At 72.6% G+C, this 54,672-nt stretch carries 55 protein-coding genes and 1 pseudogene (2 of these 56 running past the window's edge); 30 read left to right on the top strand and 26 right to left on the bottom strand.

The features are described from left to right. Positions 1-469, top strand: partial view of an LLM class flavin-dependent oxidoreductase gene (locus HQQ79_RS13060; RefSeq protein ID WP_367948098.1) — the 3' portion only. The gene continues 935 nt to the left of window position 1, outside the view; 469 of the gene's 1,404 nt are visible here — the last part of the coding sequence; its start codon lies off the left edge, out of view; the stop codon is at positions 467-469. A 4-nt stretch (positions 470-473) separates the two neighbouring features. Then, complete coding sequence (locus tag HQQ79_RS13055; RefSeq protein WP_173034795.1) at positions 474-965, top strand: GNAT family N-acetyltransferase; 492 nt, start codon at positions 474-476, stop codon at positions 963-965. Positions 966-1,010: 45 nt separating this feature from the next. On the opposite strand, the gene HQQ79_RS13050 is transcribed toward HQQ79_RS13055, so the two are convergent. The 4 genes from HQQ79_RS13050 to HQQ79_RS13035 form a co-directional block, all read right to left on the bottom strand. Next, positions 1,011-1,778 (bottom strand): SGNH/GDSL hydrolase family protein, encoded by a 768-nt coding sequence (locus HQQ79_RS13050; protein WP_216852506.1) that lies wholly within the window; start codon positions 1,776-1,778, stop codon positions 1,011-1,013. A 75-nt stretch (positions 1,779-1,853) separates the two neighbouring features. Continuing rightward, positions 1,854-2,783 carry an acetamidase/formamidase family protein gene (locus tag HQQ79_RS13045; protein ID WP_173034793.1) on the bottom strand — a complete coding sequence of 310 codons (930 nt, stop codon included), beginning with the start codon at positions 2,781-2,783 and terminating at the stop codon, positions 1,854-1,856. Then, positions 2,780-4,186 carry an APC family permease gene (locus HQQ79_RS13040; protein WP_027466251.1) on the bottom strand — a complete coding sequence of 469 codons (1,407 nt, stop codon included), beginning with the start codon at positions 4,184-4,186 and terminating at the stop codon, positions 2,780-2,782. The genes HQQ79_RS13045 and HQQ79_RS13040 overlap by 4 nt, the downstream gene beginning before the upstream one ends. A 163-nt stretch (positions 4,187-4,349) precedes the next feature. Beyond that, a complete protein-coding gene (locus HQQ79_RS13035) occupies positions 4,350-5,255 on the bottom strand; it encodes a proline iminopeptidase-family hydrolase (RefSeq protein ID WP_254066259.1) in 906 nt (301 codons plus the stop codon). Positions 5,256-5,341: 86 nt separating this feature from the next. Between HQQ79_RS13035 and HQQ79_RS19205 the strand changes: the two genes are divergently transcribed. Next, the gene (locus tag HQQ79_RS19205) at positions 5,342-6,073 is read left to right on the top strand and encodes a GntR family transcriptional regulator (RefSeq protein ID WP_173034789.1); all 732 of its coding nucleotides are present in this window, start codon (positions 5,342-5,344) and stop codon (positions 6,071-6,073) included. Positions 6,074-6,139: 66 nt separating this feature from the next. Here HQQ79_RS19205 and HQQ79_RS13025 read toward each other — a convergent pair whose 3' ends face one another. Continuing rightward, a complete protein-coding gene (locus tag HQQ79_RS13025; protein WP_173034787.1) occupies positions 6,140-6,703 on the bottom strand; it encodes a VOC family protein in 564 nt (187 codons plus the stop codon). Between the two features lie 240 nt (positions 6,704-6,943). On the opposite strand from HQQ79_RS13025, the gene HQQ79_RS13020 reads away from it, so the two are divergent. From HQQ79_RS13020 to HQQ79_RS12995, 6 genes are all read left to right on the top strand, one after another. Further along, positions 6,944-8,509: an NCS1 family nucleobase:cation symporter-1 gene (locus tag HQQ79_RS13020; RefSeq protein WP_035808813.1), complete on the top strand. Its 1,566-nt coding sequence runs from the start codon at positions 6,944-6,946 to the stop codon at positions 8,507-8,509. Positions 8,510-8,667: 158 nt separating this feature from the next. Next, entirely contained in the window at positions 8,668-9,432 is a 765-nt protein-coding gene (locus tag HQQ79_RS13015) for an aspartate/glutamate racemase family protein (RefSeq protein WP_027466254.1), read from the top strand. Continuing rightward, a complete protein-coding gene (gene allB / locus HQQ79_RS13010) occupies positions 9,429-10,805 on the top strand; it encodes an allantoinase AllB (RefSeq protein ID WP_173034785.1) in 1,377 nt (458 codons plus the stop codon). Before HQQ79_RS13015 ends, allB begins: the two co-directional genes overlap by 4 nt. A gap of 43 nt (positions 10,806-10,848) precedes the next feature. Beyond that, a complete protein-coding gene (locus HQQ79_RS13005; RefSeq protein ID WP_173034782.1) occupies positions 10,849-12,102 on the top strand; it encodes an alanine--glyoxylate aminotransferase family protein in 1,254 nt (417 codons plus the stop codon). Beyond that, the gene (locus HQQ79_RS13000) at positions 12,099-13,358 is read left to right on the top strand and encodes an allantoate amidohydrolase (protein ID WP_173034780.1); all 1,260 of its coding nucleotides are present in this window, start codon (positions 12,099-12,101) and stop codon (positions 13,356-13,358) included. The genes HQQ79_RS13005 and HQQ79_RS13000 overlap by 4 nt, the downstream gene beginning before the upstream one ends. Continuing rightward, entirely contained in the window at positions 13,355-14,188 is an 834-nt protein-coding gene (locus tag HQQ79_RS12995) for a MurR/RpiR family transcriptional regulator (RefSeq protein ID WP_173034778.1), read from the top strand. Before HQQ79_RS13000 ends, HQQ79_RS12995 begins: the two co-directional genes overlap by 4 nt. Here HQQ79_RS12995 and HQQ79_RS12990 read toward each other — a convergent pair. Next, on the bottom strand, positions 14,155-14,664 hold the full coding sequence (locus HQQ79_RS12990) for an SRPBCC family protein (RefSeq protein ID WP_173034776.1): 510 nt from the start codon (positions 14,662-14,664) through the stop codon (positions 14,155-14,157). The two genes, HQQ79_RS12995 and HQQ79_RS12990, sit on opposite strands and share 34 nt — an antisense overlap. A 144-nt stretch (positions 14,665-14,808) precedes the next feature. Between HQQ79_RS12990 and HQQ79_RS12985 the strand changes: the two genes are divergently transcribed. Both HQQ79_RS12985 and HQQ79_RS19200 read left to right on the top strand, forming a co-directional pair. Beyond that, on the top strand, positions 14,809-15,846 hold the full coding sequence (locus HQQ79_RS12985) for a dipeptidase (protein WP_173034774.1): 1,038 nt from the start codon (positions 14,809-14,811) through the stop codon (positions 15,844-15,846). A gap of 80 nt (positions 15,847-15,926) precedes the next feature. Beyond that, positions 15,927-16,322: pseudogene (locus HQQ79_RS19200) on the top strand (DUF1016 N-terminal domain-containing protein); the annotation flags it as partial. On the opposite strand, the gene HQQ79_RS12975 reads toward HQQ79_RS19200, so the two are convergent. After that, positions 16,218-16,781 (bottom strand): DUF899 family protein, encoded by a 564-nt coding sequence (locus HQQ79_RS12975; RefSeq protein WP_254066258.1) that lies wholly within the window; start codon positions 16,779-16,781, stop codon positions 16,218-16,220. The pseudogene HQQ79_RS19200 and the gene HQQ79_RS12975 sit on opposite strands and share 105 nt — an antisense overlap. A gap of 204 nt (positions 16,782-16,985) precedes the next feature. Here HQQ79_RS12975 and cysK point away from each other — a divergent pair, with 204 nt between their 5' ends. Both cysK and epsC read left to right on the top strand, forming a co-directional pair. Beyond that, positions 16,986-17,924 carry a cysteine synthase A gene (gene cysK / locus HQQ79_RS12970; protein WP_173035310.1) on the top strand — a complete coding sequence of 313 codons (939 nt, stop codon included), beginning with the start codon at positions 16,986-16,988 and terminating at the stop codon, positions 17,922-17,924. 20 nt (positions 17,925-17,944) lie between these two features. Then, on the top strand, positions 17,945-18,505 hold the full coding sequence (epsC, locus tag HQQ79_RS12965; RefSeq protein ID WP_027466263.1) for a serine O-acetyltransferase EpsC: 561 nt from the start codon (positions 17,945-17,947) through the stop codon (positions 18,503-18,505). Between the two features lie 136 nt (positions 18,506-18,641). Here the strand turns inward: epsC and HQQ79_RS19195 are convergent, their stop codons facing one another. Then, positions 18,642-18,941 (bottom strand): excalibur calcium-binding domain-containing protein, encoded by a 300-nt coding sequence (locus tag HQQ79_RS19195; protein WP_216852505.1) that lies wholly within the window; start codon positions 18,939-18,941, stop codon positions 18,642-18,644. 143 nt (positions 18,942-19,084) lie between these two features. Between HQQ79_RS19195 and HQQ79_RS12955 the strand changes: the two genes are divergently transcribed. After that, complete coding sequence (locus tag HQQ79_RS12955) at positions 19,085-19,468, top strand: MmcQ/YjbR family DNA-binding protein (RefSeq protein WP_138803915.1); 384 nt, start codon at positions 19,085-19,087, stop codon at positions 19,466-19,468. Positions 19,469-19,510: 42 nt separating this feature from the next. Here the strand turns inward: HQQ79_RS12955 and HQQ79_RS12950 are convergent, their stop codons facing one another. Then, positions 19,511-20,140: an MOSC domain-containing protein gene (locus HQQ79_RS12950; RefSeq protein ID WP_173034772.1), complete on the bottom strand. Its 630-nt coding sequence runs from the start codon at positions 20,138-20,140 to the stop codon at positions 19,511-19,513. Between the two features lie 190 nt (positions 20,141-20,330). Between HQQ79_RS12950 and HQQ79_RS12945 the strand changes: the two genes are divergently transcribed. The 6 genes from HQQ79_RS12945 (at position 20,331) to HQQ79_RS12920 (ending at position 25,141) form a co-directional block, all read left to right on the top strand. Continuing rightward, a complete protein-coding gene (locus tag HQQ79_RS12945) occupies positions 20,331-21,167 on the top strand; it encodes an alpha/beta fold hydrolase (protein WP_111046741.1) in 837 nt (278 codons plus the stop codon). A gap of 283 nt (positions 21,168-21,450) precedes the next feature. Beyond that, positions 21,451-22,005, top strand: a complete 555-nt coding sequence (locus tag HQQ79_RS12940) for an RNA polymerase sigma factor (RefSeq protein WP_027466268.1) — start codon at positions 21,451-21,453, stop codon at positions 22,003-22,005. Then, positions 22,002-22,652 (top strand): hypothetical protein, encoded by a 651-nt coding sequence (locus HQQ79_RS12935; protein ID WP_138803912.1) that lies wholly within the window; start codon positions 22,002-22,004, stop codon positions 22,650-22,652. The genes HQQ79_RS12940 and HQQ79_RS12935 overlap by 4 nt, the downstream gene beginning before the upstream one ends. Then, positions 22,649-22,957, top strand: a complete 309-nt coding sequence (locus HQQ79_RS12930; RefSeq protein WP_173034770.1) for a hypothetical protein — start codon at positions 22,649-22,651, stop codon at positions 22,955-22,957. Before HQQ79_RS12935 ends, HQQ79_RS12930 begins: the two co-directional genes overlap by 4 nt. A gap of 219 nt (positions 22,958-23,176) precedes the next feature. Then, positions 23,177-24,436 carry an NAD(P)/FAD-dependent oxidoreductase gene (locus tag HQQ79_RS12925; RefSeq protein WP_173034768.1) on the top strand — a complete coding sequence of 420 codons (1,260 nt, stop codon included), beginning with the start codon at positions 23,177-23,179 and terminating at the stop codon, positions 24,434-24,436. Positions 24,437-24,451: 15 nt separating this feature from the next. Then, positions 24,452-25,141, top strand: coding sequence for a hypothetical protein (locus tag HQQ79_RS12920; protein ID WP_173034766.1), 690 nt, complete (start codon positions 24,452-24,454; stop codon positions 25,139-25,141). Between the two features lie 36 nt (positions 25,142-25,177). On the opposite strand, the gene HQQ79_RS12915 is transcribed toward HQQ79_RS12920, so the two are convergent. Continuing rightward, entirely contained in the window at positions 25,178-25,537 is a 360-nt protein-coding gene (locus tag HQQ79_RS12915) for a UBP-type zinc finger domain-containing protein (RefSeq protein WP_173034764.1), read from the bottom strand. Positions 25,538-25,642: 105 nt separating this feature from the next. On the opposite strand from HQQ79_RS12915, the gene HQQ79_RS12910 reads away from it, so the two are divergent. Then, positions 25,643-26,311: an acetolactate decarboxylase gene (locus HQQ79_RS12910; protein WP_173034762.1), complete on the top strand. Its 669-nt coding sequence runs from the start codon at positions 25,643-25,645 to the stop codon at positions 26,309-26,311. A gap of 12 nt (positions 26,312-26,323) precedes the next feature. On the opposite strand, the gene HQQ79_RS12905 is transcribed toward HQQ79_RS12910, so the two are convergent. Both HQQ79_RS12905 and HQQ79_RS12900 read right to left on the bottom strand, forming a co-directional pair. Next, positions 26,324-29,182, bottom strand: a complete 2,859-nt coding sequence (locus tag HQQ79_RS12905) for an AAA family ATPase (RefSeq protein WP_173034760.1) — start codon at positions 29,180-29,182, stop codon at positions 26,324-26,326. Between the two features lie 179 nt (positions 29,183-29,361). Then, positions 29,362-31,317 (bottom strand): LuxR family transcriptional regulator, encoded by a 1,956-nt coding sequence (locus HQQ79_RS12900; RefSeq protein WP_173034758.1) that lies wholly within the window; start codon positions 31,315-31,317, stop codon positions 29,362-29,364. Between the two features lie 261 nt (positions 31,318-31,578). Between HQQ79_RS12900 and HQQ79_RS12895 the strand changes: the two genes are divergently transcribed. Together HQQ79_RS12895 and HQQ79_RS12890 are read left to right on the top strand one after the other, a co-directional pair. Beyond that, positions 31,579-32,634, top strand: coding sequence for a Dyp-type peroxidase (locus HQQ79_RS12895; protein WP_173034756.1), 1,056 nt, complete (start codon positions 31,579-31,581; stop codon positions 32,632-32,634). After that, positions 32,631-33,437, top strand: coding sequence for a family 1 encapsulin nanocompartment shell protein (locus HQQ79_RS12890; protein WP_111056246.1), 807 nt, complete (start codon positions 32,631-32,633; stop codon positions 33,435-33,437). Before HQQ79_RS12895 ends, HQQ79_RS12890 begins: the two co-directional genes overlap by 4 nt. Before the next feature lie 143 nt (positions 33,438-33,580). On the opposite strand, the gene HQQ79_RS12885 is transcribed toward HQQ79_RS12890, so the two are convergent. The 7 genes from HQQ79_RS12885 to HQQ79_RS12855 all read right to left on the bottom strand — a co-directional run bounded on the left by HQQ79_RS12885 (position 33,581) and on the right by HQQ79_RS12855 (position 39,189). Beyond that, entirely contained in the window at positions 33,581-34,453 is an 873-nt protein-coding gene (locus HQQ79_RS12885) for a hypothetical protein (protein WP_173034754.1), read from the bottom strand. Positions 34,454-34,751: 298 nt separating this feature from the next. After that, on the bottom strand, positions 34,752-35,207 hold the full coding sequence (locus HQQ79_RS12880; RefSeq protein ID WP_027466277.1) for a MarR family winged helix-turn-helix transcriptional regulator: 456 nt from the start codon (positions 35,205-35,207) through the stop codon (positions 34,752-34,754). A gap of 176 nt (positions 35,208-35,383) precedes the next feature. Beyond that, a complete protein-coding gene (locus HQQ79_RS12875) occupies positions 35,384-36,034 on the bottom strand; it encodes a GntR family transcriptional regulator (protein ID WP_173034752.1) in 651 nt (216 codons plus the stop codon). Positions 36,035-36,210: 176 nt separating this feature from the next. Further along, complete coding sequence (locus HQQ79_RS12870) at positions 36,211-36,678, bottom strand: DUF1810 domain-containing protein (RefSeq protein ID WP_173034750.1); 468 nt, start codon at positions 36,676-36,678, stop codon at positions 36,211-36,213. Further along, complete coding sequence (locus tag HQQ79_RS12865; protein ID WP_051596878.1) at positions 36,675-37,466, bottom strand: YqjF family protein; 792 nt, start codon at positions 37,464-37,466, stop codon at positions 36,675-36,677. The genes HQQ79_RS12870 and HQQ79_RS12865 overlap by 4 nt, the downstream gene beginning before the upstream one ends. Beyond that, positions 37,463-37,861 carry a hypothetical protein gene (locus tag HQQ79_RS12860; RefSeq protein ID WP_173034748.1) on the bottom strand — a complete coding sequence of 133 codons (399 nt, stop codon included), beginning with the start codon at positions 37,859-37,861 and terminating at the stop codon, positions 37,463-37,465. The genes HQQ79_RS12865 and HQQ79_RS12860 overlap by 4 nt, the downstream gene beginning before the upstream one ends. Before the next feature lie 62 nt (positions 37,862-37,923). Beyond that, on the bottom strand, positions 37,924-39,189 hold the full coding sequence (locus HQQ79_RS12855; RefSeq protein WP_173035306.1) for a phosphopantothenate--cysteine ligase family flavoprotein: 1,266 nt from the start codon (positions 39,187-39,189) through the stop codon (positions 37,924-37,926). Positions 39,190-39,253: 64 nt separating this feature from the next. On the opposite strand from HQQ79_RS12855, the gene HQQ79_RS12850 reads away from it, so the two are divergent. Next, positions 39,254-40,045 carry an NRDE family protein gene (locus HQQ79_RS12850; RefSeq protein WP_173034746.1) on the top strand — a complete coding sequence of 264 codons (792 nt, stop codon included), beginning with the start codon at positions 39,254-39,256 and terminating at the stop codon, positions 40,043-40,045. Between the two features lie 187 nt (positions 40,046-40,232). Here the strand turns inward: HQQ79_RS12850 and HQQ79_RS12845 are convergent, their stop codons facing one another. Continuing rightward, positions 40,233-41,171: an SDR family oxidoreductase gene (locus tag HQQ79_RS12845; protein ID WP_173034743.1), complete on the bottom strand. Its 939-nt coding sequence runs from the start codon at positions 41,169-41,171 to the stop codon at positions 40,233-40,235. A 145-nt stretch (positions 41,172-41,316) separates the two neighbouring features. Here HQQ79_RS12845 and HQQ79_RS12840 point away from each other — a divergent pair, with 145 nt between their 5' ends. The 3 genes from HQQ79_RS12840 (at position 41,317) to HQQ79_RS12830 (ending at position 44,068) form a co-directional block, all read left to right on the top strand. Further along, entirely contained in the window at positions 41,317-42,426 is a 1,110-nt protein-coding gene (locus tag HQQ79_RS12840; RefSeq protein WP_111233255.1) for an LLM class flavin-dependent oxidoreductase, read from the top strand. A gap of 187 nt (positions 42,427-42,613) precedes the next feature. Continuing rightward, a complete protein-coding gene (locus tag HQQ79_RS12835; RefSeq protein WP_071405092.1) occupies positions 42,614-43,276 on the top strand; it encodes a hypothetical protein in 663 nt (220 codons plus the stop codon). Positions 43,277-43,576: 300 nt separating this feature from the next. Then, positions 43,577-44,068 (top strand): pyridoxamine 5'-phosphate oxidase family protein, encoded by a 492-nt coding sequence (locus tag HQQ79_RS12830; RefSeq protein WP_027466283.1) that lies wholly within the window; start codon positions 43,577-43,579, stop codon positions 44,066-44,068. A 93-nt stretch (positions 44,069-44,161) separates the two neighbouring features. Here the strand turns inward: HQQ79_RS12830 and HQQ79_RS12825 are convergent, their stop codons facing one another. Continuing rightward, complete coding sequence (locus tag HQQ79_RS12825) at positions 44,162-45,409, bottom strand: hypothetical protein (RefSeq protein WP_173034741.1); 1,248 nt, start codon at positions 45,407-45,409, stop codon at positions 44,162-44,164. A 204-nt stretch (positions 45,410-45,613) separates the two neighbouring features. Between HQQ79_RS12825 and HQQ79_RS12820 the strand changes: the two genes are divergently transcribed. Both HQQ79_RS12820 and HQQ79_RS12815 read left to right on the top strand, forming a co-directional pair. Beyond that, positions 45,614-47,023 carry an MFS transporter gene (locus HQQ79_RS12820; protein ID WP_173034739.1) on the top strand — a complete coding sequence of 470 codons (1,410 nt, stop codon included), beginning with the start codon at positions 45,614-45,616 and terminating at the stop codon, positions 47,021-47,023. Positions 47,024-47,156: 133 nt separating this feature from the next. Next, positions 47,157-47,933: an endonuclease/exonuclease/phosphatase family protein gene (locus tag HQQ79_RS12815; protein ID WP_051596881.1), complete on the top strand. Its 777-nt coding sequence runs from the start codon at positions 47,157-47,159 to the stop codon at positions 47,931-47,933. 923 nt (positions 47,934-48,856) lie between these two features. Here the strand turns inward: HQQ79_RS12815 and HQQ79_RS12810 are convergent. The 3 genes from HQQ79_RS12810 to HQQ79_RS12800 are packed head-to-tail and all read right to left on the bottom strand — an operon-like array spanning position 48,857 to position 51,533. Further along, positions 48,857-49,531 carry a methionine ABC transporter permease gene (locus tag HQQ79_RS12810; protein ID WP_017888525.1) on the bottom strand — a complete coding sequence of 225 codons (675 nt, stop codon included), beginning with the start codon at positions 49,529-49,531 and terminating at the stop codon, positions 48,857-48,859. Continuing rightward, positions 49,528-50,583: a methionine ABC transporter ATP-binding protein gene (locus HQQ79_RS12805; RefSeq protein ID WP_173034737.1), complete on the bottom strand. Its 1,056-nt coding sequence runs from the start codon at positions 50,581-50,583 to the stop codon at positions 49,528-49,530. The genes HQQ79_RS12810 and HQQ79_RS12805 overlap by 4 nt, the downstream gene beginning before the upstream one ends. Next, a complete protein-coding gene (locus HQQ79_RS12800; RefSeq protein ID WP_173034735.1) occupies positions 50,583-51,533 on the bottom strand; it encodes a MetQ/NlpA family ABC transporter substrate-binding protein in 951 nt (316 codons plus the stop codon). Before HQQ79_RS12800 ends, HQQ79_RS12805 begins: the two co-directional genes overlap by 1 nt. A gap of 177 nt (positions 51,534-51,710) precedes the next feature. On the opposite strand from HQQ79_RS12800, the gene HQQ79_RS12795 reads away from it, so the two are divergent. Continuing rightward, the gene (locus HQQ79_RS12795) at positions 51,711-52,220 is read left to right on the top strand and encodes a 2'-5' RNA ligase family protein (RefSeq protein WP_173034733.1); all 510 of its coding nucleotides are present in this window, start codon (positions 51,711-51,713) and stop codon (positions 52,218-52,220) included. A gap of 116 nt (positions 52,221-52,336) precedes the next feature. Here the strand turns inward: HQQ79_RS12795 and HQQ79_RS12790 are convergent, their stop codons facing one another. Both HQQ79_RS12790 and HQQ79_RS12785 read right to left on the bottom strand, forming a co-directional pair. Then, positions 52,337-53,584, bottom strand: a complete 1,248-nt coding sequence (locus HQQ79_RS12790; RefSeq protein WP_173034731.1) for a D-arabinono-1,4-lactone oxidase — start codon at positions 53,582-53,584, stop codon at positions 52,337-52,339. Positions 53,585-53,713: 129 nt separating this feature from the next. Next, positions 53,714-54,672: the 3' portion of an MDR family MFS transporter gene (locus HQQ79_RS12785; protein ID WP_173034729.1), read on the bottom strand. Its footprint extends 523 nt past the window's final position; the window shows 959 of its 1,482 coding nt (coding positions 524-1,482); the start codon falls outside the window, past its right edge — the gene reads right to left on this strand; it ends in the stop codon at positions 53,714-53,716.

Raw genomic sequence — 54,672 nt, 5'->3', positions numbered from 1 at the left:
TGCGCTGGTGCTCAACTCCGGCTGGATGGGCGTCGACCTGTCGCAGTGGGACCCGGACCAGCCCCTGGGTGACGTCGAGTCGAACGCGATCCAGTCGGCGGCGGCGAACATCGCGGCGGCGACGGGGGAGGACGGGTCGAAGTGGACGATCCGCGACCTGGCGCGGCAGACGGCGATCGGTGGACTCGGCCCGGTGGCGGTCGGCGGGGGAGCGACCATCGCCGACCGGCTGCAGGAGATCCAGGAGCTCACCGACGTCGACGGCTTCAACCTGGCGTACGCGGTGACGCCGGGCACGTGGGAGGACGTCATCGAGTTCGTGATCCCGGAGCTCCGTTCCCGCGGGGCCTACCCGGAGGAGTACGGGTCGGGGTCGCTCCGCCAGAAGCTGCACGGCCGCGGGGACCGGCTGCCCGACGAGCACCGTGGAGCGTCGTTCAGGATCGGGAGCCGGGCGGTCGTAGGCTGATCGGGTGATCGAGTCGTCCGTGGTCGTGCGTCCTGCGACCCCGGACGAGACCGACACCTGCATCGACCTGTGGGCCGCGGCCGTGGCTGCCCGTGACGGTGCCGCCGAGGACCCGGCGGTGCGGGAGCGCGCGCGGCAGAAGTTCGCGGCGCAGCACGTCGCCTGGCTGGTGGCCCCCGGCCCGGACGGTGCGGTCGACGGCTTCGTGCTCGTGACGGCACCCGGGACCGGGCGGTCGACGGACCCGGCGGACGCCGCCTACCTGTCGTTGCTCGCGGTGCGCCCCGGGGTGCAGGCCCGCGGGGTCGGACGGTCGCTGCTGTCCGAGGCGGTGCACGACGCCCGGGCTGCCGGACACCCCCGCGTGGTGCTGCACGTGCTCGGCGACAACGACCGGGCGGTGCGGCTGTACGAGGCGGGCGGCTTCGTGGCGACGGGCGACGAGTTCGCGCACGCGCTGAGCGGGGTCACCACCCGCGTGTACGTCGCGGGCTGAGCGGGCCGAGGCAGGCCGACGCTCGCAGACGCGGGTTGACGCTGGCTACGCGTCCCGACCGCGCACCGGCGTCCACGTCGGGTAGGTCGCCGAGCGCCCGTCGCCCGACGACGTGCGGGTGATCCGGCGCTGTACCCACGGCAGGACGTACTCGCGGTAGTAGCGGAGTTCCTCGCCCAGGCGGGCCCGGGCGGCACCGGCGTCCGCGGGCTCGACCGGCGCTGGGCCGTCGAGGACCGCGTGCAGCGCCAGGTCCGCGACGCGCTGGTGCCCGGTGGCGTTCATGTGGAGCCGGTCGTCCGACCAGAACTCCGCGCGGCCGAGGTGCGGGTCGCGCGAGACGTCGACGAACGGCAGACCACGGCGTCGGGCGAGCGTGCCGAGTGCTTCGGCCCAGGCATCACCGCGGCGGTTGATGAGGGAGCCGAGGGGCAGGCGGGCGCTCGGGTCGGCCGGGCTGAGGAGCGCCAGGCGGGCTCCGGTGGCCTCGACGCGGTCGGCGGCGGCCTCGACGAGCCCGATCAGTGCGTCCACGTCGAAGCGCGGGCGCAGCAGGTCGTTCCCGCCGGCGCAGAAGGTGATCAGGGTCGGCGCCGGGTCGAGCGCGAGTGCGGCCCCGAGCTGGCCGTCGAGGACCCCGGCGAGCAGTCGGCCGCGGACGGCGAGGTTCGCGTACGAGACGTGGGCGTCCGAGGCTCCCGCCATCGCGCTCGCGAGTCGTCCGGTCCAACCGGGGAACGGAGCGGGTCCGGCGTCGCCGATGCCCTCCGAGAAGCTGTCGCCGATCGCGACGTAGCAGATGGTGTCGTGCATGCGCCCATCATCGTGCACATGCCTGTGCAGGTTCCCGGCACGCCTGCCGGACCGGGAACCCGCGTCAGCGAACCCTCACAGCACCGACTTCGGCACCCGGTGCAGGGTGACCGCGCCGACGGCGGCGAAGGGGTGCAACGGGTCCGGGGCGGTGGAGCCGGTCGGCCCACCGAGCTTCGAGTCGCCGACCGCGCTGAGCACCGCGTAGGCGTCCTCGGCGGTCCAGCCGTGCTCGTCGACCAGGAACGCGAAGGCGTCCTCGTACCCGCGCCGGACGCTCTCCTGCACGGGGTCGCCGAGGCCGACGAACAGCCAGTCGTCGTCGGTCTCGATGCGCGGTGCGCGGAGCACCGGACCGCCCTTGACCAGGTCGACGGAGACGATCGCGGTGCCCTGGGCCTCGATGGCGACGAACGACGACTCGCCCTCGGCCATGAGCGCGTGGATGTCGCCGATCGACAGCAGTGCACCGGGGACCCGGACGGGCAGGGACACGGTCGAGCCGGGGCGGGCTTCGGTGACGTCCATGTTGCCGCCCTCCGGGTGGGCCGGCATGATCGTCGAGTTCTCGCCCTCGGCCGGGGCCGTCCCGATGCACCCGATCATCGGCCGGACGGGGAACCGGTGTCGGTCGGACACCTGCACCGAGCCGTCCGAGATCGGGCAGCGGCGGGCGAAGACCCGGTCGCCCATCACGTGCTGCAGGGCCCCGGAGCCGGGCAGGGACACCGACCAGCCGTGCGTGGTCAGCTCGATGGCGTGGATGGTCACCACGAGGGTGTCGCCGGGTTCCGCCCCCTCGACGAACACCGGGCCGGTCACCGGGTTGATCGGTGCCTGCAACTGCGCCATGTCGTGGTGCTGGTCGAGTTCGGCGTAGACGGCGTCGGTGGTCTCGAAGCCGATGGTCTCGCCGGTGCCGGGGCGGACCCGCAGCACGGGCTCCCGGTCGGCCGAGAACCCGGGGCGGCCGAGGGTGTTCGGCAGGAAGTGGTCCGGGGTCATCGTGCGTCCTCCGTCGTCGGTTCTGCTTCGGAGCCGACCTCGGTGGAACGGCCGGTGCGTCGGTAGTACAGGAACACGGCCGCGCCGACGATCAGCCAGATGATCCCGCCGACCTTCGCCTCGACCGCGGCGTTGAGCAGGACGTACCCGATGATCAGGAACCCGATCAGCGGCACGACCAGGTGCAGCAGCCAGTTGCGCGACTTCCCCTTGACGACGTGGTGCACGAAGACGGACACGTGCAGGAGCATGAAGCCGAACAGTGCGCCGAAGTTCACGAGCGACGAGATCGTGTCGATCTGCCCGACGAAGAACAGCACCAGGATCGCGGAGAGCACCGAGACGACGATGATCGCGTTCTGCGGCACCTGGCGCCCGTTGAGCTTGTGCAGGAACGCGGGCAGCTGACGGTCGCGGCTCATCGAGAAGAGCAGACGGCTCGTCGCGGCCTGTGCGGCCATGGCGTTCGCGATGCCGACGGCGAGCACGTTGACGGCGAAGAACGCGGTGGCCCAGCCGCTCGACGAGGCCTGCTCGACGATGGTGAAGAAGGCGTTGCCGGCCTCGCTGTCCGAGAACGAGTCCCGCCCCGCGGCCAGGGCGGACGCGAGCCAGGTCTGCAGGATGAACAGGAACGCCACGATGACGAGCGCCAGGATCATCGCCGTGCCCGCTCCGCCACGACGGCCGGTGGACTCCTCGGACAGCGTCGAGATGCCGTCGAAGCCCAGGAAGCTCAGCACCGCGATCGACAGGGCCGAGGCGATGAGCGGCGCCGACACCTTGGCGGGGTCCCAGATCTGCTCGGTACCGAACGACGCGTCGGGGATCGTGCCACCGGTCAGCGCGACGATCGCGATGACGACGAAGATCGCGACGAAGACGAGCTCGATGAGCAGGAAGATGCGGTTCGCGAGCTTGAGCGAGGACACCCCGGCCAGGTTGATGACGGTGTTGATCGCGACGAACACGAGCGCCCACAGCCAGCGGGGCGTGCCCGGGAAGATGCCGACCATGCTCTCGGCGGCGAACACGTAGAGCAGCGTCGGGACGAGCAGGTAGTCGAGCAGGATCGCCCAGCCGGCGAAGAACCCGGCGGTGGGGTGGATGCCGCGGCCGACGTACGAGAACACGCTGCCGGCGAGGGGGATCGACTTCGCCATCTGCGCGTAGGCCAGGGCGGTGAAGATCATCGCGACGAGGCCGACGAGGTACACCAGCGGCACCATGCCGCTGGAGGCGTTGTAGACGGTCCCGAAGATCGCCCACGGGGCGATCGGGACCATGAAGACCAGGCCGTAGATGAGCAGGTCGGTGGTGGAGACGGAGCGCTTGAGCTCCTGCTTGTAGCCGTAGGCCTCGAGCTGCTGCTGTGCGGAGAGCTCACTGTGCTGCTGCGACATGTCGGGTTCCGTTTCGGGTGGAGGGACGGGTGCAGGGGGCGGTGCTGGGGGAAGGGGAGCGGGTGGTGTCGTCGGGAAGGCGGGTGCGGCTGTGGGGGTGGGAACTGCGGCCTGGAGGCGCGGGTCGGGGCTGTCCCGCGCCTCCAGACCGAAGGTGGCCGGGTCAGGCGTCGTCGTGCGCGGCCAGGAAGGTCGCGACGACCCGGCGGAACTCCGCCGGCTGCTCCAGGTGCGAGCAGTGGCTCGCGCCGGGGAAGACGTGCTGCCGGACGTCGGCGATCCGCTCGACGAACGGGGCCCACGTGGCGGGGGTGGCCTCGTCGTGCTCGCCGGCGACGACGAGCGTCGGCACGGCGACGCGGTCGAGCCGGTCGACGATGGCCCAGTCGCGCATCGTGCCGATGACGTGGAACTCGTTCGGGCCGTTCATCGTGTGGTAGACCGTCGGCTCCCGCTCCATCTGTTCCTCGGAGTCGACGAAGTCCGGATGGCTCGGGACCACGCGGCAGACGTGCCGCTCGTAGAAGACCTGCGTCGCCGCCAGGTACTCGGGGTCGTCCACGGTGCCGGCCGTCTCGTGCCGGGTCAGAGCGTCCTGCACGTCGGCGGGCAGCTGCGCGCGGAGCTCGGCGGCGCCGTCGACCCAGAGCTGCATCGACGCGGGGGAGTTGCAGATCGCCAGCGAGCGGAGGCCAGCGGGCTGCCGCACCGCGATCTCGGCGCCGAGCATGCCGCCCCACGACTGCCCGAGGACGTGGTGGTCGCCGAGCCCGAGGTGCTCGATGAGGGCGGCGTACTCGTCGACGAACAGTTGCGGCTGCCAGGTGTCGACCGGGGCGTCCGGGCGGTGGCTGCTCCGGCCGCAGCCGAACTGGTCGTGGTGGACGACGGTCCGGCCGGTCTCGTCTGCCAGGGCCGCGAGGTTCCGGAGGTAGTCGTGGGCCATGCCGGGCCCGCCGTGCAGGACGACGAGGGGCAGCGCGCCGGCGACCGGGGTGTCGGGCGTGGTGACCCGGTACCAGGTCTCGCCGTCGCGGAACGGCATCGTGGATTCGGTGATGCTGGACATGGGGGTCAGCATGGAGCGGAAAAAGGTCCCACGCAATACCTTTTCTGCTGCCTTAACGTGGTCGTAACACCGCGAAGGGGGTCCGTGTGTCCGATCGTGCGACCGAGACGCGCGTCGACGAGGTCGAGGACCGCCTCGTGACCGCCGTCGCCGTGGGCGAGTACCTGCCCGGCGCGAACCTGCCGCCGGAACGCGAACTGGCCGGCCTGCTCGGCGTCGCCCGGGTCACCGTGCGGGGCGCGATCGCCCGGCTCGTCGAACGGGGGCTGCTCGAGACCCGTCGAGGCCGGGGCGGTGGCACGTTCGTCCGCACCGAGTGGCCGGACAGCTCATCGGACGCCGTCGGGCGGGTGCTGCTCGCCCGGTGGGAGGCGATCCAGGACACCGCCGACGCCATCGCGCTGCTGCACGGGGCGCTCGCGACGGCCGCCGCGGAACGGGTGACCCCGGAGGACGCCGCCCTGATCCGTGCACGGCTCGAGGTGTTCCGCGACTCCACCTCGGGTCTCGAGAAGCAGCAGGCCGACGCCGTGCTGCACCGGACGATCATCGATGCCGCGCGGAACGACGCCCTGCGGACGGCGCTCGCGGGGTTGGAGGCGCAGATCTCCATCGCCGCTCCGGCGCATCTGTGGGGCACGGCCGAGGGCATGGCGGAGATGGAGACCCGCGCGCTCCGCGAGCACGAGTCGCTGGTGGACGCGGTGTGTTCGGGTCGGGCGCCCGAGGCGGGCGTGATCGCCCGGCAGCACGTCGGGATCGACGTCGAACTGCTCGAACGGGCCGTGCGGCGGACGGGGCAGGTGCCCCGGCACTGAGGCGCGGTCCGTCGGTCGGTGTGGTGGTCGGTTGACTGGTTCTTCGGTCGGTGCGGCGGTCGGTCGTCAGTGCACGGCGGGTGCCGGCACCGGGTAGACGTCGTCCGGCATCGGCCACGGCGCCCACTTCGGCCGCGGCGCGTACACCAGGTACGGCTGCGGTGTCGGGTAGCTGACGAGCTCCAGCGTCGACCCCCACGGCGTGCGGGTGTACACGAACCGGTTGCCGGCCCCCGCCTCGTCACCACGCAGGTCGCGCGGGTCGGAGTTCCGGGTGCCGCCGGCCGCCTCGACCCGGGCGAGCGTCTCGTCCAGGTCGTCGGCGTACATCGCCAGGTGCTGCCACCCCAGGTCGGACGGGTGTGCGGCGTTCCGCTGCTCGGGCCCCAGGTACTCGAACAGCTCGAGCCCCGGCCCCTCCGGCAGCGCGAGCATCCGCATGGCCCCCTGCGCCATGGTGCTCGGGATGCCGAGGTAGCCGTGCGCCTCGGAACTGTTGTTCGGCGTCTCGTCACGACGTCGCATGTCGTACAGGACGACGGCGTCGAACGCCGCCTCGAAGAACTGCGTGGCTGCGTCGATGTCCGGCACCGTGACGCCCACGTGGTCGATCCTGATTCCCCTGCTCATGGTCGATTCGTACCACCGGCGGTCACCGCCCCTCGGGTCCGTGCGGCGTCCGTGCGGGGTCGGTGCCCATCGATGCGGCAAGCCGCAGCGCGGGTCTCCTGCCCGGTTCCGGAACGGTCGTTCCAGGACGGGGTGCGGGACACACGACCGTTACACGAGGGAAACGGCGGGGGCGAAGTCGCTCCGTAGCTTCGTGCTCAAGCACGCACCGCCCCGCTTCCCACTCCCTCGGAGGACGCCATGGCTACCGACATCGCGACACCAGTCGCCGCGCCCCACGCCCCCACCACGACCGCCGCTCCCGCCCCAGCGGGTGCCGGTGTCGTCAAGCCCGGGTACGACCCGGCGCTCACGAACGAGGACCTCGCCCCGCTGCGCGAGCAGCGCTGGACGAGCTACAACTTCTTCGCGTTCTGGATGTCCGACGTGCACTCGGTCGGCGGCTACGTCACCGCCGGGTCGCTCTTCGCCCTCGGCATCGCGAGCTGGCAGGTGCTCATCGCCCTGGTGGTCGGCATCCTCATCGTGCAGGTCTTCGCCAACCTGGTCGCCAAGCCGTCGCAGCGCACCGGGGTGCCGTACCCGGTGATCAACCGCGCGGTGTTCGGGGTGCTCGGCGCGAACGTCCCCGCCATCATCCGCGGCCTCATCGCGATGGCCTGGTACGGCGTGCAGACCTTCCTCGCCGCCCAGTCACTGAACATCATCTTCCTCAAGTTCATCCCGGCGTCCGCGGGGCTGCTCGACCACTCGTTCCTCGGGCTGTCGGCCCTGGGCTGGATCTCGTACGCGATCCTCTGGGTGGCGCAGGGCGCGCTGTTCTGGATGGGCATGGAGGCCATCAAGCGGTTCATCGACTGGGCCGGACCGGCGGTCTACGTGGTGATGATCGCGCTCGCGGTCTACCTGGTCAGCCAGGCGGGCATCGGCAACATCTCGTTCACCCTGTCGGTCGGCGAGCCGCTGTCCTTCGGGGCGTCGATCCCGGTGATGCTGTCCGCGGTCGCCCTGGTGGTCAGCTACTTCTCGGGCCCGATGCTGAACTTCGGGGACTTCTCGCGCTACGGCCGGTCGTTCCGTGCGGTCAAGCGCGGCAACTTCTGGGGGCTGCCGATCAACTTCCTGTTCTTCTCGGTCCTGACGGTGCTCTGCGCCAGTGCGACGGTGCCGGTGTTCGGCAAGCTCATCACCGACCCGATCGAGACCGTGCAGGCCATCGGTGCCCCGTTCGCGATCCTGCTCGGCGGCCTGACGTTCGTCACCGCGACCGTCGGCATCAACATCGTGGCGAACTTCATCAGCCCCGCGTTCGACTTCTCGAACGTGGCACCCCGGAAGATCTCGTGGCGGGCCGGTGGCATGATCGCCGCGGTCGGCTCGGTGCTCCTCACCCCGTGGAACTGGTACGGCAACGACCAGGCGATCCTGTACACGCTCGGAGTGCTCGGTGCGCTGATCGGCCCGCTGTTCGGCATCCTCATCGCGGGCTACTACATCGTCGGCAAGCAGCGCATCGCGATCGACGACATGTACTCCACGAGTCGCACCGCCCGGTACTGGTACCGCGGCGGGTTCAACCCGAACGCCATCTGGACCCTCGTGGTCACCGGCGCGGTCTCGGTCGCGAGCGCGGTCCTGCCCCCGGCACTCGGCGTGCTGCCGTGGCTGGCGAGCTACAGCTGGTTCATCGGGTGCGGCCTGGGCCTCGTCGTCTTCTGGGCGCTCGAGCGTGCCCGGCCGAGCATGCCCGTGCTCGACGCGGACGACCCGACGGTCGACGACGGCGCGGCCGTCGGCCGCGCCTGACCGCCGGCGCCGCGGCCCGTCCTCCACAGGGCGGGTCGCGGCGCTCGGTCGTCCACAGATCCGAGACACGGCCGGGAGGCCCGCCTCGCCCCCGCCACGATGGTCACCACCCGCGTCACCCGTTCCACGGCTCCACTCGCTCCACCGGAAGGACCCCGATGCGCATCCGCGTCGTCAACCCCAACACCACCGCGTCGATGACGCGGGCGATCGGCGTCGCCGCCCGTGCGGTCGCCGCTCCCGGCACGCTGATCGAACCGGTCGAGCCCACGATGGGGCCGGCCTCGATCGAGAGCCACTACGAAGAGGCCCTGGCCGTGCCCGGGTTGCTCGAGCAGATCGCCCGCGGCGAGCAGGACGGGGTGGACGCCTTCGTCGTGGCCTGCTTCGGGGACCCGGGGCTCGACGCCGCGCGGGAGCTCGCGACGGTGCCGGTGATCGGGATCGCCGAGGCCGGGTTCCACGCCGCCGCGATGCTCGGCCGCCGGTTCGGTGTCGTCACCACCCTGGCGCGGACGACCGGCCGCGCCCACGAGCTCGCCCAGCGCTACGGCTTCGCCCCGCTCGTCACGGAGATCCGGGCGTGCGAGGTCCCGGTGCTCGAGCTCGACGACCCCGAGTCCGGTGCCCGTGCGCTCGTGATCGAGGAGTGCCGAGCGGTCATCGACGGTGGAGCCGACGCCGTCGTGCTCGGGTGCGCGGGCATGGCCGACTTCTGCGCCGAGGTCTCGCTGGCCATCGGGGCACCGGTCGTCGACGGTGTCGCGGCGGCCACGGTCCTGGCGGAGTCGCTCGTCCGGCTCGGGTTGTCCACGGGCAAGCGCGGCGAGTACGCCCTGCCGCCGGTGAAGGCGATGTCGGGGCTGCTGGCGGGCTTCGAACGCCACCCGGCTGCGATCGCGACGGCCGGGGCGGGCGCATGACGGGCCTCCCGGCGGGCGATACGGCACACCTGGTCGTCCGCGCGCAGCGAGCCTGGGCCGACAGCGCCTTCCGCCCGGCCGCGGTCGTCGTCCACGACGGCCGCATCACCGGCGTCCTGCCCGTCGACGCGGTCGTCGACGCCGAGCAGGACCACACCGTGCCGGACGGGCAGGTGCTGCTCCCCGGACTCGTCGACACCCACGTGCACGTCAACGAGCCCGGCCGCACCGAGTGGGAGGGCTTCGCGTCCGCGACCCGTGCCGCTGCGATGGGCGGGGTCACCACGATCGTGGACATGCCGCTCAACTCGATCCCCGCGACGACCACGGTCGAGGCGCTCGCCGTCAAGCGTGCGAGTGCCGAGGGCCGGGTGGCGGTCGACGTCGGGTTCTGGGGTGGCGCCGTCCCCGCGAGTCTCGGGTCGCTCGACGCCCTGCACGACGCCGGCGTCTTCGGGTTCAAGTGCTTCACGGCACCGAGCGGTGTCGACGAGTTCCCGCACCTCGACCCCGGGCAGCTCCGAGCGGCGATCGCCGAGGTCGCCCGGATCGACGCCCTGCTGATCGTGCACGCCGAAGACCCGGAGCACCTCGTGCCGCACCGGGCGCTCGGTGGCAGGTACGCCGACTTCCTGGCCACCCGGCCCGTCGCCGCCGAACGGTCCGCGATCGCGCAGGTCATCGACGGCGCGCGGGCGATCGGTGCGCGGGTGCACGTGCTGCACCTGTCCGACGCGGGTGCGCTGCCGATGTTCCGTGCCGCGAAGGACGACGGCGTCCGGATCACGGTCGAGACCTGTCCGCACTACCTGTCGTTCGAGGCGGGCACGATCCCGGACGGCGCGACCGCCTACAAGTGCTGCCCACCGATCCGCGACGACGCCAACCGCGACGCGCTGTGGGCGGGCGTGCTCGACGGCACGATCGACCTCGTCGTGTCGGACCACTCGCCCTCCACCGCCGACCTGAAGACCGACGACTGGGGTATGGCCTGGGGCGGGGTCGCCGGCCTGCAGGTCGGGTTCCGGGCGGTGTGGACCGAGGCCGAGCGTCGCGGGATCCCGCTCGAGGCGCTGCTGCCGCTGTTCACGACCGGTCCGGCCGCCCTGGTCGGGCTGCGCGACCGCGGGGTGATCGCTCCCGGTGCCCTGGCGCACTTCGCCGTGTTCGACCCGTCCGCCGAGTCCGTCGTCGACGTCGCCGGACTCGAGCACCGCAACCCGGTGTCCGCGTTCGACGGGCTCCGCGTGCGCGGCAGCGTCACCGAGACCTGGCTCCGCGGCCGTCGCATCGCCACGGCGGACGGCGGTGTGGTCGGCGTCGAGGGGCAGCTGGCCGGACGGCCCGTGCTCGCGGCGGAAACACCCCTGTAACGATCGTTCCGGTATCGTCAGATCAGGAACGGAAGGAACCAGCATGCTCCCAGTGAACCCACCCGCCCGTCTCCTCATGGGGCCCGGTCCGATCGACGCCGACCCGCGCGTGCTCCGTGCGCTGTCGACGCCGCTCGTCGGCCAGTACGACCCGTGGATGACCTCGACGATGAACGAGACGCAGGCGCTCTACCGCCGCGTGTTCGGCACCCGCAACGACGCGACGCTGCTCGTGGACGGCACCTCGCGCGCGGGGATCGAAGCGGTGCTCGTCTCGCTGCTCGCCCCGGGTGACCGCGTGCTCGTGCCGGTGTTCGGGCGGTTCGGGTACCTGCTCGCCGAGATCGCCGGCCGTGCGGGTGCCGAGGTCCACACCATCGAGACCGACTGGGGCCAGGTCTTCACGCCGTCCGCCATCGAGTCGGCGATCGCCCGCGTCCGTCCGAAGGTGCTGGCGGTCGTGCAGGGCGACACCTCGACCACGATGAACCAGCCGCTCGACGAACTCGGTGCGATCTGCGAGCGGTACGGCGTCCTGCTCTACACCGACGCCACCGCGACGGTCGGCGGCAACCCGCTCGAGGTCGACGCCTGGGGGATCGACGCCGTCAGCGCCGGGCTGCAGAAGTGCCTCGGCGGCCCGTCCGGCAGCGCACCCGTCACGCTGTCGCCGGGGGCCGTGGCCGTGCTCGACGAGCGGCGGAGCGTCGAGGCCGGCATCCGCGAACCCGGTGACGACGTCGCCGACGAACCGATCCGCTCGAACTACCTCGACCTCGCGATGATCCTCGACTACTGGGGCCCCCGCCGCCTGAACCACCACACCGAGGCCGCTTCGATGCTCTACGCGGCCCACGAGTGCGCCCGCATCCTGCTCGAGGAAGGCCGCGACGCCGTCGTCGCCCGCCACGAGACCGCCGGGCGGGCGATGCTCGCCGGGGTGCAGGCCCTCGGACTCACGGTCTTCGGCGACGTCGCCCACAAGATGCACAACGTCGTCGCCGTCGAGATCCCCTCCGACGTCGTCGGCGACCAGGTCCGCGGCGCGATGCTCGACGACCACGGGATCGAGATCGGCACCTCGTTCGGGCCGCTGCACGGACGGGTCTGGCGCATCGGCACGATGGGCTACAACGCCCGGAAGGACACCGTGGTCACGACCCTGGCCGCGCTCGAGCACACCCTGCGCCGGGCCGGGCGCGCGGTCCCGCACGGCGGCGGTGTCGATGCCGCACTCGACGTCTTCCGCGACGACACCGCCGCGGTCGCTCCCGCCGGGGCCGAGGTGCTCGCGTGAGCGCCGTGCCCGTCCTGAACGCCACCGCCGTGGGTACCGCGGACGCCGAACTCGTCGCCCGCTGGTGCGACGAGCTCGCCGCCCTCAGCGCCGAACCGGGCCGCATCACCCGCGTCTACCTGTCACCGGAGCACGCCCGGGCGAACGCCCTCGTCGCGGGCTGGATGCAGGATGCCGGACTGTCCACCTGGCAGGACGCCGCCGGCAACCTGCACGGCCGGGCCGCGGGCGCGACGCCCGACGCGCCCGTGCTGCTGCTCGGCTCGCACCTGGACACCGTGGTGGACGCCGGCCGGTACGACGGCGTCGTCGGGGTGCTCATGGCCATCCGCACCGCCGCCCGGCTCACCGCCGACGGTCCGCTGCCCGTCGCGCTCGAGGTCATCGCGTTCTCCGACGAAGAGGGCACGCGCTTCGGCAAGGCCCTGCTCGGTTCGTCCGCGGTGGCCGGCGTCTGGGACGACGCCTGGTGGGAGCTGGCCGACGGTGACGGCGTCACGCTCCGGCAGGCCTTCACCGACTTCGGCCTCGACCCGGAGCGCGTCGGCGACGCCGCGGTCGACCCGGCGTCGGTGGTCGGCTACCTCGAAGCGCACATCGAGCAGGGGCCGCACCTCGAACAGGCCGGGCAGGCCCTCGGGGTCGTCACGAGCATCGCGAGTGCCCGCCGGTTCTCGGTCGAGGCCGTGGGAGAGGCCCGGCACGCCGGTGGCACCCCCTACGAGCGCCGGCACGACGCCCTGCTCGCCGCCGCCGAGGCCGCGCTCGCGGTGGAACGCATCTGCCGGGCCTCGCACCAGGTCGGCACCGTCGGCACGATGACCGTCGAACCCGGAGCCGTCAACGTCGTCCCCGGGCTCGCACGGTTCTCCGTCGACCTGCGCGGCGAGTTCGACGACGAGCGCGACGAGGTCTGGGACGAACTCACCAAGGCCTTCACGCTCATCGGAGAACGGCGCGGGGTGAGCGTCACCCCGACCGAGATGCACCGTGCGCCCGCGGTGTTCTGCGCGCCCCGGCTGATGGACGCCGTCCGCGGCGGGATCGCGTCGACGGGCGAGACCGCGCCCATGGAGCTGTTCTCACGAGCCGGCCACGACGCGATGTCACTCGGGCTCGTGACCGACGTGGCGATGCTGTTCCTCCGGAACCCCGACGGCATCAGCCACCACCCGGACGAGTTCGTGTCGACGCCGGACATCGCCCTCGGCCTCGACGCCCTGGCCGTCGCCGTCGACCGGGTGGCACGCGCATGAGCACCGCCGGCCCCGACGTCCGCGCCCGGATCGACTCCGTGTGGGAACAGCTCTCGCCCGCCGAACGACGCGTCGCCGCCATGGTCCGCCACGACCCCGAACTCCTGCTCGTCGGCACCTCCGCCGAACTCGCGGCCGAGTCGGGCACCTCGAAGGCCACCGTCTCGCGACTCGTCCGGTCGCTGGGGTTCCAGGACGCCGCCGAGGTCCGGCAGAACCTGATGTCCGCACGGGGCTCGGGCCTGCCGTGGGTCGCCGAGGACGCCGCCCACGTCGACCAGCGCGCGGTCGAGGCGCGCAACCTCGACGCGGCCTTCGCGTCGCTCGGCCGAGCGGACCGCCCGCGGCTCGCCCGTCGGATCGTCCGCGCCCGCCGCGTGCTCGTCCTCGGTGAGCGCGGCGCCTACCCGATCGCGCTGCAACTGCGGTCCCAGCTGGCGCAGGTGCGGTCCGACGTCCGGGTCGGTCCGTCACCCGGTCAGCGGCTCGGGGAAGAGGTCGCCGATCTCGACCGGCACGACCTCGTGGTCCTGGTGACCGTGCGTCGGCACACCGCAGGGGTCGAGCGGATGGTCCGGCACTGCGTCGACTCCGGGGCCGACGTCATCGTCCTCGGCGACCCGACGGCCGCGGTCATCGCCGCCCCCGCGGCCACCGCGATCCTCTGCCCGGTCGACTCGCCGTCGGCGTTCGACTCGATGGCCGCGCTGTTCGCCGTCGTCGCCGCGATCACGAACGACGTCTACGACGCCTCCGGCCCCGGTGGTCGGGTGCGGGTCGACGCCGTCGCCGCTGCCTACGACGCGCTGGGGGAGCTCGCTGCGCCCTGATCGCCGTCGGATCCGGCGCGCTGCTCGGCACGCAGTTCGGCGGCGAGCGAGGCGTTGCGGTCGGCGATGAGCCGCGGCATGTACCGGGCCAGGGCGAGCACCTCGGCCAGGCGGCCCAGCGGGCCGAGCGGCGCGCGGAACGTGATGGTGTCGACCATGCGCGTGCCGCCGGCCGACGGCTCGAAGCGGTGTTCGTGGTGGAACCGGGCGAACGGCCCACGCACCTGTTCGTCGACGAACCGGTGCGGCGCCTCCAGGTCGGTGATCCCGCTCGTCATCCGCCAGACGATCCCGAAGTGCCGCGCACGCCAGGTGACGGTCTCGCCCAGGCCGATCGTGCCGGCCGTCGTGCCGGCGACGGCGCGTTCGTCGGTCGCGGCCATCGACCGCTCGTGCGCGCCGATGTCGAGCGACAGCGCGAAGGCGCGCTCCGGCGGAACCGGCAGGTTCGTCACGACCCGGAACGAGACGGTCACGACGCTGGCCAGACCGTCGCGGCGGACCGATCGTCGTCGACGTCGCCGAGCTCGGGGGCCGAGAGCACCAGTCGATCGGTGCGGAGGGTGACGGGCTGCACGGTTCGAGCCTAGCCACGACGGCGCGGGCGGTAGCGTCGGGGGATGACGTTCGACGCGCTCCCGTTCCCGGTCATCGACGGCCACAACGACCTGCCGTGGGAGCGTCGTGACAGCCACGACTCCGGTGTCGAGGGCATCGACACCGAGACCGACTCGCTGCACACCGACATCCCGAAGCTCCGTGCCGGCGGCGTCGTCGGGCAGTTCTGGTCGGTGTTCGTGCCCGCCGACGACCCGGACCCCGTGACGACGACACTGCAGCAGGTCGACCTCGCACACCGGATCATCGAGCGTTACCCCGACGACCTCGCGCTCGCCCGCACCGCCGCCGAGGTCCGTGCCGCCGTCGACTCGGGCCGGATCGCGTCGCTGCTCGGCGCCGAGGGCGGGCACTCGATCGGCGACGACCTCGCGGTCCTGCGGACCCTCGCGCGGCTCGGCGTCCGCTACATGACGCTCACCCACAACGACGACACCCCCTGGGCCGACTCCGCGACCGGGGAGCGGGCGCACGGCGGCCTGACCGACCGCGGGCGGCAGGTCGTCGCCGAGATGGAGCGGATCGGCATGCTCGTCGACCTGTCCCACACCGCACCGGCCACCATGCGGGACACCCTCGACGTGGCGACCCGGCCCGTCGTGTTCAGCCACTCGTCGACCGTCGCGATCGACGACCACCCGCGGAACGTGCCCGACGACGTGCTCGCCCGGTTGGCCGACAACGGTGGCGTGGTGATGATCACGTTCGTGCCGAAGTTCGTGTCGCGAGCATGGGCGGACTGGGAGGAGTCGGGCATGTCCGGCGAGCCACCCCTGGTCACGGTGTCGGACGTCGCCGACCACGTCGAGCACGCGCGTGACGTCGCCGGTGTCGCGCACCTGGGCCTCGGCGGTGACTACGACGGCACCCCGGTGCTGCCGCCGGACCTGCGGGACGTGTCGCGGTACCCGGTGCTCGCGGCGGAGCTCGTCCGGCGCGGCTGGGGTGAGTCTGACCTGCGTGCGCTGGCCGGCGGCAACGTGCTGCGGGTGCTCGAGGCGACCGACGACCGGTTCGCCCGGACGGCGTTCGTGCGATGACGCGGCGGGGCGAACGCCTCACATCCGCCGTGCATACCGATTGATGGACAGTGCTTCGACCGAGCATCCACCATCGGCGGATGACCGATGACGCCGCATTGCCGACCGAGTACGCCGAGACCTTCCGGGCCATCCGAGACCGCGTCACGGCGACGCGCAGTCGCGTGCAGCTGGCGGCCAACGCCCACCTCATCCACCTGTACTGGTCGATCGGTTCGGTCCTGCTCGAGCGGTCGAAGGCCGGACGGTGGGGAAGCGGGGTCCGGCAGCTGGCAGAGGACCTGCGGGCGGAGTTCCCGTCGATGACGGGGCTGTCACCGACGAACCTCAAGTACATGCGGCAGTTCGCGGCGGCGTGGCCCGAGGAAGCGTCAATTGGTCCACAGCGTGTGGACCGATTGCCGTGGGGGCACATCAGAGCGCTCCTGCCGGAGTCTGATCCCGTCCGACGGAAACGCTACGCCGAGGCCGCTGTCGAGCACGGCTGGTCGAGGAACGTCCTGGTGCACAACCTCCGGTCGCGCGCGCTCGAGCGCTCCGGGGCGCAGACAACCAACTTCAGCCTCGACCGGTGCCTCCGACACCATCGCGAACGCGATGCCCTCGTCGTCGAGGCGTCCCATGTCCGCGGGGAGGTCGTCGATCGCCCACGTGCAGCTCGGGCATGCGTCGTCCCAGTCCGCGCTGTACATGACGTTCTGCACCAGGAGCAGGTAGCGGTCGCCGAAGAGCTCGGTCAGGTGGACGGGCCCGTCCGGCCCGTCGAATGCGTAGTCGTCAACACGGACCATCGGCAGCCGCCAGCGTGCAGCGGAGACGCGGTCGCCGTGTCGGGTGAGTTCCTTCTCGTCCCGCACCTGATCCGCCAGGGCCGCGTCGAACGCGGCGCGGTCGACCACGGGCGGGGCAGCGCCGGGTTGCTGGAGCTTGGACATCACGACCTCCTCGTCGTTGCGCCGCACCACGCGCGCGGACCGCGCGTGTGGCAACAGCCACGAACCGGCCCGGAGGCGCGACTTGCGTCCGGAGCGCACGCGCCGTCACGGACAGGACCGCCTGGGGTCCGGTCGCTAGGATCGGGCGCACACCGCGCCTCCAGGAAGAGCGATGCGCGACCTGAGCTGCGAAGGACGGACCGGATGAGCGGCACCATCTACGAGAACATCTCCCAGGCGTTCGGCAACACCCCGCTCGTCAAGCTGAACCGGCTGCCGGAGGCGGGCGGGGCCGAGGTGCTCGCGAAGCTCGAGTTCTACAACCCGGGCGCCAGCGTCAAGGACCGCCTGGGCGTCGCGATCATCGACGCGGCCGAGGCCTCCGGTGCGCTGCAGGCCGGCGGCACCATCGTCGAGGGCTCGTCCGGCAACACCGGCATCGCCCTGGCACTGGTCGGCGCTGCTCGCGGGTACCGGGTCGTCATCACGATGCCCGAGACCATGAGCGTCGAGCGCCGTGCGGTGATCCGTGCGTACGGGGCCGAGATCGTCCTGACCCCCGGGCCCGAGGGCATGAAGGGTGCGGTCGCCAAGGCCGAGTCGATCGTCGCGGAGACCCCCGGCGCGATCCTCGCCCACCAGTTCGAGACGGCTGCGAACGCCGAGATCCACCGGAAGACCACGGCGGAGGAGATCCTCCGTGACACCGAGGAGCACGTCGACGTGTTCGTCGCCGGTGTCGGCACCGGCGGCACGATCACCGGTGTCGGGCAGGTGCTCAAGGAGCGCGTGCCCGGCGTGCAGATCGTCGCCGTGGAGCCGAAGGACTCGCCCCTGCTCACCGAGGGCAAGGCCGGTCCGCACAAGATCCAGGGCATCGGCGCGAACTTCGTGCCCGAGGTCCTCGACCAGAGCGTCATCGACGAGGTGTTCGACGTCGAGCTCGACGACGCGCTCCGTGTGGCCCGTGCCCTGGCGACGCAGGAGGGCATCCTGTCGGGCATCTCGTCCGGCGCGATCATCCACGCGGCGCTCGAGATCGCCGCTCGCCCCGAGAACGCCGGCAAGCGGATCGTCGCCATCGTGTGCGACACCGGAGAGCGCTACCTGTCGACGGTGCTCTTCGAGGGGCTCACTGCGTGAGTCGTCCTCTTCGACGAGGCGTGCTGCGGACCATCCGGGAGGACCTGTCCGCAGCACGCCGCGGTGACCCCGCAGCCCGGGGCGACCTGGAGAACGCGATCGTCTACTCCGGGTTGCACGCCATCTGGACGTACCGGGTGACCCACCGTCTCTGGAACGCACAGGGGCTGCCCGGGTCCCGGTTCGCGGCCCGGCTGCTCGGGCAGGTCGCACGGTCGGTCACCGGCATCGAGATCCACCCCGGCGCGCGCATCGGCCGCCGGTTCTTCATCGACCACGGCATGGGTGTCGTCATCGGCGAGACCGCGGTCATCGGCGACGACGTGCTCGTGTTCCACGGTGTCACCCTGGGCGGACGCGGGGGCGACCACGGCCCGGGGGCCCGTCGGCACCCGGTGGTGGGGGACCGCGTGGTGCTCGGCGCCGGGTCGTCGCTGATCGGGGCGATCACGATCGGTCCGGACTCCGTCGTCGGCGCCAACACCGTGGTGACGAAGGACGTCCCGGCGGGGTCCGTCGTCACCGGTGTCGCCGGGACTCCGCGTCCTCGGTCCGGGCACGAGGGCGTCCCGACGCTCTGACCGCGCCGGGCACACGCCGGCCGCGGGCGCACGCCGGGCCGGCAAGACACCGGTGTTCGCGCATTGCACCGCGGTGTGCGGGTGCTCAGCACGCGAACACCGGTGTCTTGCCGGTGTCACCGAGCGCGAGCGAGCGTCAGCTCTTCTCGCAGGCGATGCCGTCCTTGTCGCGGTCGAGCTTGGCGTTCGCCTTGTACAGGGCGTCGTCCTTCTTGACCGTGCCCTTGAGCGCACGGGTGGTGGTCTTGCCGCCGGAGACGACCTTGTTGCTCGTGACGGACTTCTTGGCGATGCCACCGGAGTACACCTTCTGCACCGCGGTGCAGTTGGCGTAGGACTTCGGTGCCGCCTGCGCCGTCGAGGTCCCGCCGACGACGGCGGTGGTCGCGAGGACGGCGGTGGCGGCGGCGATGCCGAGGGTACGGATGATGCGCACGGGTTCCCCCTGGAACTGGTGGTGATCGCGCGAGCGACCGCCGCGTCGGGTACGCGGCGTGGTGATCCTACGACGTGATCGAGGCTCACGACCCGCCCCCGAACGGGGTGCGCTGTGTCGGCTGCCTGCGGCATCCTGGACAGATGGACGGCGAGCAGCTGCACGAGATCGCGAGCCGCACGGCCCTGGGGCTGCCGGCGGCACTCGAGACCCAGCCGTTCGGCGAGGGCTCGGTGGTCTACAAGGTCGTCGGCAAGATGTTCGTGATGGTGACCGAGGTGCGTGGGACCCCGATCGTGAACCTCAAGTGCGCGCCGCCGCACGGGGCGGCGCTGGTGCGCGACCACGACGAGATCACGCCGGGGTGGCACATGAACAAGCGGCACTGGATCACGCTGACACCGGGCGACGGCATCGACGAGACCCTGGTCGAGGACCTCGTGGCGAACGCCTACGACCTGGTGGTCGCCGGGCTGCCCGTGGCGAAGCGTCCGATCGACCCCTCGCGCGGCGCGCTGCCGGGCTGATCGGGCTCGACGGGCTCGAAGGGCTCGACGGGCTCGTCGGGATCAGGCTCGCGCGGCGACCTTCGACAGGTCCTGGACGACCTTCGGCGCCAGGCGCTCGCCCGATTCGAGCACGGCCCGCGCACGATCGGGTGCCAGGTCGCCGAAGATCTCGCCGATGGTCACCCCGTGTTCCGGCCGGTACGTCACCTCGATGGGGTCACCTGCGGCGACCGAACCGGACTTGACCACGCGGAAGTACGCCCCCGGCCGCCCCTCGTCGGCGAACCGCTTCACCCACCCGTCGATGCCCATGCGCCGGGCGAAGGTGCCGCAGGGCGTGCGGGGCACCGTCACCTCGAGCACGAGGGTGTCGCCGATCCGCCAGCGTTCCCCGGTCACGGCCCCGGTCACGTCGATCCCGCTGGTGCGGAGGTTCTCGCCGAACAGGCCGGGCGGGACCTCGCGCTCGAGCAGGTCGGCGAAGTACGCGGCGTCCTCGTCGGCGTAGGCGTACACGGCCTGGTCCACACCGCCGTGGTACTTGCGGTTCGCCTGCACGTCGGCGCGCAGGCCGAGCGGCCGGACCCGGACGCTCCCGGTGACCGGGCGCTTGTCGATGGCCGTGACGCCGATGATGCCGGAGTCCGGCAGCAGGCGGTCGACGCGGCAGACGGCGGTGACGAGCGACATGGAGCCAACTCTGGCGCACACACGCCGCCGCACCAAGCAGGGCCCGCCCACGGTCCGACGGATCGGGATGAATGACCCAAGCGGTCGAGCGAGCACCGGTCCTACGGTGAAGGGGCTTCGGTCTCCCGCCGATCGGGAGGCAGCGGCCAGTCCGCGTCACATGTGGAGCAGGAACTCACGGAGGTTCACGATGGCGTTCGTCACCACGAGCGATGGTGCAGAGATCTTCTACAAGGACTGGGGGCCGCGCGACGCGCAGCCGATCGTCTTCCACCACGGATGGCCCCTGTCGTCGGACGACTGGGACGCGCAGATGCTGTTCTTCCTGGGCAAGGGCTACCGGGTGATCGCGCACGACCGCCGCGGGCACGGGCGTTCGTCGCAGATCGGCACCGGGCACGACATGGACCACTACGCGAGTGACACGGATGCGGTCGTGCAGCACCTCGACCTGCAGAACGCGGTCCACATCGGGCACTCCACCGGTGGTGGTCAGGTCGCACGCTACGTCGCCCAGTACGGCGAACCGCAGGGCCGTGTCGCCAAGGCCGTCCTGGTGTCGTCGGTGCCCCCGATCATGCTGCAGAGCGACACCAACCCCGAGGGCACGCCGATCTCGGTGCTCGACGGGTTCCGGAGCGCACTCGCCGCGAACCGCGCCGAGTTCTTCCAGGCCGTCGCCGAGGGGCCGTTCTACGGGTTCAACCGTCCCGGCGTGGAGGTCTCGGCTCCGGTGGTCGCGAACTGGTGGCGGCAGGGGATGACGGGCAGTGCCCTGGCCCACTACGAGGGCATCAAGGCGTTCTCCGAGACGGACCAGACCGAGGACCTCAAGGCGATCTCCGTCCCGGTCCTCGTCACACAGGGCGACGACGACCAGGTCGTGCCGTACAAGGCGGCCTCGCTCAAGCAGGCCGAGCTGCTCAGCAACGCCACGCTCAAGATCTACGAGGGGTACCCGCACGGGATGCTGACGACCCACGCGGACGTCATCAACCCCGACCTGCTCGCCTTCATCCAGCAGTAGGACGAGCCGACAAGCACGACGTCAGGGGCGCACACCGGAACCGTCCGGGTGCGCCCCTGACGTCGTGTGTGACGAAACGCGTGCGACGCACGTCCCATCGGTGACCACACCACGAGGAGCCGACGTGACCCGCACCGCTGCAGTCCCCAGGAACGCCCCCGCACACGTGCTCGCCCTGGCACGTGTCCGCTCGCTCGCCGCCCGGCCGGCCGGACCCTTCAGGGTCGTGCCGGCACACCGGCGCACCCAGCCGTTCACCATCCACCACCGGTAGAAGGAACGCGTGCACCACCAGTCCCTCGCCGAGCTCGACGACGCGGTCCTCGCCGGCCGGTCGTCCGACGGCGACGTCCGGGCCTTCGAGGTCCTGATCCGTCGCCACACCCCGCTGCTCCGCGCCTACGCCCGTCGGACCCTCGGTTCCACCGACGAACTCGACGACGTCGTGCAGGAGACCTTCATCACCGCGTGGGACCGCCTCGACTCCCTCGAGGACCTCGCGCGCGTGAAGTCGTGGTTGATGCGCATCCTGAGCCGGAAGTGCCTCGACCGGATCCGCGCGCGGCGCGTCCACGACGACGTCACCGAGCTCGAGGTCGCCGCGCCGGCCGACGACGCACCCGACCGGGTCGCCGAGGCGCGCTCGCGCGAGGACGCGGTCGAACGTGCGCTGGCCGAACTGCCCGAAGCCCAACGACGGTGCTGGATCATGAAGGAGGTGCTCGAGTACCGGTACGACGAGATCGCCGCCGAACTCGACCTGCCGCCCTCGACGGTCCGGGGACTGCTGTCCCGAGCGAGGAAGAACATGATCCGACTCATGGAGGGATGGCGATGACCGACCACGACGGCATCCGGCCGGACCTGCCCGACAGCCCCGAAGCACTCGACGCCCTCGAACCCGGTGACCTGGACGGCCACTCGATCGACGAACTCGCCGACTACCTCGACGCCGGCATGCAGCCGGCGGACCCGAGCATCGACGACTCGCCCGCCTGCCAGAACGCCCTGGCCGCGATCATCCGCGTCCGCCACGCGTCGCTCCGCTCGCTCGAGGCGGCCGCCCGCGACGAGGCCCCGGCCGACGAGTCCTGGATCAGCGGCGTCCTGGCGAACATCTCGATCGAGTCCCGCTCCGGTCGCGACGTCCCGCTCCGCCCCCTGTCCGAGACCGAGCGCCCCGTGATGACCGAGGGGGCCATCCGTTCCCTCATCCGCCGCACCGGTGACGAGGTCCCCGGTGTCCTCGTGGCACGCTGCCACCTCGACGGCGACGTCACCGAACTCGCGTCCCCGATCCGGGTGGTCGTCGAGATCGCGATCGCGTCAGGTCCGTCGATCCCCGCCACCGCTGAGCTGGTCCGCACCGCCGTGGCCGGCGCCCTGGCCGAGCAGACCGACCTGCTCGTCGAGGCGGTCGACGTCGTCGTCCGCGACCTGCTGCCGGACCCCGAGCCCGGTACCGACCCCGAGGAGGCCCGATGAGCACCACCGACGAGACCCTCGCCGCGATCGAGGCCGCCGTCCTCGAGGTCTCCGGCGTCACCGACCTGTACCGCTCCCGCCCGACGGTCGCGAGCGCCGTGCAGGCGGTCCGCAGCATCGCCACGAGCAGCGGACCGCTCCGGATCGTCGTCGACGACGGAGCCCTGCGTGTCGTCATCGGCACCGACGGCTTCCGCCCGGCCCCCGAGGTCGCACGCGCCGTCCACGACGTCGCCCTGGCGACCGCGGCGGCGCACGGCCTGGCGCTCAGCCGCGTCGACGTGCGCGTCGCGCGGGTGGGCTGACCGCGACCACAGATCGGACGCCAGGCCCGTGGCGACGCCGCCACGGGCCTCCCGTCCGCCGTGGGCGCAGCTGACCCCGGCCCACGCGACCCGACGCCGCCTGCGGCACCGAAGGAGACCCTCGCAGGACCACGTGCGGAGCGCCGGCAGTCCGTAGCGTGCTCGTGAGGGAGCGGCAGCAGTTCCTCACCGATCGTCGTCGCACCGACCGGAGGAGCCATGGAGACCGACGCCGCCGTGCTCCCGTCCCGTCGCGTCCGCGTGTACGGACGGCCGTTCGACGCGGACTCCTACGCCCTGCGGGACTTCCTGTCGCGCTCCGTGGTGCAGTTCGACTGGTTCCCGGTCGACGTCGACGGGGTCGGGGGCGCCGACCGGGTCGATCCGTCGCGGCTCCCGCTCGTCGTGTTCCCCGACGGCACGGAACTGGTCGCACCCACGCTGCGCGAGGTCGCCGACCGGCTCGGGTGGATCCACGCACCGCGCCGCCAGGAGTACGACCTGTCGATCTACGGCGCCGGTCCCGCCGGGCTGTCCGCGGCCGTGTACGCCGCCTCCGAAGGGCTCGACGTCGTGCTGCTCGAGCGGGACGCCGTGGGCGGGCAGGCCGGGTCGAGCAGCCTCATCGAGAACTACCTGGGGTTCCCCGAGGGGATCGCCGGAGCGGACCTCGCCGAGCGCGCCCGGGAACAGGCCGTCCGGTTCGGCGCCGAACTCCTGGTGATGCGCGAGGGTGTGCGCGGTGTCTTCCACGACGGCCGCATCCACGCCGACCTCGCCGACGGCGGCCACGTCGTCGCCCGTGCGAACATCTGCGCGACCGGTGTCGAGTGGCGTCGGCTGGGGCTGCAGCGTGAGCAGGATCTGCTCGGCTGCGGTGTCTACTACGGTGCCGGGACGAGCGAGGCGGACGGCTGCGCCGGCGAGCAGGTCTTCGTGGTCGGCGGGGCGAACTCGGCGGGCCAGGCGGCGATGAACCTGTCCCGCTCCGCGGCGCACGTCACGATGCTCGTGCGGGGCTCGTCGCTGTCGGCCACGATGTCGGAGTACCTGAGCGCCAGGATCGTGGCCGCACCGAACGTGACGGTCCGGACGGGCTGCCAGGTCTCGGCGCTGCACGGGGACAGTCGACTCGAGTCGATCGAGGTCACCGACGGCGACGGCGCCACGGTGTCGCTGCCGGCAACGCGGTTGTTCATCTGCATCGGCGGACGACCGGACACGAGCTGGGCCGAACAGACGCCGATGGTCCGTGACCGGCTCGGGTACCTGGTCACCGGCCCGGACCTCGACGCCGTCGACGGCTCGCTCGAGCACTGGCCGCTCGAGCGGCGTCCCTTCTGGCTCGAGACGAACGTGCCCGGGTCCTTCGCCGCCGGGGACGTCCGCGCCGGGTCCGTCAAACGCGTCGCCGCAGCGGTCGGCGAGGGCGCCATGGCCGTGACCTTCGTCCACCGCCACCTGGCGACGAGCGACTGACCGAGGAGCCCCGTGATGCCCGAGGAACCCGACACGACACTGCCGACCGCCGCCGAGTCGATCACCTCCCTGGACCGGCCGACCGCCTTCTTCAACGCCCTGATGACCGAGCACTTCGTCCTCGAGAGCGCGCGGAGCATCACGGTCAGCGAGTCGAGCAGCCGCTCCTCGCTGTACCTCACCACGCTCTCCAGCTCGCTCGTCGCCTTCGGGTTCCTCGCGCACACGCCCTTCGCGCTCGGGTTCCTCGGCGCGATCATCCCGGTGATCGTCCTGCTCGGCGCGTTCACCTACGAACGCCTCGTCGAGACCTCGCTCGAGGACGTCGCGGCACTCGCCGCGATGCAACGCATCCGTCGCTACTACGGCCGCCTGCTGCCCGAGGCCGACACGTACTTCCCGATGCCACGCGGGCGGCACGCGGCGAACGAGCTGCTCGACATCGGCCGGGCTCCGTCGTGGTACCGGCTCCTGTTCACGATGTCGTCCGCGATCGCGGTGGTGAACTCGATCGTCGCCGGTGCCGGGGTCGCCATCCTGGTCGACCAGCTCGGCGTCGACGACCCGGGTTCGATCGTGTGGGGCGTCGGATCGGCGGTGGTGCTGGCCGTCGCACACCTGTCGTACCAGGTCCGGTCGCACACCACGATGCACGAGCTGATCGCCCGGTCGGAAGCATTGGACACCGACCGCCGGCTGCCCTGACCGGCCGCGGCCGGCCGCGACCGGCCGCGACCGGTGTCAGCGTCGCTCGGCCAGCTGCTCCGACCAGTCGCGGGGGAGTCGGTCGGCCGGACCCGGAACCGACTGGGTCGTCGGGTGCGCCTGCGGGTCGGCGAGGCGGGGTCCGTCCACGAAGTCCTGCGTGAGGAAGTCCCAGAACCACCCCTCGCCCGGCTCGAACGACTGCATGACCTCGTGCCCCGTGACCGCGAAGTGCGCGGTGGCGTGCCGGTTCAGGGAGTCGTCGCAGCAGCCGACGTGTCCGCAGGCGGCGCACCGACGCAGGTGCACCCACCACGAGCCGGTCGCGTCGCACTCCACGCACCCCGCGCCGGACGGGGGGACGGACGGGGAGACCATGTTCGCGCGTGCACTCATGGTCCAACCGTGCGCCGCGCACCCACCCGGACGCTTGAGTCAAACGGCGCTGGTACCGCGCGGGCGGAGTTCCTACGGTCGAACCGAGGACGGACGAGGAGCACGGTGCGGGAGACGACGGATGACGGGACCACGTCCCTGGCGACCCTCGCCGCATGGGCGCGCCGGGCCGTCGACGATCCTCGACGCGGGCGACCGGCCGTCCACGTCCCGGTCACCGTCGCGGCCCTCGGTCGGCACGGCACCCTGGGACTCGGCGCGCTCGCCGGCGGCGACGCCGGACCCCGCGGCCTGGTCGTGTGCGAGCGCCGGTGCTTCCGGATGCTGCCGGACGGCACCGCAGCGGTCGCGGACGCGGACGACCCGGTCACGTTCGCCGTCGTCTCGACGTTCTCGCCCGACCTCGCGGTGACGGTCGCGTCGGTCGCCTCCGTGGCCGACCTGGAGGCCCGGATCACCACGGTCCTGCCGCCGCGCGACTTCGCGGTGGCCGTCTCGGTCGACGGCGTCTTCGACGAGGTCCGGACCGAGGACGGCGCGACCGGGACGACGGTGCACCGCGCGGTCGCGGGTCGCCTCGTCGGCTTCCGGACGCCGGGCCCGGGCGGGACCGGCGCCGACCTGCACCTCGCGTTCCTCGACGCCACCCGCACCCGCGCCGGGGCGCTCGCCGGGTTCGCAGGGTTCTCCGGACGGATCGAGCTCGGGTTCTCCACCGCGCCGCACCTGGCGGTCCGTGCGCTCGGCGCCGGGCTCGACGGCGGACCGGTGTGACCCGAGCGGTGGTCAGCCGGATCGGTGCTGCCGGAACCGCGCCGCGAGCTCCCGGCGAGAGGCGACGCCCCACTTCGCGTAGACGTGCCGGACGTGGCTCGTCACCGTGTGGGTCGAGATGAACAGGTCGGACGCGATCTGCTGCGTGGTCAGGCCGGCGGCGACCCGTTCGACGACCTGGGCCTCGCGCGCGGTGAGCCCCGAGACGCCCGACATGCCCGGGTCGGCGGGGGTCGCTCGGACGGTGACACCGACACTGCGCAGGTGCCCCCGCGACCGTTCGGCCTCGCGCAGGGCACCGGCACCGTCGAACAGCTCCGTCGCCTCCCGCCACACCTCGACGGCCGCGGACACGGAGCGCCGCCGCAGGGCGCACCCGAGGTCCTCGAGCGCTGCGGCGAGCACGAGCCGGCGGTCGACCCGGCGCAGCCGCTCCACCGCTGCGCCGAGGCTCTCCACGGAGTCGTGGACGAGTCCGTGCACGTGCAGCCAGGTCCCGCCGCACAGGTCGTTGTCCGGGTTCGCCGTGGCCCTGAGCCGCGCCACCCGTTCGATCCGCTCGAGTCGGTCCAGCTGACCCCCTCGGACCGCGATGCGCGCGAGGTGGACGTCGTCGGCGAAGTCGGCCGGGCTCGACATCGACGCGATCGGTTCCTCCAGGCTCCGCCACGCCACCTCGCTGCGGTCGACGGCGGCTCGGACGTCGCCGTGGGCGTCCGCTTCGAGCGCCAGCAGCCACGATCCGGAGCGCGCCGATGGGGGATCGGCGAGCAGGCCCTCGGCGAAGTGCCGCGTCCGGTCGGCCGCCCTGCGGTCCCCCTGCAGCAGCGCCGTGCGGAAGAGGACGGTCCCGGCAGTGAGCGCCGCGAACCGACCGAGTTCCAGGTCCTCGGCCAGGTCGAGGACCGACTCGGCCGACGTCTTGGCGTCCTCCAGCCGGCCCTGGTCGAAGAGCACCCTCGTGCGCAGCATCATCCAGGCGGCGGTCGGGCGGGCCAGGTGGTTGCGCCGGGTCTCGATGGCGTTCGCCTCGGCGATGCGTCCGGCACGGTCGGTGTCGCCGAGCGCCCCCGCGAGGAACGCCACCCAGAGCCCCTCGGGCAACCAGGTGCTCGACGACCCCCCGGTGGCTGCGACCCGGCTCATCGCCGACGTGATCGCCTGCGTCGCGTCCGCGAACCGGCCCTCGTTGAAGGCGAGCACGGAGGCACTGGCCTCGAAGGTGGCGACGGCGACCGGGTCCGCGTCGCCGTCGACCGTCGCCCGGGCCTCCCGCAGTGCGGTGGCGAGGTCCGCGTGCCGTCCCGCCTGCGCGAGGTTCAGCGCGCGCACGGCGAGCAGACGCGACCGCACGCCGGCGCTCACGCCGGGCAGGGCCAGTGCGGTCTCGACCGTCCGCAGTGCTTCCGGCGTCGAGCCCTCGGTCTGCAGCCGCGCCAGGGTCAGGTGCAGGCGTGCGTCGTCCTCCGGAGCGAGGCGGCCCTGCAGGTCGTGGAGCAGCGCGCGGGCCTCGGCCGTCCGGCCGCTGTGCCAGAGCAGCGGCAGGACGTCGACGACGATGCCGGGCAGCGCCGGGGTGCCGTGCGCGAGGTCGGCGGCGCGGAGGGCGAGCGCCCCGGCCTCGGCGGCGTCCGTGCTCGCGAGGTCGATCGCCACCGTGCGCAGGACCTCGGCGGCGCGGACGTCCCTGCGCTGCGCCACCGCGGCGATGCGCGCGGCGATCGAGACCGGTGGGACACCCTGCCGCAGGAGCTCGTCCACCGCTTGCCTGAGCAGGTCGTCGCGGACGGCCGCGGGGATCATCGACTCCGCCGCCTCGCGGAGGACGTCGTGGCGGAACGACAGGTCCGTGCCGTCTTCGACGAGCACCCCCGCCTCGATCGCCTCCTGCAGCCCCGGGAGCAGCCGCTGCGCCGGCTGGTCGAGCATCGCCGACAACGACCGCACCGAGAACGAGCGTCCCAGGGTCGCTCCGACCTGCACGAGCTGCTGCGTGGGCTTCGACAGGCGTCGGAGGCCCTCGCGGATCGACGCACCGAACCTCGCGGGAAGCGCGGCGCCCGGCATCGTGGCGACGCCGTCCGCGATCGCCAGCAGGCCTTCGTCGACGAGCCCGCGGACGAGTTCGGCGACGAGGATCGGGATGCGCTCCGTCCGTCGGGCAACACGCAGGACCGAGCCGTCCGGCGTCGCGCCGACCAGGTCGGCGATCATCGCGGCGGTGGCCTCCTCGTCCAGCGGGTCGAGGTCGACGATCCGTCCCGTCGCGGCGAGCTCGTCGACGGTCGCCGTCACCGGCGGGTCCTGGTGCTCGGTCCGGACCGCGACGACCCAGAGCACGGGGACGTCGGCGAGTCGGCGCGACAGCGAACGGAGCACCGCCAGGGACGTCGTGTCGCACCACTGCAGGTCGTCGACGACGACCACGACGCCGTCCGACGCCGCGGCTCGCTCCAGGTCGTCCTGGAGCTGCTGGAGGAGCCAGTACCGTGCCTCCGGGTCGAGCGTCACCGCGCTGAGCCGGACGCGGTCGGAGATCGGCCGGGGCCCGGCGCCGAGCGCGTCCATGATCGGTGCGAGCGGGATCAGGCGTGCGTCGCGGTCCGTGCGACCGACGGCCACTCGGAGGCCGGCCGCGGTCGCCTGGTCGACCACGTCCTCGAGCAGACGCGACTTGCCGACGCCCGCAGCGCCGCGGACGACGAGCACGTCACCCGCGCCCCGTGACAGACCGGCCAGGGCATCGGCGGCGATGCCCCGTTCGACGCTCCGGCCGCGGAGCGGCAGCCCGTTGCCGGGCACGGCGGACACCGGCGCGGAGAACTCGTCTCCGCGGGGGAGCAACTCCTCGTCCGTCAACACGGCGGCCACCAGTCCTCGTCGGTGGCTGGAGTCTACGAACGGACCGGGCGCGGGCGACGGGCCCTGCCGTTACCCCGGCGGCGGGTTCCGGTGACGCTCCCGGGCCGTCCGCCCGGGGTGTCGCGGGTGGTGGCGGGAGCATCCGGGGCCCACGGGGCGGGCAGCCGGCGAGGGTGTCCCTGACAGGGTCACGTCCGGGCGTTGCCCGTCGCGTCGCCTCCCAGTCGCAGGAGTGCATCCCGGAGCCCGGCCCGTGTCGTCACACCGAGCTTCGGGAACAGCCGGTACAGGTGCCCGCTCACGGTGCGCGGGGAGAGGTACAGCTGCCCGGCGATCTGTTTGTTGGTCAGTCCGGCCGCGGCGAGGGACGCCACACGGCGTTCCTGTTCGCTCAGGTCGACCGCCTCCAGCGCCGTCGGCAGCGGACGGGCGGCACCGGCCGCGCGCAGCTCGCGTTCTGCGCGGCCCTGCCAGTCGCCGGCACCGAGCACCTCGAAGGCGCGCGCCGCCAGCCGGAACTGGCCCCGGGCCTCCAGGGCGTGCATCCCACGACGCAACCACTCGCCGTACGCCAGACGGACGCGGGCCACCTCGAACGGCGATACGTCGCCGTCGACGCTGGCCAGCGCGTCCTCGAAGAGGGCGCGGGCACCAGGCGTCTCGTCGACGACCGCTCGGCAGGCGAGCAGCACCAGGGAGCGGCGCGGGGTCGGCTGGTCGGTGAACGCCCGTTCTGCCCGGGCCACCAGCGCGGCCCCGTGGTCGGCCAGGCGGAGCCGCGCAGCCGACTCCACCGCATCGAGCAGCTCGATCGGTCCGTAGCTGCTCTCGAGCCACCGCCCCGCCCCGCCCGGTCGCATCGCCGAGCGGCTGTGGGCCTCCTCGAACCGGCCCGTCGCGACGTCGAGTGCCGAGCGGGCGTGCTCCGCTGCCCGGGCGACCAGCGGCGTGCCGTGCTGCGCCGCCCACCGTGCTGCGCGGTCGGCCTTCCACGCCGCCCGCTCCGGCTCGCCCTGCACCGACAGGACCAGGGCCTGCAGCGCCTCCGTCAGCGCGACGAAGGTCCCCGCCTGCCAGCGCTCGGCTGCTCGGTGCACGTGGTCGAACGCCGCGCCCGCCGCGTCGAGCCGCCCCGCCTGGTAGTGCGTCACGGCGGCACGGCACGAGCTGAAGTAGTCGAGGAGCCCGGCGTCGCCCGCCCCTCGGAGCGCCGCCTCCACGTGGTCCCGGCGCGGATCGGTCGAGTCGAGCAGCGTCCACGCGATGTGCAGTGCCACGGCCTTCCACGGTTGCGTGTCGGCAGCGGATGCCAGCACCTCGCGGTGCAGCGCGGCACGCTCGTACTCGGTCCGGCCGGAGCCGTCCACGCAGTCCTCGACGAGCCGCAGCACCGGGTCGAGGTCGCGGTCCGCGGTCAGCGCCAGCGCCTCGTCCCACCAGGAGTCGTGCCCTCCGAGGTAGCAGAGCACGTGCAGCGTCGCGACCAGGACGTCGTCGGCACCCGCCCGGTCGGGGGCCCCGAGCGCGGCCAGGACGCTCCGCCTGCCGGCGTGCACGTCACCGGACCGGACCGCCCGGGCGAACTCGACCGCCGCCACCAGCGACGGACCGGGTCGGGTGCCACGGCGCACGGCCCGTTCGGCCTCGGCGTCGACCAGTCCGAAGTCACCGGTGAAGGCGGCCGTGACGGCGACGGGGACGTCGGCCGACGGCAGCCGGGTGCCCGATTCGGCCCGGCCCTCGCCCACGCCGACCACCACGACCGTCCCGAGGTCCTGCGCCAGCGCGGCGAGCAGGTCGTGCAGCACGGACCTGGCGTCCTCGTCGAGCGCGTCGAAGTCCTCGACGAGGACGATGCTCGGGGCCGGCCGCGGTGCCCCCGCGTCGTGTGCCCGGACGAGCGCGAGCCACGGGGCCAGCGACGCGGCCTCGATGACGGGGTCACCGCCCACCGCGCGCCACCGGACGACCGTGTGCCCGTCCGCCCGGGCAGCGTCGGCGACGTCCGCGAGCGCCCGCGCCCGGGCGGACGCGTCCGGTCCGGTGACGACCACGAAGGGATCGGTGTCGCCGGACGGCGAGCGCAGCGCTCGCCCGATGCCGTCGTCGTGCGCCGGTCGTGTGTCCGAGATGCTGATCGTCATCGTCGCTCCTGGATCGTCGGTCGTCCGCCGCCCGGGAGGCCCGTGGCGGCTGCTCCGGACGCTAGCGACGACGACGCGGTCGCCACATCACCCCGTGGTCGCCCGGGCATCCCCCCTGTCGGAGCGGGTCATCCGACTCAGGCGTGACGAGGCGCCGAGTGGCGATGCTCGACGGGAGACACCCCACGGCACCGAACCGCACCGTCAGGACGGCTGCGGAGGAAAGGCGGACACCATGGCCTCCGTCCACGTCGCAGCCTGATGGTCGGCACACCGGGCAGCCGCGTGCCCATCGACGCGCAGAGCGTCGACGCGCCGCTGTCCCGTTCGGCCGTGTTCCTGACCCTCGACGTCGGCCCGGACGACGACGACCTGGCCGCGGTCCGCGACGTCCTCAGCGACCTCGACGGCCTGTTGAAGACGGTCGGGTTCCGTGCCCTCGACGCGCACCTGTCCTGCGTCGTCGGCATCGGGGCGGTGGCGTGGGACCGCTTCTCGCCGCACGCCCGTCCGGACGCGCTGCACCCGTTCCCCGCACTGACCGGGCCGGTCCACTCGGCGCCGTCCACCGGGGGAGACCTGCTCTTCCACATCCGGGGTGAACGCACCGACGTCTGCTTCGAGTTCGAACGCCTGCTGCTCGCCGCGCTCGGGGACCACGTCACCGTGGTCGACGAGGTCAGCGGCTTCCGGTACTTCGACACCCGCGACCTGCTCGGCTTCGTGGACGGCACGGCGAACCCGGTCGCGCAGGACCTGGCAGCCTCCGCACTCGTCGGTGCGGACGACCCGGACTGGGCCGGTGGCAGCTACGTCGTCGTGCAGAAGTACCTGCACGACCTGGCGGCGTGGAACGCCCTCGGGACGGACGCGCAGGAGCGGATCATCGGCCGGTCGAAGTCGGACAACGTGGAGCGTGACAGCGCCACCGAGGTCCGGCCGTCGCACAAGTCGCTCGCGACCATCGTCGACGACGACGGGGTCGAGCACGACGTCCTCCGCGACAACATGCCCTTCGGTCGCCCCGGCAGCGGGGAGTACGGCACCTACTTCATCGGCTACAGCGGTGAGCTCTGGGTGCTCGAACGGATGCTGGAACGGATGTTCGTCGGCGATCCTCCCGGGACGTACGACCGGCTGCTCGACTTCTCGCGCGCGATCACCGGAGCGACGTTCTTCGCACCCGCTCGCGATCGCCTGGTGGACCTCGCCGCTCTCGCGGCACCACCGTCGCCGTCCGTGGTGACGGCTCCCGACGCCACCGGTCCCGGTCTCGGCATCGGTTCACTCCGCAGCACGGAAGGGCACACGCCATGAACCACCTCCTCCGCGAACTCGCGCCGTTCGGTGCCGACACCTGGGCGGTGCTCGACGCCGAAGCCCGTGACCGGCTGGTCCCGGCGCTCGCCGCGCGGCGCATCGTCGACTTCGACGGACCGCGCGGCTGGCAGTGGTCCTCGGTCGACCTCGGCCGCACCGACGCCGTGACCGGCGGGGTCGCCGACGGCATCACCGCACGGCGCCGCAGGGTCCTGCCGCTCTGCGAGGTCCGTGCGACCTTCACCGTCGCGCTCGAGGAACTCGTGGACTCGTCCCGCGGCGCCACCGACGTCGACCTGGGCGACCTCGACGCGGCCGTGCTGCGGCTCGCGGCCCACGAGAACCGGGCGACGCTCCGGGGGTGGCCGGAGGGCGGCATCACCGGGGCCGGGCAGGCGTCGACCCAGCCCGCACAGTCGCACGACGGCTCACCGGGTTCGTTCCGGGCCGCGGTCACCGCTGCGGTCGCCGCGCTCCGCGACGTCGGGGTCGCCGGGCCGTACGCCCTGGCGTGCAGCCCCCGTGACTGGGCGGACATCGTCGAGACCGACGACGCCGGCACACCCCTGCGCGAGCAGCTCGAGGGCATCACCGGCGGTCAGGTCGAGCGGGCGCCGGGCATCGACGAGTCCCTGCTGATCAGCCAGCGCGGCGGGGACTTCGTGTTCACCGTCGGCGAGGACCTGGCCCTCGGCTACCTGGGCCACGACGCCGTCGACGTCACCATGTACGTCGAGGAGACCTTCGCGTTCCAGGTGAACACCCCCGAGGCGTCCGTCGTCCTCCGCCGGTCGCTCTGACGAGCCGGACTGACGCCCACCGGCGCCCACCTGCGCATCGCGCGGGTGGGCTGGCCGCCACCCCACGACGCGACGGGAGGCCCGTGGCGGATCCGCCACGGGCCTCCCGTCCGTCTGCCGGTCGCCTTCGCGACCCGCGCCGATCAGTAGAAGTTGTTCGCCTGCGAGTGCCCCCACGCCGCGCACGGGGTGCCGTACGCCGAGCTGATGTACTGCAGGCCCCAGGTGATCTGGGTGGTGGCGTTGGTGCGCCAGTCCGAGGCGATCGTGGCCATCTTCGAGCCGGGGAGCGCCTGCGGGATGCCGGTCGCGCCGCCGTTCGCGTTGACGGCCTGGTAGTTCCAGCCGGACTCCTTGGTCCACAGGTTGTCCAGGCACTGGAACTGGTCGGCACCCCAGCCGTACTCCGACGACGCGAGCGAGGTCGCCGTGGCCTTCGCGCCGGCGACGGTGTTGCCGGCGGCGAGCTTCCGGGCGGCCTCCGCTGCCTCGGCGGCAGCCTTCCGCTCGGCTGCGGCCTTCGCTGCGGCCGCGGCCTTCGCGTCGACGTCCCGCTTGTCCTGCGTGGCGCTCGCCTGCGCGACGTCGGTGGCCGACGCGACCGTCGTCGAGATCCGGTTCGTCAGCGCAGCGCCGGACAGGTCCGGGTAGTCGCTCAGGGCGTCGACACGCTGTTCGAGCGCCGAGGTGTCGACCTTGCCGTTCGCGGTCTGCATGACGGTCTTCGCCGTGGTGATCGTGGCGGCGGCCTGGGCGCGGTCGAGCGCGGTGCCACGCAGGGCGGGCTCCGCGGTCGCCGAGGCGCTCGCGGAGCCGGTCGGCATGCCGAGGGCCTCACCGATGGCGGGCTGCGTGCCGACGGTCAGGGCGCCACCGGCGACGGCGAGGACCGCCGCGCCGCCGGCGATCAGCGTCGCGCGGTGCCGCAGGGCCCGGCGCATCCGGCGGGTGGGGGTGTTCAGGGCCTCACGTCGGGTCGAGGCGGTGGTGGTGGGGAGCTCAGGGGTGTGTCGCATCGGTTCCGCAGGTCGGCGGCTCGGTGGGGGAGGGACTCCTGCTCGCGCGACCGAGGTCGTACGGGCACGCCGGAGGCTGGCGGTGTCGGTGACACCGTCGGCGACGACGAGGAGTCCTCGAGCCGGTGAGGACCGGACGGTGGTGTGGGGCCCGTCCGTCCGCCGGGAGCAGCCGTGGGGTGGCCGCGGTCAGGCGGAGCCGACACCATGACCGGTCAGACTGGGCAGCGCGTCCAGGAACGCTGGCAGAACGGTCCGTCCACCGCTTGGTAACGGTTCGGTAACGGTCGTGTGGAGTCTAGAAGGTGTGAGGTTCCTGGGCGTGCTCGCCCTGGGCGACACGCTCGAGCGCGGCCAGGGCGCCGGCGATCGCCTGGACGTCCGACTCGTCGAGCTCGGCGATGAGCTCGGCGACGATCCCGGTGCGGTTCGCGCGGGCCTGCTCGACCGCCTCGATGCCCTCCGGCGTGGCCGTCACCATGAACGCCCGGCCGTCGCGCGGGTCGGCCTCGCGCTGGATGAAGCCGCGCTGCTCGAGCTCGGTCAGGATGCGGGTCATCGTGGGCTTCGTGACCACCTCGATCCGCGACAGGTCGCCGGGGCGCAGGGGTCCGTGCCGTTGGATCGACGCGAGCGCCGACACGATGCCGTACCCGAGCGAGGCCGAGTCGGTGCGGGCCCGGCGGTTGATCCGACCGACCGCTGCGGCCAGGCGTGCGGCGACCTCGGTACGGTCCGTCGGGCGGGGGTTCATGTGCTGCTCCGGGTGCCGGGTTCAGGTGGTCGCCAGCGATGCTATCGGTCCGCGCGGCCCCGGGACTGGGAGCGTCGGCCGCGTGCCCGGGCCACCGACCGGGAGGCCCGTGGAATGTCGACCGCCCGCCTCGCGTCGGCGAGACGGGCGGTTCCTGTACGCGGGTACAGGTGGACTCAGTGCTTCTCGCCCGGCAGCTGGTGGATCGCCTCGGTCGCGAGCTCAGCCGCGACGTTGTCGCCGGACTCGGTCGCTGCCCGGAGGCGCCGGAAGTCCTCGGTCATCCGGTCCCAGTCGACCAGCACGTCGAGGTTCGGTAGGCGCAGCCGGAAAGCGAGGCCGTCCATCGTGTCGCGGCAGACGCGCTGCAGGTTCTCGTTGCCGCACTCGGCGACGTACAGGGCGAAGACGTCGAGCGCGTCGTGGTTGACGGCGGCGACCTCGTGGGCCTCGAGCTCGGTGATCGTCTTGTCGAGCTGCGCGAGGATCTTCTTCCGGGCAGCCGACCCCAGGCGCGGGACCGCGAGTCGGACGACGCCGCCGAACAGCACGCCGAGGGTCTGCATCGCCTGGACGACCTCGGTCGGGTCCGGCGTGGTGACACGGGTGTACCGGTTCGGGGCCATCTCGATCAGGCCGGCGCGGGACAGCTGGCTGAGGGCCTCGCGGATCGGCGTGCGGGAGACACCGAGCCAGGAGATGAGCTCGTCGTCGTTCAGGCGTTCGCCGGGCAGGAGCGTGCCGTCCATGATCGCGTCGTGGATCTTGTGGCGGACGGTGTCACGGAGCAGCTGGTGCTCGGTCGGGGCGCTGCGGGGGACCGGCATGCGTTCTCCTTCGGGGGCGGTGGCGTCGGGGCGCCGGGCGAACGGGCACGGTCGGCATCGCACGTGCTCGCATCACCGTACCTGATATGACAACGGCGTTCCGATCGGCTCAGGGCGTGTCAGTGTGGACGTTCAGATGCCGGTCACGTGCGTGTGCGTCGTGTGCGTCGCGTGCGTCACTCCTGTTCCGAGTGCTCTCCGAGCAAGCGGAGCGTGGCCGGGTCCTCGGCGCCGTCGTACCAGCGGTCGAGCACGGCGACGAACGGCCCCGGGTCGGCTGCGATCCGGGCGAAGAGCGTCATCGACGACCGGAGCTTCACCGCGTCGATGCCCCCGAGCAGGGCATCTGCGGAGTGGGCGGGGGCGTGGCGTGCGACGTCGGTCGCCGCGAGCAGACGGGGCCCGAGCACCGAGTGTGCCAGGTAGGCGCGGGCTTCGTCCGTCCCGGTGATCGCGTAGCGCACGGCCGTGGCGCTCCGCCCCAGGCCGGCCAGCTGCGGGAACACGAACCACATCCAGTGTGACGACTTCCGGCCCTGACGGAGTTCGTCGAGCGCGACGTCGTGGACACCCTGCTGGGCCCGGACGAAGCGGTCGAGGTCGAACGGGTCGTCGGCCTGTGCGTCGGAGCGTGCGTCCGTCACCGGACGACCCCGCCCCAGCCGTACCGGACGGTCGTGCCGTCGACCACGAGCAGGGAGTCCGGGGCCCGGTCGAACAGCCCCGGCATGCCCACGGCGTCTGGCAGGTCGCCCTCGAGTCGGTCGAGCGTGGCCGAACGGGTGGTGAGCACCGGGTGCTGTCGCTGCCAGAACAGGGTCTGCGCCAGGTACCGCGCGTGGATGCCGGCGCGGGTGGTGAGCTCGGCGGCCAGCGGGGTGTCGACGACCTCGCCGGCGGTCACCCGGACCGAGGCCGCGTGCTTCGGCCGCGCCGCGCCGGTCGGGCGTTCCTGCCGGAGCGACCGCGCCCACCGCACCGGGTGCAGCGCGCGGGTCGGGTGCCGGACGGATCGGTGCGCCACAGCGTCACCACGGCGACGGGAACGTGCGTGCGCGAACGTGTACGGCACGCCGAGCAGTGCGTGCGCTGCCACGATGGCGGGCACGTTCGCGGTGTCGACCGTGCGGTAGGTCACCCCGCGCCGCCCCTGGTCGTCCACCGTGAGCACCTCGATCGTGACCTCGGTCATGGTGCCGAGCCGCCCGGCAGAGGGGAACGGCGGCACCCGGGTCTCCCGGAACACGTACGCCGACAGCCCCACCCAGGCGCTGCCGTCCACCACGTCCGGACGGGTCCCGCGGGGGACGAGCCGCTGCAGCGACGCCGGGTCGTGCCGCCAGTGCGCGAACACGATGTCCTCCCAGGCGTGCTGGGTGACCGGGCGGTGCAGCAACGGCACCGCCGCGCGGGTCCACGACGGCTGGGTCACGGCTTCGGTGCGTGCCGACCGACGCGCACGCCCCACAGCACCAACGGGGCCTGCAGCGGGAGCCGCAGCACCGAGACCAGACGCATCGCCCGGCTCGAGCGGGGATGGTCGAGCAGGTCGCTCGCCATCTTGACGTTGGCCGGGAACACCGCCGCGAACAGCGCCGCTGCGGCCCACCCCGAGGCGCGGCGGGTCGCGGGGAACGCGAGCCCGGCGGCGATGCCGAGCTCGGCCACGCCGGAGGCCAGCGTGGTCAGCCGCGGGGGCAGCGCGTCCGGCACGATCCGGTCGAAGTGGGTCGGGCGCAGGAAGTGCATGGTGCCCGCTGCACCGAGGGCCACCGCCAGGATGGTGGCCGTGCGGTTGGCACGTCGGATCCGCTCACGTCGTCGCATGCGGCCCATCGTGCCCGCCGGTCCTCGGAACCACGTCAGTGCCCGTTCACGTCAGTGCCCGTTCACGTCAGTGCGGTCGCGACGAGGTCGAGGACCGCCGTCGCCACCTCGGCCTTTGTGCCGGAGGTCTCGCGGACCACCTCGCCACCGGGCACCAGGACCTCGATCGCGTTCTCCTCGCGCTCGAATCCGGCCGACCAGCCGACGTGGTTCACGACGAGCAGGTCCGCGGGCTTCCGGTCGATCTTGGCGCGCCCGAGCTCGATCCGCGCGTCGCGGTCGGGTTCGGTCTCGGCGGCGAACCCGACGATGATCTGCCCCGTCCGCCGTGCCGCCACGAGGTCGGCGAGTACGTCCGGGTTCCGCACCAGCTCGAGCGTCATGCGCTCGCCCTGTGCGTCCTTCTTGAGCTTCTCGGTGAGCACCTCGGCTGGACGGTAGTCGGCGACGGCGGCGGTCATCACGACGACGTCGGCTTCGGCGGCGGCGGTGTGCACGGCCTCGGCGAGCTCGAGCGCGGACCCGACGGGCACCACGGTCGCGTCCAGCCCCGCGGTCAGCGAGCCCTCGACGTTCGCGGCGACGAGGGTCACGGACGCCCCACGACGGACGGCATCGGCGGCGATCGCGATGCCCTGGCGGCCGCTCGAGCGGTTGCCGACGAACCGCACCGGGTCGAAGGGCTCGCGGGTGCCGCCCGCGCTGACGACGACGCGGACGCCGGCCAGGTCGCCCTGTTCGCCCCGGGCTCCGGTGCCGGCCCCCGAGCCGCCCGCGTCGCGGCGGCCGGCCGGTGCGGGGTGCTGGTCGAGCACGGCGAGCGCGGCGGCGACGATGTCCTCGGGCTCCGCCATCCGACCGATGCCCGCATCGTCACCGGTGAGCGCGCCGACGACCGGGCCGACCAGGTGGACGCCGCGGTCACGCAGCGTGGCGACGTTCGCACGGGTCGCGGGGTGCTCCCACATCTGCGGGTGCATCGCGGGGGCGACCACGACGGGTGCCTCGGTCGCGAGCAGCGTCGTGCCGAGCAGGTCGCTCGCCAGGCCGTGCGCCATCCGGGCCAGCGAGTCCGCGGTGGCGGGGGCGATGACGACCAGGTCCGCCCGTCGACCGAGCGCGACGTGGCGCACCTCGGCGACGTCGTCCCATACGCTCGTGGTGACGGGGTTGCGGCTGAGGGCCTCGAGCGTCGGCAGTCCGACGAAGCGCAGGGCGCCCTCGGTCGGGACGACGTGCACGTCGTGGCCGCGCTTGACCAGGTCACGGACGACCCCGACGGCCTTGTAGGCGGCGATGCCCCCGGTGATCCCCACGATGACGGTCAGGGCGCGCTCTGCTGCTGCGTTCACCTGGCCCACGCTACCGGGGCCACGTGCGAGGATCGACGGCATGTGCACCGTCGTCGTCCGCGTCGACCCCGGGTCCGCGTGGCCCGTCACCGTGCTCGCCCTGCGGGACGAGTCGCCCGAGCGTCCGTGGGACCCGCCCGCTGCCTGGTGGCCGGACCGCGACCCGGACCTCCGTGGTGTCCGTGACCGCTCCGCCGGTGGTGCGTGGCTCGCCGCGTCCGACCGAGGCGGCCTGGCCGTGGTGCTCAACCGCGCCGAACCCGTGACGAGCGTCGACGGCACCTGGACGACCCGTGGTGTGGTGCCGGTGGACGCCGTCGCCGACGACCTGCTGCCCGGTCACGACGGCACGCTGCCGACCACGCGGGCCTTCAACCTGGTGCGCGCCACGGCCGAGGGCGCCTCGGTGCTGACCTGGGACGGCGAACAGGTCCGCACCACCGACCTCGGCCGCGGCGTCCACATGGTCACACACGGTGCGGCCGACGACCCCGCGGCGCCGCGCATCGGTCGGTGGCTCGAGGCCTTCCGTGCCGTCGACGCCCCGTCCGGCCCGCCGGTGCTCGGACCGTTCGACGAACTCCGCACCGTGGACTCTGGTGGCGACGCCGGGGACGGCTGGGGCGGTTGGTTCGGCGTGCTGGCGGAGTCCGCAGCGCTGCCGAGCGACCACCCCGACGCGATCCTCCGCGACGTGCACGAGGCCGAGGGCCACATGACGACCCTGTCCATCGTCGCCGTGGCGATCGCGCCGGGCCGCACCGTCCTGCAGCACGCCCGCCTGACCGAACCCGGTCGGCTGGACGGGTCGGTGGAGCTGCACCGCGCCTGACGCCGGCGGCGTGCCGGACCCGCCCCGGGCCTCCCGGCCGCGCCCCGCGCCCGCGTCCCGGCGCGCACGACGTCCGAGTGGTGCGAGGTTGCGTCCTCGGTGCGACCCGCGCCCCCTCGCACCACGTCCGGAACCTCGCACGGGCCGCGGCGCCCCTCGCACCGTGCGAGGGGCGCGACCAGCGCGGCTAGAGCGGTGGGCGCGTCCCGGTGAGGTCCTCGGCGACGGCCCAGAGCGAGCGGGCGAGGTCGGCGCTCCGCGCGGATCCGGGGATCGACACGGTGGTGGTCGGGCCGGTCATGCCGAACGGACCCGAGGGGCCGTAGTACGCGCCGCCCACGGCGCTCGGCCCGACCGCCGCGTACAGCAGCGGCTCGGTGCCCTGCTCGACGGCCTGGGTGAACGGCAGGGCGCGGTTGCTCGACCGCACCGGCTTCGACCGACCGAGCGAGCGTCCCGCGGCCTGCAGGTTCGTCCGGGTGTAGCCGGGGTGGGCGGCGGTGCTGACCAGGGGCACGTCGGCCTCGACCGTCAGGCGGTGCAGGTGCAGCGCGAGGAGCAGGTCGGCGAGCTTCGACTGCGCGTAGGCGCGCCAGCCGTTGTAGCCGCGCTCCCACTGCAGGTCGGCGAAGCGGATCCGGCCGGGGATCGCGGCGAGGCTCGACATCGTGACGACCCGGGGCGCCTGGGCCAGGGGGCCGTCGGCGAGGGGCGTGCGCGCACGCAGCAGCGACGGCAGCAGCAGGTTCGTCAGGGCGAACGGGCCGAGGAAGTTCGTGCCGAACTGCAGCTCGAAGCCGTCGACGGTCTCGAAGCGCTCCGGCGGCGCCATCACGCCGGCGTTGTTGACCAGGACGTCGATCGGACGTTCCTCGTCGACGATGCCGCTGGCGAAGCGGCGCACGCTCGCCAGGTCGGCGAGGTCGAGTTCGCGGACCTCCACGTCGGCTGCGGGGTGGGCGGCGCGGATGCCGGCGGCGGCGGTCTCGCCCTTCTCGGTGCTGCGGACGGCGAGCACGACGCTGGCGCCGGCTCCGGCGAGGCGCAGGGCGGCCTCTTGTCCGGTGCCGCTGTTGGACCCGGTGACGACGATGCGGCGTCCGGTCTGGTCGGGGAGGTTCGGCATGCGGGTGACCGTACTCGTCCGGGCTGGCCGACCCCGGCCGCGCGCCGCCCGGGCCCAGTCCCGGTCCGGCCGCTGACCCCGTGCGCGCACGCCGCCGCCGTGCTATGTTGATGCAAACGCATGGAAGTGCGACCAGGAGGACACCATGAGCAACGCATTCGGCACCGACCGTCCCTCGGACGTCCCGCCGCCCGCACCCGACCGGATCGGACCGCTGCAGCTCGGCCTCGACACCTTCGGCGACGTCACCGAGCGCGCCGACGGCAGCCTGCAGTCCGACGCGCAGAGCATCCGCGACGTCGTCGACCAGGCTGTCCTCGCCGACCAGGTCGGCGTCGACTTCATCGGCGTCGGGGAGCACCACCGAGCCGACTTCGTCGTGAGCGCCCCCGAGGTCGTCCTCGCCGCGATCGCCGCCAGCACCGAGCGCATCCGGATGGGTTCCGCGGTCACGGTGCTGTCCTCCGACGATCCTGTTCGCGTGTACGAGCGCTTCGCCACCGTCGACGCCCTGTCGAACGGCCGCGCCGAGGTCATCCTGGGTCGTGGCTCCTTCACTGAGTCGTTCCCGCTGTTCGGCTACGAGCTGAGCGACTACGAGGTCCTGTTCGAGGAGAAGCTCCAGCTCTGGGCAGCCCTGCGCGGCGGCGACGCCGTCACCTGGTCCGGCACCAAGCGTGCGGGCCTGGTCGACCAGGACGTCTTCCCGAAGCTCGAGCACGGCGCCATCCCGACCTGGATCGGTGTCGGCGGCTCCCCGCAGTCGGTCATCCGTGCCGCGTCGTACGGCCTGCCGCTGTTCCTCGCCATCATCGGCGGGCAGCCGGCCCAGTTCGCCCCGTTCTCCCGCCTGTACCGCCAGGCCCTCGCGCAGCTCGACCTGCCGCAGCAGCCCATCGCGATGCACTCGCCCGGCTTCGTGGCCGCCACCGACGAAGAGGCCGCCGAGCGCTACTGGCCCTACCACAAGGCCGTCACCGACCAGCTCGGCCGGGAGCGCGGCTGGCCGCCCCTCGACGTCGCCGGGTACCGCGCGAGCCTGTCGGCCGGCGGTTCGCTCTACGTCGGCTCGCCGGAGACCGTCGCCCGGAAGGTCGCGCGCAACATGCGGATCCTCGGCGCCTCGCGCTTCGACATGCGGTACGCCACGGGTCGCCTGCCGCACGCCGACATGATGCGCTCGATCGAGCTCTACGGCACCGAGGTCGCACCCCGCGTGCGCGAGCTGCTGGCGCAGCCCGTCCCCGTCGCCTGACGGACGCCGGCCCGGTCCGCAAAACACCGGTGTTCGCGCTCCACGCCACCCTTCGCGGGTGTTCGGAACGTGGACACCGGTGTCTTGCGTGCAGGTTCCGGCGGGCAGGGAGTGCGCTGGCAACGGCCGGGAGGCCCGGGTCGGCCGCCGAGATCGGCTCACGGGGGCCGCGGGTACGGTCCAGGGCATGTCGTCACGCCCCGACCACGCCTCCGGTCCCGCTGCTGGTCACGCCTCCGACTCCGTCGTCGAACGCCGGTTCCGCGGCCGGATCATGGGCGTCGGCACCACCTCGGGCGTCCGGATCGTCGTCGGGATGTGGGACCGCTCGCCCTTCGGCCCGTTCACGGACGTGTTCCTCGAACTCCCCGACGGCACCAGCGTGCTGCTCGCACCCGACGAGATCGTCGCCGCGTACGTCTCCGGCACCTACCGCTTCGACACCGTCTCGGTCGTCGACGTCCGCGCCCGCCGCACCGCCAGCGGCCTCGAGCTGTCCGCCGGGGCACTGCAGGCCTCGATCGACGTCGGCGGCATCTCGCCGCTCGGCCGGATCCTGCGCATCGTCCCGAAGCCGATCGCCCGCGACCCGCGCTGGCTCGCGGCGATCGACCCCGTGGCACGGCTGCTCGCGCCGGGGTCCGGCACGGCGGGGTCGGCGGGCAACGGTCGCCGCGAGTACTACGGCGTGACCGGGGCGCACGACGTCACCGGCGTGCGGGGGACCTGGGCGGGGGAGCCGCTCGGGGACCTGGCGCCGCTCGACCCGCCCGTGGCGTTCGGCTTCGCCTCGATGCCGAAGATCCCGCAGGTCGTCGACGTCGAGACCACCATCCGCGAACCCGCCTGACCCCGGCCTCCCTGCCGCGCGCCCGGCCCCTGTCCCACTTCGTGAGCAGGAACGGTCGGTTCGCCGGTGCGGAGGCGACATCGTGTGCTCACGATCCCGACGTCGTGGACAGCACGCGGGCCGGGCGGGGGCGGCGTGGCGGACGTGCGCCGGGCCTCCCGGCCGACCTGGACCGGACCACGTCGACGCGCGGGGCTGACGCGTCCAGCGCCGGAGGGGCACACTGGTCGGAACGGTACGGCCCCGTGCACCGACGGTCGCACGTCGAGCGGAGCGGGGCGCATGACGCAAAGGAGCACCATGACCGACACACAGACGGACCAGCGCGCCGCCATCTCGGACATCGTCCACGGCGCCCACACGGCACTGCTCACCACGGTGAGCGAGGACGGGAACCTGCACGCCAGGCCCCTCGCGGTGCAGGACAAGACGTTCCACGGGACCCTGCGGTTCCTGGTGCAGGACGGCAGCGAGAAGGTCGAGGACATCGCGCGGAACCCGCACGTCAACGTCTCGATCGAGTCGCAGGGCGGGTACCTGTCCATCGCCGGGACCGCGACCGTGACCCGGGACGACTCGGTCGTCGACGAGCTCTGGTCGCCGTTCGCCGAGGCCTGGTTCCCGGAGGGCCGCCAGGACCCGTCGATCCGGCTGCTGACGGTCGAGGGGGTCTCGGTCGAGTACTGGACCCAGGACACCGGTCCGGTCGGCAGCCTGGTGCAGATGTTCAAGGCGGCGCTCGGCAAGCAGAGTCAGCCGGACACCGGCGACCACGGCACGATCGAGCTCTGAGGCGCGACGCACGACGCCGTCGTCCTGTCGGGACGGTGGCGTCGTGTCGTGTCGTGTCGGGGCGGGTGCCTGCTGAGGCTGTGCGTCAGCCGCTCACGGAGGGCCGAGCAGCCACAGCACCGCGACCAGCACCGGCTGCCCGGCCAACGCGCCCGTCACGAGGGTCCACCGCATCCAGGGCTTCGCGACCAGCTCGGGTGACCCGAACAGCGGCGCGAGCGGCATGAGCAGCCGCGGGGTCGAGGCCATCGGCAGCGACACCGCGAAGATGTACAGCGCGTACGCGGCTGAGTACAGCACCGTCGTGGGCCCGAGCCGCAGCGTCGACCGGCGGAGCAACCAGATCGGGTACGTGACGAGCAAGAACACCACGATCAGGATCCCGCCGACGCCGAGCCAGCGGCCCGCGATCAGGAACCACGGCGTCAGCGGGACGAAGTCCACCCGACCGATGAAGTTCACCCACCAGGACATCTCGGTCTCCAGGTAGGCGTTCGGCGTCCCGGTGACGTGCGAGGCGATCACCGGCCAGGCGAGCCCGGCGAGGACCATGGTCAGCCCTGCGGCGACGACCCGGACCTGCTCGCGGAGCGGGAAGCCCTCGAACACCCGGCCGGTCTCGCGCCGTGCACGGACCCACCGCACGAGTGCGACGACGCCGAGCACGAGCGGGATCGCCAGGGCGCCCGGGCGGGTGAACGCCGCGGCGACGCCGAGTGCCGTCAGGAGCCCGTAGCGCCGACGTTCCAGGGCGAGCAGCGCCCCGAAGGACAGTGCGAGGAACATGCTCTCCGCGTACCCGACCTGCAGCAGGAACGACAGCGGACCGCAGCTGAAGAAGAAGACCGCCCACATCGCCGCGGCGTGCCCGGCGCGGTCCCGCACCAGGCGGTGCAGCAGGTAGGTGGCGAGCAGCCCGGCGACGATCGCGACGAGCGGGGCACCGAGTTCGAACGGCACCCCGGTCGAGGCGGTCAGCGCCCGGATCGTGAAGGGGAACGCCGGCAGGAAGGCCCAGGCGTTCTGCGCGACGTTGCCGGCGGCGTCGAGCGGCAGCGCGTCGGGGTACCCGTGCAGCGAGATCTGCTCGTAGTACTGCCCGTCCCACGCCACCAGGAAGGCGCCGAACCCGTGCTCGTTGCCCCAGATCGCGTTGCCCGGGAGCGCACGACCGATGAGCGGGTACGCGAGCGCGAGCCACAGGGTCGACAGGACCCGGCCGCCCGTCCAGACGAGCAGGACCGCCGCCCACGCCGGCAGGGAGGCCACGGTGTCCAGGACACGTCGTCGACCGCTGGCCGTGCCCGCGGCGACCACACCGGCGCTGTCGGTGCGGCTCACGCGCGAGGTCCTCGGCGTTCGGGTGGTCGGGTCGGCACCCGGCCAGGGTAGTCGGCCCGAGCATGAGGATCGCCCGGAACCGCGCCTGGAGGCCCGTCCCGCGTCGTGCGCGCCGCGTCGCGCCCGGTGGGCGGCCGGTGCGGCGTCCGGCGGGCGGCCCGTCCGTGACGGTGCGGACGTCCGCGGGCATAGTCTCGGTGGGCGATGACGACGACGGCGACGACACCCAGACGACGGACGGGCAGCACGGCGGTCGCCGTGCTGGTGGCCGGGACCTTCTTCATGGAGCTCCTGGACGGCACGATCCTGGCGACCGCCGCCCCGGCCATGGGGCGTGACCTCGGGGTCGACTCCGCCGCGGTGGGCGTCGCGATCACCGCGTACCTCGTGACGCTCGCGGTGTTCATCCCGGTGTCCGGCTGGCTCACCGACCGGATCGGTTCCCGGACCGTCTTCGCCGGTGCCATCGCGCTGTTCACGATCGCGTCGGCCCTGTGCGCGCTGTCCACCGGGCTGGTCGAGCTGACGCTGTGGCGCATCCTGCAGGGCCTCGGTGGGGCGCTCATGGTGCCCGTCGGCCGCCTCGTCGTGCTCCGGAGCGCCGGGCGCGAACAACTCGTCACCGCCATCGCCATCCTGACCTGGCCGGCCCTCGCCGCACCGATCATCGCGCCGTTCATCGGCGGGGTCCTCGTCGAGACGCTGACGTGGCACTGGATCTTCCTCATCAACATCCCGCTCGGCGTCATCGCCTTCGTCGCCGCCCTGGTGCTCGTGCCGCAGGAGCGTGCGGCGCAGCGCGTGCCGTTCGACTGGTTCGGGTCGCTGCTCGCCTGCGTCGGGCTCGGCTCGCTCGTGGTGATGGCCTCGCTGCTCGCGCTGGAGGTCGTGCCGGTCACCGCGGTCGTCGTCTCCGGGGTCCTCGGCGCGGTGTGCTGCTGGCTCGCGATCCGGCACTTCCGCCGGGCTCCGCACCCGATCATGGGGCTCGACGCGTTCCGACTCGAGACCTTCCGGGTGTCGCACGCCGGTGGCAGCCTGTTCCGCCTGGCGGTGTCCGCGGTGCCGTTCGTGCTCCCGCTCCTGTTCCAGGACGCCTGGGGCTGGAGCGCCGTGCTCGCCGGGTCCGCCGTGCTGTGGGTGTTCGTCGGCAACCTCGGCATCAAGCCGATGACGACCCCGTTCCTCCGCTGGTTCGGCTACCGCCCGGTGATCATCGTGTCGTCGGCCGTCGCCGCGCTGACCGTGGTCGCGATGGCGTTCATGACCGAGGACACCCCGTTCTGGCTGCTCGCCGTGCTGCTCGTCGTCAGCGGTGCAGCCCGCTCCGTGGGCTTCACGGCGTACAACACCATCGCCTTCGCCGACGTCGAGCAGGCCGACATGACCCCCGCGAACACACTGTCGTCGACGCTGCAGCAGACCGCCGCGGGCTTCGGTGTCGCCGTCGCCGCCGTGGTCATCCGCGCGGCCTCCGGCCTGGGCGGCGACGGACCGTACACGGCCGCGTTCTGGGTCATCGCCGCCCTGCTCGTCGTCGCCTGCATCGAGGGCATCCTGATGAGTCGCACAGCGGGCGACACCGTCCGCCCGGTCCGCCGTGTCCGCGCCTGATCCCGCCGCTGTCCGTTTCCGTCACGGTCACACGGACGAAACCCGGCAGGCGTTACAGTCTCAGCAACCGTCCGCGGTACCCGAGTACGGTGACCGCGGCAGGGTGACCGGAACACCCGGACAGGAAGGCAGCATGGCCGCGCCAGAGCAGCAGAGCACGATCGCATCAGAGCAGACCGTGCAGCCCACGCAGCTCCGTGTCGTCAGTTACAACCTCCGCGAGCACACCGCGAACAGCGAGCTCGCCGCACTGGCCGAGGCCTCCGAAGCCGACGTCCTGTGCGTGCAGGAGTGCGACAGCAACGACCTCGCACCGTCGATCGGCGGCCTCTCGCTCGCCGCGTCGACCCGCACCAATCGACTCGGGCTCGCGATCTACAAGCGTGACGACCGCTTCGAGGTGCAGGACTTCAGCATCCACTCCCTGCAGAAGTCGTTGCACGACCGGGTCCTCGCACCCGCGCACGAGCGGCTCATCGCGATGCACCTGCGTGACACCGAGGCCGACGCCGAGGTCGTCGTCGCCTCGTTCCACGCCTCACCGCTCACCGCGACGAACTCCCTGCGCCGCAAGCAGATCGAGGCGGCGCACCAGTTCCTGCGCGAGCTGGCGAAGGACGTGCCCGCGGTCATGGTCGGTGACTTCAACTACCCGTGGTTCCAGACGAACCTGCGCCGCAAGATCGAGCAGCACGGCTTCGCCCTGTCGCTGTCCGACCAGCCGACGTACCTGCGCTACCGCAAGTTCACCGGCCACTTCGACTTCGCCACGAGCGTCGGCCTGCACATCGCCGGCGTCGAGACCCTGCCGGCCGGCATCTCCGACCACCGCCCGATCCTGGTGCGTGCCCACTACGAGCACCCCGGCGAGACCGGCGCCGTCACCACAGTCGAGGCTCCCGCCGCCTGACCCGGCGCTGCCGCTCGCCGCTCGTGTCGAGGTCGCTCGACGTGCCGAGGGTGTGGCGTCGAGTGGTCGGGATCTGTCGGTTGCGGGGTCGTCCGGCGACGGTTCGTGCGCCTTCGGCGGAGGTGAGCGGGGAGTCGTGACCGCTCGGCGGTCGATGCCGAGCGCGTCGTCGGGCGGCGGCGGCTCGTGCCGAGGTCGCTTGACGTGCCGGGTGCGTGGCGCCGAGTGGTCGGGATCTGTCGGTTGCGGGGGCGTCCGGCGACGGTTCGTGCGCCTTCGGCGGAGGTGAGCGGGGAGTCGTGACCGCTCGGCGGTCGATGCCGAGCGCGTCGTCGGGCGGCGGCGGCTCGTGCCGAGGTCGCTTGACGTGCCGGGTGCGTGGCGCCGAGTGGTCGGGATCTGTCGGTTGCGGGGGCGCCGGGCGACTGTTCGTGCCACCTCGGCGAAGGTGCGCGGGGAGTCGTGACCGCTCGGCAGTCGGTTGCCGGGCGTGTTGGCGATTCGTCGGCGGCTCGTGCCGAGGTCGCTTGACGTGCCGGTTGCGTGGCGCCGAGTGGTCGGGATCTGTCGGTTGCGGGGTCGTCCGGCGACGGTTCGTGCACCTTCGGCGGAGGTGAGCGGGGAGTCGTGACCGTTCGGCGCACGACCCTGGGCGCGTCCGTCCGAGCGGCGACGCTCGCGGCTCGTGCCGAGGTCGCTCGACGTGCCGCGGGCGTGGCGCCGAGTGGTCGGGATCTGTTGGTTGCGGGGGCGTCGGGCTACGGTTCGTGCAGCTTCGGCGGAGGTGAGCGGGGAGTCGTGACCGCTCGGCGCACGACGCTGGGCGCGTCCGTCCGAGCGGCGACGCACCGGAGGCCCGGTGCCGATCTCGTGGACCGGCACCGGGCCTCCAGGGCGGTGCGCCGGCGCCCCGCGAGCCCGCGTCAGCGACGCAGCGTCGCGCGCGCCAAGCGGTTGCCGATGAACTGGCCGAGCTGCACGATGACGACGATCGCCGCCACCGAGACGTAGACCACCCACCAGTCGTAGCGCTGCGAGCCGTAGGTGATCGCGTACTCGCCGAGTCCGCCGCCACCGATCAGCGCGCCCTGAGCCGTCATGTCGACGATGCCGATGTAGATGAACGTGTACCCGAGGATCAGGGGGCCGAGACCCTCGGGGATGAGCACCGTCAGCAGGATCGACACGGGGTGCGCACCCGAGGCCCGGGCCGCCTCGACGACGCCCGGGTCGACGGACAGCAGGTTCTGCTCGACGATCCGGGACACCGCGAAGGCCGCGGCCAACGAGATCGCGAAGGTCACCGCGGGGACACCGATCGTGGTCTGCACGACGACCCGTGACAGCGGCGCGATCGCCGCGAGGAAGATCACGAACGGGATCGGGCGGATCAGGTTCACGAACACGTTGAGCACCGTGTACGCGGTGCGGTTGCCGAGGACGTTGCCCGGCCGGGTCGCGTACAGCAGCAGGCCGAGCGCGAGGCCGATGACCCCGGCGATGACCAGCGAGATCAGCGACATCACGATGGTGTCGCGGATGGCGGCGAGGAAGACGTCGAACGTGTCGATCACGCTCTGGAACGAGTTGTTGTTCACGCGGCGGCCTCCTCGTCGGTCGTGACGCCGTCGGCGCGGAGTGCGGCGATCGCGGCGTCGATGGCACCGGACTCACCGGACCGGCCGCTGGCGTCGCTCAGCTCGTAGGTGAGCGACCCGATCCGCCGCTCCCGGATCTCGCCGACCCCGCCGTAGACGAGCTCGGCGGTGACCCCGGCGGCGCGGAACGCGGCGTCGATGCGGTTCTGCAGCCCGGCCTCGTCCGTGATCTGCACCGTGACGAGCCGACCCGGGTGGCGGTCCCGCAGGCGCCGGAGCGTCTCGGGGGAGGGCCGGTCGTGCAGCGCGGTGCGGACGAAGCGCTGTGCGGCGCCGGTCTTCGGGGTCGAGAACACGTCGTAGACGTCCCCGACCTCGACGACCCGCCCCTGCTCCATCACGGCGACCCGGTCGGCGATCTGCCGGACGGCGTCCATCTCGTGCGTGATGACGATGATGGTGACGCCGAGCTCCCGGTTGACGCGGCGGAGCAGCGCGAGCACCTCGGACGTGGTCTCCGGGTCGAGGGCGCTGGTCGCCTCGTCGGCGAGCAGCAGGTCGGGCGACGCGGCGAGGGCGCGGGCGATGCCGACGCGCTGCTTCTGGCCGCCGGACAGCTGTTCCGGGTAGGCGTGGGCGCGCTCGAGCAGGCCGACGAAGTCGAGCAGCTCGGCGACGCGACGGTTCCGCTCGGCCTTCGGCACGCCGGCGACCTTGAGCGGGTACGCGACGTTGCCGGCGATCGTGCGGGACCGGAACAGGTTGAACTGCTGGAAGATCATCCCGATGTTGCGACGCGCCAGACGGCGGTCCCGCTCGGGGATCGCCGTCAGTTCGCGGCCCGCGACGGTCACCGTGCCGGAACTCGGCAGTTCCAGCGCGTTGACCAGGCGGACCAGGGTGGACTTGCCGGCACCGGAGTACCCGATGACGCCGAGGACCTCTCCCTGGTGCACGTCCAGGGAGACGTCCTCGACGGCCACCACGGTCTCGCCGGTGTCGGCGCGGCGGTAGTGCTTCGAGACGCCGCGGAGTTCGACGAGGACCGGCACTACTGCTTGGCCGCCTTCGCGTCCTGCTCGACCTCGGCGAGCTCGTCCTGCAGCTTCGAGGCGCTCTCGTCGCGGGCGACGGCCTCGGGCAGGTCCTTCGCGAAGGCCTTCTGCACGGCGTCGTCCTGGAACAGCTCCGCCAGCTCGAGGTAGGTCTTGTTGCCCTTGTCCTCGTCGCGGACAGCGAAGACGTTCACGTACGGGGCGGCGCTCGCGCTCGAGGGGTCGTCCTGGTAGATCGCGTCCGAGATCGGCAGGCCGGCGGCGGTGGCGAAGTTGTTGTTCACGACGGCGGCGGCGACGGAGCCCTGCTGCAGCGCGTTCGCGGTCTGCGAGGCGTCGAGGGGCTGGACGTCGACCTTCTTCGTCTCGATGTCGTCCGCGGTGGAGAACGCCGAGCCGCCGTCCTTGAGCGTGATCAGGTCCGCCGCCTGCAGGATCAGGAGCGCACGGGCCTGGTTGATCGAGTCGTTCGGGATCGCGACCTTCGCGTTCGCGGGCAGCTCGGACGGCTTGTCGTACTTCGTCGCGTAGAGCGGCAGCGGGTAGACGGCGGTCGAACCGATCGGCTGCAGGTCGTCGTCGGAGGTGACGTTGTAGTCCGCCAGGTACTGGATGTGCTGGAACTGGTTGATGTCCAGCTGGCCGTCCTTGAGGGCGGGGTTCGGCAGCGAGTAGTCCGAGAAGTTCGTCAGCTTGACGGTGACGTTGAGCTTGTCCTTCGCGAGCTTCGTGTACGTGCTCCAGTAGCCGAGCGACTTGTCCGACACACCGATCGTGACGGTCTTCGGGGCGGCGTCACCGGCGGCACCGGCGTCGTTGCTCCCGGAGCGGACGGCTCCGACGATGACGGCGACGACGATCGCCACGACGACGATCGCGGCGGCGACGATCCAGCCGATCGGGCGCTTGCCCTTCGGCTTCTCGGGCAGTGCGGGGGCTGCGGACATGCTGGTGCTCCTCGTGGGCCGTGCGTGTGGGGGAGCCGCGGTGGTCCGCGGCGTGGAGACGAGTGTGACGTGCGGTCCACCCCCGGGGCGAGTTCCGTTCCGTCGTGTTACGCAGCACTCGACCCGTGCTGCCTGCGGGGGAGCACGCGCCCCGAAACGACTTGGTTGACTCGGACCGTGCGCAGCATCGAACTCGTCCTCGGTCCGGAGTCGGACGCCGCCGTGCGGTCCGCCTGGCAGGCCCTGATCGACGCCGACCTGCCGAGCCTCGGCCGGCACCCGTCGCCGTCGAACGCCCCGCACGTCACCCTGGCCGCCGGGGACACGCTGCCCGTGCCTGCGGGGTTCCGCACGTCGGTCCCGACCTCGATCCGGCTCGGCGGGCTGCTGCTCTTCCCCGCGGGTGCCGGTCGGTCGGTCCTCGTGCGCGCGGTGGTCGTCGACGCGGCACTCACGACCTTCCACGGCGAGGTGCACGCGGTCGCCCCCGGCGGCGTCGAGACGTCGGTGCCCGGGCACTGGTCGCCGCACGTCACGCTGGCCCGCCGGGTGCGTGACGAGGACCTGCCGCGCGCCGTCGCTGCGCTGCGCGCCGTGCCGCTGCCGGAGACCCTCGACGTCGGCGGCGTCCGGCACTGGGACGGCGAGACGCGGACGATCACGCCGCTCGCGTTCACGACCGACTAGCGGGGCACGCATCGGGTGCGTTCCCGCCTCTGGAACCAGGTTCCGGACACAGCACCGCGCGATCCCGTGGTGCCGTGTCCGGAACCTGGTTCCAGGGCACGGCCTGGAGGCCCGGCTCAGGTCCCGAGCACCCGCTCGCCGAACGCGGATGCGAACGTCCGCTCCGGGTCGGCCCGGGCGACGAGGTCGCGGAAATCCGCCAGCCGCGGGTACAGCCCGGCGATCGCCGCCTGGTCGAGTGAGCTCATCTTGCCCCAGTGCGGTCGGCCGTCGAAGGGCGCGAGCCGGGACTCCAGGTCGGGCAGGAGCGCGGCGACCTCGGCCGGGTGCTTCTTCCAGGTGAACGCGATGCAGAGCACGTCCTCGCCCTGGGTCGGGCTGAGCCAGAGGTCGTCCGCCGCCATCGTCCGGAGTTCGCAGACGTGCAGGTGCGGCTGGATCCGGTCGGCGAGCCCGCGGAGCGCGTCGAGGGCGGCCGCCGCGTGCCGGAGCGGGACGAAGTGCTCGCTCTGCACCTCGGACCCGTGGCTCGGGACGGACCCGATCGGGAAGTGCGGCAGGCGGTCCCACCACGGGCCGACCGAGCCGTCGCGCGCGGTGCGGCGGTCGTCGCCGGGGGTGCCGGGCAGGCGGCGTGCGCCGGCCAGCGCTTCGGGCACCGGCACGTCCTCGGCGCCGTCGGGGACGCGTGACTTCACCAGGACCTCGGTGATCGCGTCGCCGAACACCGTGTAGGCGCACACCGAGTACGCGGCGGCGTGCACCTCGGCGACGTTCGCCGTGAAGGTGTCCCAGGGGATCGCGCCGTAGACGTCCTGACGCATCCGGTAGGCAGGTTCCACGTCGAGGGTCACCCGGGTCACGATGCCGAGCAGTCCGAGGTGCAGCACGGCACCGTCGAACGCGGGGTCCGTCCGGTCGAGAGTCCGGGCGGTTCCGTCCGGACCGAGCACCTCGAACGCGCGCACCGCGGTGGCGAGCGACCCCAGTGTCGTGCCGGAGCCGTGGGTGCCCGTCGCGACCGCACCGCCGACCGAGATGTGCGGCAGGGACCCCGTGTTGTGCAGGGCGAACCCGGCACGGTCGATGTCGGCCGCGACGTCGCCGTACCGGGTGCCGGCCCCGAGCGTGACGGTGCGGTGCTCGGCGTCGACGACCAGGTCGGTGGGGATGCCGGTCAGGTCGAGCAGGGTGCCCGCGGTGTCGGCGACGTCGTTGAACGAGTGCCGGGTGCCGAGGCCGTGCACCCGATCGGCGTCGGCCACGACCTGGGCGGCCTCGTCGATCGACGACGGGCGGACGACCCGTTCGGCCGTGTACGTGACCGTGCCGGACCAGTTGAGTTCGCTCGTCGTCGACCGCATGGCGCCCACCCTGCCACGTGGGCCGGAGACAGGAGCGGGCCGGGCGCCGGCCCCGTCACGGGTTCGGCGTCCGGCCCTGCTCGTCGGTCAGTGAGCGAGGCTCGTCGGTCAGTGCGCGAGGCTCGTCGGTCAGTGCACGGGCGCGGGCGTCGGCGCGCCTTCGGGCACCTCCGGCCGGCGGACGAACACCGACGCCAGGATGCCGAACAGCGAGATGATCGCGCCGACCATGAAGGCGGTGCCGACGCCCGACGCGGTGGCCACCTGGACCCCACGGGCACCGGAGCCCTCGACGGCGGTGGCCGCACCGATCGTCAGCAGCGTGACGAACAGGGCGGTGCCCGCCGCACCGGCGAGCTGCTGCGCCGTGCCGAGCACCGCGCTGCCGTGCGAGTACAGCTTCGGGGGCAGCCCACCGAGCGCCGCGGTGAACAGCGGCGTGAAGGTCAGGGCCAGGCCGATGCTCAGCACCACGTGCGCACCGAGGACGAACCACACGCTGGTGTCGACACCGACGGTGGAGAGCGCCCAGAGCACGGCGCTGACGATGATCGATCCGGGGATGAGCAGCACGCGCGGGCCACGGCGGTCGTAGATGCGACCGACGATGGGGGAGAGCAGGCCCATCAGCAGACCACCGGGGAGCAGCAGCAGGCCGACCTGCAGGACCTCGAGGCCGAGGACGCGCTCCAGGTAGATCGGCAGCAGGATGAGCGTGCCGAACATCGCCATGAAGCTCAGGCCCATCGCGACGATCGGCACCGTGAAGCCGCGGGTGCGGAAGGTGCGCAGGTCGAGCAGGGCGCTGTCGGTGCGCTGCAGGCGCGTCTGCCGGACGATGAACACCGCGAGGGCGACGGCACCGACGACCAGGGCGGTCACCGGGACGAGCGGACCGGTCGTGCCGGCTTCGCCGATGCTGGACAGGCCGTAGACGATGCCGCCGAACGCGAAGGCGGAGAGCACCACCGAGACGACGTCGATCGGTGCCTTGCGCGGCGTCGAGACGTTCTGCACCTTGACCATGCCGAGGATGAGCGCCGCGATCGCGATGGGCAGCACGAAGCCGAACAGCCAGCGCCACGAGA

The organism is Curtobacterium sp. VKM Ac-2852, from assembly GCF_013205045.1.
GTDB classification, from domain to species: domain Bacteria; phylum Actinomycetota; class Actinomycetes; order Actinomycetales; family Microbacteriaceae; genus Curtobacterium; species Curtobacterium flaccumfaciens.
This window is presented reverse-complemented; position numbering and strand designations above follow the sequence as displayed.

Excerpts from the sequence above, each read along its gene's own strand:
- HQQ79_RS12890 (WP_111056246.1), top strand. The coding sequence starts at position 32,631 with ATGAACCACCTCCTCCGCGAACTCGCGCCGTTCGGTGCCGACACCTGG.
- HQQ79_RS12820 (WP_173034739.1), top strand. The coding sequence starts at position 45,614 with ATGACGACGACGGCGACGACACCCAGACGACGGACGGGCAGCACGGCG.
- HQQ79_RS12930 (WP_173034770.1), top strand. The coding sequence starts at position 22,649 with ATGAGCACCACCGACGAGACCCTCGCCGCGATCGAGGCCGCCGTCCTC.
- HQQ79_RS12925 (WP_173034768.1), top strand. The coding sequence starts at position 23,177 with ATGGAGACCGACGCCGCCGTGCTCCCGTCCCGTCGCGTCCGCGTGTAC.
- HQQ79_RS13040 (WP_027466251.1), bottom strand. The coding sequence starts at position 4,186 with ATGTCGCAGCAGCACAGTGAGCTCTCCGCACAGCAGCAGCTCGAGGCC.
- HQQ79_RS12950 (WP_173034772.1), bottom strand. The coding sequence starts at position 20,140 with ATGTCGCTCGTCACCGCCGTCTGCCGCGTCGACCGCCTGCTGCCGGAC.
- HQQ79_RS12955 (WP_138803915.1), top strand. The coding sequence starts at position 19,085 with ATGGACGGCGAGCAGCTGCACGAGATCGCGAGCCGCACGGCCCTGGGG.
- HQQ79_RS12915 (WP_173034764.1), bottom strand. The coding sequence starts at position 25,537 with ATGAGTGCACGCGCGAACATGGTCTCCCCGTCCGTCCCCCCGTCCGGC.
- HQQ79_RS12920 (WP_173034766.1), top strand. The coding sequence starts at position 24,452 with ATGCCCGAGGAACCCGACACGACACTGCCGACCGCCGCCGAGTCGATC.
- HQQ79_RS13020 (WP_035808813.1), top strand. The coding sequence starts at position 6,944 with ATGGCTACCGACATCGCGACACCAGTCGCCGCGCCCCACGCCCCCACC.
- HQQ79_RS12935 (WP_138803912.1), top strand. The coding sequence starts at position 22,002 with ATGACCGACCACGACGGCATCCGGCCGGACCTGCCCGACAGCCCCGAA.
- HQQ79_RS12985 (WP_173034774.1), top strand. The coding sequence starts at position 14,809 with ATGACGTTCGACGCGCTCCCGTTCCCGGTCATCGACGGCCACAACGAC.
- HQQ79_RS12900 (WP_173034758.1), bottom strand. The coding sequence starts at position 31,317 with ATGACGATCAGCATCTCGGACACACGACCGGCGCACGACGACGGCATC.
- HQQ79_RS13050 (WP_216852506.1), bottom strand. The coding sequence starts at position 1,778 with ATGCACGACACCATCTGCTACGTCGCGATCGGCGACAGCTTCTCGGAG.
- HQQ79_RS12860 (WP_173034748.1), bottom strand. The coding sequence starts at position 37,861 with ATGCGACGACGTGAGCGGATCCGACGTGCCAACCGCACGGCCACCATC.
- HQQ79_RS12895 (WP_173034756.1), top strand. The coding sequence starts at position 31,579 with ATGGTCGGCACACCGGGCAGCCGCGTGCCCATCGACGCGCAGAGCGTC.
- HQQ79_RS12875 (WP_173034752.1), bottom strand. The coding sequence starts at position 36,034 with ATGCCGGTCCCCCGCAGCGCCCCGACCGAGCACCAGCTGCTCCGTGAC.
- HQQ79_RS12850 (WP_173034746.1), top strand. The coding sequence starts at position 39,254 with ATGTGCACCGTCGTCGTCCGCGTCGACCCCGGGTCCGCGTGGCCCGTC.
- HQQ79_RS13025 (WP_173034787.1), bottom strand. The coding sequence starts at position 6,703 with ATGAGCAGGGGAATCAGGATCGACCACGTGGGCGTCACGGTGCCGGAC.
- HQQ79_RS12840 (WP_111233255.1), top strand. The coding sequence starts at position 41,317 with ATGAGCAACGCATTCGGCACCGACCGTCCCTCGGACGTCCCGCCGCCC.
- HQQ79_RS12885 (WP_173034754.1), bottom strand. The coding sequence starts at position 34,453 with ATGCGACACACCCCTGAGCTCCCCACCACCACCGCCTCGACCCGACGT.
- HQQ79_RS12830 (WP_027466283.1), top strand. The coding sequence starts at position 43,577 with ATGACCGACACACAGACGGACCAGCGCGCCGCCATCTCGGACATCGTC.
- HQQ79_RS13005 (WP_173034782.1), top strand. The coding sequence starts at position 10,849 with ATGCTCCCAGTGAACCCACCCGCCCGTCTCCTCATGGGGCCCGGTCCG.
- HQQ79_RS12845 (WP_173034743.1), bottom strand. The coding sequence starts at position 41,171 with ATGCCGAACCTCCCCGACCAGACCGGACGCCGCATCGTCGTCACCGGG.
- HQQ79_RS13035 (WP_254066259.1), bottom strand. The coding sequence starts at position 5,255 with ATGTCCAGCATCACCGAATCCACGATGCCGTTCCGCGACGGCGAGACC.
- HQQ79_RS12815 (WP_051596881.1), top strand. The coding sequence starts at position 47,157 with ATGGCCGCGCCAGAGCAGCAGAGCACGATCGCATCAGAGCAGACCGTG.
- cysK (WP_173035310.1), top strand. The coding sequence starts at position 16,986 with ATGAGCGGCACCATCTACGAGAACATCTCCCAGGCGTTCGGCAACACC.
- allB (WP_173034785.1), top strand. The coding sequence starts at position 9,429 with ATGACGGGCCTCCCGGCGGGCGATACGGCACACCTGGTCGTCCGCGCG.
- HQQ79_RS13015 (WP_027466254.1), top strand. The coding sequence starts at position 8,668 with ATGCGCATCCGCGTCGTCAACCCCAACACCACCGCGTCGATGACGCGG.
- HQQ79_RS12995 (WP_173034778.1), top strand. The coding sequence starts at position 13,355 with ATGAGCACCGCCGGCCCCGACGTCCGCGCCCGGATCGACTCCGTGTGG.
- HQQ79_RS12790 (WP_173034731.1), bottom strand. The coding sequence starts at position 53,584 with ATGCGGTCGACGACGAGCGAACTCAACTGGTCCGGCACGGTCACGTAC.
- HQQ79_RS12975 (WP_254066258.1), bottom strand. The coding sequence starts at position 16,781 with ATGTCCAAGCTCCAGCAACCCGGCGCTGCCCCGCCCGTGGTCGACCGC.
- HQQ79_RS12835 (WP_071405092.1), top strand. The coding sequence starts at position 42,614 with ATGTCGTCACGCCCCGACCACGCCTCCGGTCCCGCTGCTGGTCACGCC.
- HQQ79_RS12880 (WP_027466277.1), bottom strand. The coding sequence starts at position 35,207 with ATGAACCCCCGCCCGACGGACCGTACCGAGGTCGCCGCACGCCTGGCC.
- HQQ79_RS13045 (WP_173034793.1), bottom strand. The coding sequence starts at position 2,783 with ATGACCCCGGACCACTTCCTGCCGAACACCCTCGGCCGCCCCGGGTTC.
- HQQ79_RS12800 (WP_173034735.1), bottom strand. The coding sequence starts at position 51,533 with ATGTCCGCAGCCCCCGCACTGCCCGAGAAGCCGAAGGGCAAGCGCCCG.
- HQQ79_RS12945 (WP_111046741.1), top strand. The coding sequence starts at position 20,331 with ATGGCGTTCGTCACCACGAGCGATGGTGCAGAGATCTTCTACAAGGAC.